The sequence below is a fragment of the Dyadobacter psychrophilus genome (genome assembly GCF_900167945.1).
Lineage (GTDB): Bacteria > Bacteroidota > Bacteroidia > Cytophagales > Spirosomataceae > Dyadobacter > Dyadobacter psychrophilus.
Genome location: NZ_FUZA01000005.1, coordinates 115,344 through 173,014, shown reverse-complemented (window position 1 = coordinate 173,014; position 57,671 = coordinate 115,344). Strand labels below are relative to the sequence as shown.

The following is a 57,671-nucleotide window of genomic DNA, read 5'->3' as shown; positions in this document are numbered from 1 at the left end:
AATTCGTGGCGGCTGAAAGAATGATCGTCGCTGTCGTAGCATTCTGAATGCTGATCTTACCATCCTGCTGGCTCAATTTCCCATCGGTCAGCACTTTCATTTTTGCGACGCCTTCCAGCACACCATTTTCTACTTTCACATGAAGCGCCAGCTCATTGCCATTGCCAGTGATTTGTTTATTTGCATGAATGGCATCCAGGCGAACTGCAAAATTGAGCATACCAGACTGATCCGCAGTCAATTTTACATAAATCGCTTTGGCCGGATAACTCGCGAAAACTTCCCTTTTGTAACCAACATTTCCATTTTTATAAGACACAAGGGCCAGTCCTTTTTCAAGATCCAACTCCCGGCGATAGTCCGAAGCATTGGTATGACCGGGAAAGTCAACGTATAAATCGCCAAAGGCCTGATAGGCCATTTGCCTCAGCGGAATGCCCATAAAGTGCTCAGAAGCAAGCTTTTCCGCCTCTTTCTGCTTGCCTTCATTCAGCAATGTGCGGATCTCCGGCAAATATTTACTTGCACCTTTGTGCGCGTAACTTCTCGGTTCGCCCGTCCATAATGTCTCCTCGTTAAACTGGATCCGTTCGCTTTCAACGCCGCCGAAAACCATCGCCGCCAAGCTTCCGTTACCAACCGGCAACGCGTCTTCCCACTGCTTTGAAGGTTGCTTATACCAAAGTTTCAGATCCTGCGCCTTGCCCGAGAAAGCGTTTAAACTTATCAAGAGCCCAAGCGTCAATGTCGTTTTGTATAAATCTAAAACCCTGTAAATCATTTGATAAAATTTAAAATTTTAACTGAGATCGTCTCCCCCGGCCCACATTATTTTGATAACTCCGCAATTACCAAATCCTTCCTCCGAGATTCCGGCGTGACCTTCACATGAACGATTTTGCCATGCTGCAATTCACCCTCAACAGTCGTGTTATACGGGGCATGCAGCTTGAATTTCACATCCCAATCCCTTGGCCAGGCCGGGAAAAGGTAAATTGAATCGCCGACGGCCTGCATTAACATTTCCTGCAAACCGATCATCCCCGAACCTCCCCAATTGTGATCGGGAACCCAGTCGTGGCCCGGACCCCAGAAAGCTGGAAATCTGCGTCCGGAATTTTGTAACTTCTTCACTGTTAGCGCAGCTGCTTCGTCTGTCAGCCCCAATCTCGCACAAAAAATATTGTCCTGATGCCAGCTGGTGTGGTTTCGGTTCTTAATGGCTTCCGTATCATATTTCCAGGTGTTAACCGCCACGTCCAAGTCCGGCAAGCCCACGCCGTACATTCCGAATGGAAAAACGGGGTAAAGCTGCGGAATTTCTGTGTTCTGGATTCGTTCCCACGCCTTTGCCGGGGCAATGGTCTGGTGCCCCTGCATTTGACGAAAACTAAGCGGCGGCACCCTGCCAAGCCGTGCCTTCCATTCTTCACGCTGCGTCTCTGTCCCGTATTTTGCCGGCAGTGCAAGCATTCTGGAAAGCACTGTTTTAAGGCCCGCAATGGTTGTGACGGAGTTATAAGCCATTTTGTAAGTTTCTGCTGCCGAGCCAGGGAAAACCACCAAATGTCCGTTCTGATCCAGTTTTTTTGCGCCGCGCCTCTCGGCCAGATGTTGATAATGTTCATCAAAAAAGAGCGTGCAACTTTCGATCAACGGAAGATATCTGCTGATATCCGTGCCGGTAAAGCGCTCGATATCCAGCATCATCAGACAGAATTCCAAGGATGTGTCCCAGAGGTATTCCAGCCAGGCATTGTATTCCACGCCGGGATCAAAATCTTTCGGCCGCTTTTGTCCGTATTCTGCATAATTGGGCAGACCAAAATTTTCAATCTGTTCAGTGAAAGATGCTCCCCGATGTCCCCAGTAATGTTTTGTGCGTGTTTCGGCATTGGATAATGTCCGAAGGTAAAAGTCAAATTGTGAGGCCATCATTTCAAAATCGCCGCTTTTCAACATAGGCCAATATACCAGCCGTTGGTTTTGAGCAGTGAATGTTCCGCCGCCCCAACTACGGTAATCGGGTCCAAACTTCAATGTTGAATCAATAAAAACGGGATCATGCGTGAACAGTCCGCCGTTGAACTTGGTTGGATAAGCGCCAAAAGCATTACAACCCAGCATATACCTGAAAAGCTGATAGTTACGACCTGTTTGCCACACCGGCGAGGCCGTATCCGGCTTATTCACACGGATCGCAATGTGGCTTCGCTGCCAGTAGGCATTCCACCAATCCAATGTTTTTTGCCTGGCTGTTTTTTCTTCGCTTTTTGCCTTTGAGACGATTTTGAACAGCCCGTTTTCCCATTTTCCCGCATTGCTGTTTTCCTCAGTATGAAGAAATATGTTTAAATGATGCTGTTTGGAAGGCGAGTTACTTTTTAGTCCGAACCCCTGAAACGCTGTATTCACATATTTCCCCGAAACAGATTTTAATTGCCCGTTAGCAAGCTCAGGAGCCATATTTTCACCCTGCATCCAGCCGCCATAAACCATTCCTTTCAACGGGTTCCAAAGCTGCGACTTCACGGGTTCCAGTTGCTGTTGTTTGACTATCAGGTCGAACAATGTTGAATCTTTATTTTGGTGATAAAATAGGATTCCGCTTTCGTGTGTTTTAATACTGTCTTTCGAGGCTATAACCTTATCTTTCAACCATTTAAATGAGCTTGCATTCTTTTCTTTTCCCTGCATTTCGCGATCCTGCGTCCGCCAGCTTTCATACCATGCACTTACCTGAACAGGCTTACTAGCAGCCACATCTACATGCACAACCGGGTTGAAGACGTCAACCCAGACTTTAACTACAACCTCCTGATTATCACCATCACCGGCGATTTCAACATATCCTTCTTGCAGTTTCAGCTCCTGCCGAAACGCAGTCCCGTTTCTGAACGGATTAGGGGAAAGCCTTATCCGTACCCGTCCTAGTTTTGGAAAAACGTTGTTTTCATCAAACGCCCCGCTTTTCGATAAATAAAATAGCACATCGCCATTTTCAACCCACACATTCAAACCCACGTCACCACCCCCGCAGGGCATCGATTCGCCCGAATTTTTGCTCTGGCTTGTCCACTTAACATTATAAATTTCGGGAGAAAATGGCTGCGCCAATGCGCTGTTTATGAGACATAAAAACAGAAAAAAAGAAATCCTGAATCGGGATGGAACTGACATTTACCTGCCGTTTGGTTTGGATGCCTTGATACGTGCTTCCCAGTTTTTGCGCTCTTCCTGAATGTTGTAGCCGCGCCCGGAAAGGTAATTATTGATCCGTCCTTTGTATTTGCCAAACACCTTATGCTTCTCCTCCGAAGAGCCTCCATCCATCGCCAGCTCTCTGGCTTCCGTCAACCAGCTCATAATCTGCGCCTTTTCTTCGTCTTTCAATGCCGGGATCATGTCCGTATAAGCTTTGTAAGTCACGGGTAAAACGCCGTAAGTCATTCCGTCCTTAATTTTTTCAACCTCGGCGGGTGTGAGTTCGGCTGAGAGTTTCGAGATGTAACCCTTATGCAGTTCAGCACGTTTTTGCTCGACTTGCTCTGCATTTTTTTGCTGTTGGAGATTATTCAAATCTAAATATTGCTTTACCATTATGCTCCTCACCTGTCTGTATTTCACAGAATCGGCAAGTTGCAACTCCGCAAGTATTTTGTCTGAGCGTTTGGTAATGGTTGTGACATAAGCTTTTTCAGTGTCCACCTGACTTTGCGCTTTGGCAACGGGGAATGCGAACAGTCCCAGGCAGAATAAAGTTTGAAACACTTTCATAGTCGTTGAGTCTGATTATGCGTTTTGAAAAACGGATTTCATGAATGTCGTGTTAGCGCTAAAATTCCCTTTGACGTCTGTCGGCTTAGAAGCATCGCGTGAACGTTCAATAACCAGCCAGCCTTTCCAGCCCATTTTATCTAATGTTGTCTTAACCTTTTTCATATCCAGTCGCGTGTTTTTTTCGAGCCAAACTCCGTCCTTATCTGTGCAATGGATCTGGCAAATGCGATTTTTTCCTAAAATCATCAATTCTTCACTCACATCCCTACCAGCTTCAAGCGCATTGGAAAAATTGAAATAAATCCGGATCGCTTTTGAGCCGACTTCATCCAGCAACTTCACCTCGTCCGCCGCACCCAATGCCGTTTCAATGCCGATCACAACGCCCGCTCTTTCAGCCATCGGTGCAATCAGTTTCAGCCTTTCTATAATCTGAGGCCTCAATTCAGGATTTTTGACCAGATCACCTTGCACGCCCATCGGAAGAAAGGCGGTCTTAACGTTCATTTGCTTCATGGTCTCAATGCAGTCGCCAATTGTTTTTTCAATGCCATCTCTTTTAGCGAATGATTGCGCGTAAAATCCGGTCATCGCCAGCGAGCATATTTCCAGATTAAGCGCTTTTGCCTTATCCAGATATTGTTTCCGGATCTCGGGATCAACCAATTTGTTATCAAATGTCGGCCGATTACCCAACCCACCCATATCCACTTCCAGGCCATCCGCTCCAATCTCTTTCGCCAATGGTAATGCACTCAATTTCTGCCGTTTAAGGATCATCAAATCGATCACCGCGATCTTATAGCGTTGTTTTTTACCCTTCGCCAAAAGCATCGGGGCAAATGGCAAAAATGTCCCGGATAATGCCGCTACTGAGAGAAATTTGCGTCTTGTTATCATTTGCTGCTAACGTTCGATGATGGCCATTTTCCGTCGGTAATTGCTTTTCCCTTCAATTTCGAGGGGTCGATTTTTACGTATTTAATCCTTTCGCGGCGCCATGTGTACACAACGTGCACCATGCCGTCAGCGGACTGGATAACGGAGGGATACGAATACTGACTGATTGGGGAATCTTCCAAAACCAAAGCCGCGTCCCAATTTTTGCCATCCTTCGAAATTGCGACGTTCAAAGGCGTCCGCGGGCCCTTAGCTTCATTTCCCGGAGGCAAAACGTGGTTGTATACCAATAATTGCCGACCGTCTTTCAATGTCACGGCATCTGTTCCCGAATTGTTATTGGGCAAGTTTGAAGCTTTCACTTCGGACCAGGTTTTGCCACCGTCCTTCGACCACGATTCGACAACGGCGCGGTTTCGGCTGCGGCATAGGATCTGCAAATCGCCGTTGCTATGCACCAAAATGCTGGGTTGTATTGCGTTAATAGCCTTTCCATCATTGAGCGGCCCTACTTTCCGCCACGTTTTGCCGAAATCGGGCGTTACCTCGAAATGCACACGCCAGCCGTCCTTGCCTTCCGTGCTCGAAGGACACCATAATTCTCCGTTAGCCAGCAAAACGGGTTTGTTTTTGATAGGCCCGAGAAATCCTTCCTGCAAAGGAGCTGGTTTTGACCAGGTTTTGCCATTGTCCTTGGAAGTGATCAGAAAGCCTTTCCAGCCCGGAACATTGGGCCCGACTTTATAAAATAACATAAGATCACCTTTTGGAACCTGATACAAAACCGGATTCCAGCATGCATATCGCAATGTGTCGTTCACAATGCCGTTCGCAACTTCCACGGGAGCAGTCCATTTTCCGCTTTCGAGGCGGCTTACCCAGATTCCCACGTCGGGATTACGCTCTTTGGTCCCTCCGAAAAATGCGCTTACCAGGCCGGCAGGCGTTTCGGCGATAGTGGACGCGTGACTTTCAGGAAAAGAGGTTTTTTCAAAAATGAATTCGTCAGTGACAATGCCGTCCTTCCACGTTTGGGCGTTGGCGATGCCGGTGAGGCAAAGCAGGAAAGTGGCGATAGGAATTAGGTGTTTTTTCATACTTGTTTAATCAATAATCTTTCGATTTTTTCTGATGAGCCTGCTTTTTTACCATTAACCAAAACTTGTAATCCTTTTCCTTTTTTATAATGACTCCCATCTTTATCCCATATGATTGTCAATATGTTACCTTGATAAAGCACATTATCCAAACAAAACCAGCCCCACTTTTCCTGCGGAATTAATGGGTTGACTTCAATCGTGTCATCTTCCCTCGGCCGAAGCCCAACCAAGCCTGAAATGACGAGGTCGTTGAATGTTGAATGATTGTAATATCTGCTCCTTTCCTGATCCCCTTTGAGCCAGTAACCCGTCGTCTCATCCAGATATTCACCGATATAAGGTTTGCCTCGGTAATATTGTGACTCCACATAAAGCTCCATTAACCGGAAATAGGTCGTGTCTGTCAATGTTTTGGCGTCGCTGGCATTCATGCGGTTTGCCATTCCTGTCAAGGTTTGAGAAGTGGCAAACGGCCAGACCGCTCCGTCCCATTCACATTTGCAGCAGCCATGTGTGCGAAAGTCAGGATGCCTGCGTTCTGCGGTCGTGAGGCCGAAAGGCGCCCGAAATCCCTTAGGATCAATTACTTGCTGCCACGCTTCATCCTGTTTTTCATCGGGTAAATTGAAATACCAGGGAATGTAACCGATCGCTTCCCGAACGCCTGCAAATCCGCCACTGCCACCTTTTTTCACCGTTTCAAAAAAACGGGTCTCGGGATTCCAGAGCTTTTCAATGATCAGTTTTTTCAAAGTGTCGGCCTTCAACTCATAAAAGCCTTTGGTGGCAGAATCTCCTTTCAAACGCGCTAACTCGGCAATTGCCTTCGCGTTTCCGTACATATAACTGTTGATGGTCGGCCTTGCGTTTTGCTCCCTCCGGCCACCGCTAAGCGACTCTTCCATGCCGTCTTTCACATCTGTTTGCCAAAAAAGCCCGGAAGCCGTGCGGCGGTCTTTTTCCCAGGCCTGATATTCCGATTGCAGATCGGGAAGCATATCCAGCACAAATGTTCTATCTCGATTCACCTTATAGCGATTATAAAGTGCATCGGCCGTCCAGCTGCTGAATGTGAGCAATTTCTTCATCCTGCCTCCCTCATTTCCGCGAAACCAGGTGTGCACATAATCGTCCAGATACTGCTGATTATGCAGCCAGCGGCCCTCGTATATGTGATGCCCGAGCGCGCAACTGATCATATTATACTTGTCTGCGTAGTTGCGATCGACCAGAAACTCGGTAATGATGAAGCCTTGCGGTGTTTTGTGAATGTGTTTGCGGAAAGTCCACCACCGATAATAATAGATCTCCTGAAAATTATCCTGCGGACAGTCGAAAAGCGGAATGTTGGCTTTCATCCAATCCCATGATTGCGCATTAGGAACGGCATTGACCTTGTTTTCATCCTCCATCCGGTTAAAATGCTCCACATGGTGCCTGTAATTATCCGCTTTCAGCACGGCCGGACCGACGCTATGCTTTGAACATGCGCTTAATCCTATTAAAAAAATCAGCAACAGATAAGTCTGGTTTCTTGTGCGCATTATCATTTTTTATTTATCCAAAAAATCACCGGACCGGCTTTTATTTCCGGCGTCTGGCTTATCTTAATTAGTTTACCTCCTTTTACATGCTCCGTTTTTCCAATGAATTTTCCTGTTGCCGGATCAATGCGTCGCAAGAGGAAATTACCTTTGAAACTGCCCAGGTCCAGATCGGAGCTCGCATTGTTTTCTTTATATATGACTGCTCCAATTCCCGGATTAACCAATTGATATTCAACCGAAACATCAGGCTTCATTTCGGAAACATCTTTTAAAAAACTGTCTGAAACGCACGGAATTGCACTGATGGATCCACCAGCCAGAAATACAGCCCAAGCATTTGAATCATAGTTTCCGGCTGAGTAAAGCACTGCTTTTTCGGGATATTTTTTGCGGTAATCCAGTACGGCCTTGTAAATGGAATGGAAGGAAATTTTGCCCGTCTTTTGCAATCTGGCGTGTTGCCTTGGTGCCAGGTTTTTGGCTCCTTCCGGTTGGTAGAATGTCCCGTCTTCCCGCAAATGCCAGTAGCGGATATCAATAATGTCCACGATCTTGGCGTAATCCGGCTCTGACAGAACAGCGTCCTGAACATCTTTCGTCGTGCTTAGCGCGACTAACGCATTTTTACCCGTTTCTTTCTCCCAATCCGCGATCACGCCGAGCCAAAACTTCACGAAATGTAACGGTCCGGTATACTCGGCTCCGATAAACTGGATGACGCCGTTCTGATCCGCGAAGTTTTCGAGGCATTTACGAATGTATGCGGTATGAATGGCCCTCCGTTCAGGATTTTCGATGTCATAAAATTGCTCGGCCATAAAAATCCGCTTGTCGCCCGCGTAAGGCGGCGGCTCAGGAAAGCCGGTTGCATTGATATTGTTGGCCGAACGCCACGGAAAATCGGCATAATGCGCACCCGCTTCCAGAATGTTGTGCTGGAAATAGTTTTGGTGATAGAGTACAAGTCCCTTTTGATCAGCCAGTTGAACAAATTGTTTGAGCCTCGTCCAATACCAGGCATTATATTTTGTCAAATCATATTTACTGAGATTATCCCAAGCGGTTTCCTTGCCGCTTCTGGCAAAGGGCTGCTCGTAAAATGGCGGCCAAACTTCACCGTCAATTCTCCTAATGCGCTCGTGATCGTCACGGCGGCGGTCGTACCAGAGGCCGTAATTGTGGTCCAGCACGGTTATATTTTTTGCCAGAAGTGAGTCTGTCATATCCTCCGGAACATCCGTCAAACCCGCCCCCGATCTGCCCGGAACGAAGCGGGTAATGTGCGGTTTGGCTTGCGCCACATCATGCGGGCGAATGCTTCCACGCCACCACGGAACTTCCTGGCGGTTTCCGGTAACAACCTGTTCTCCACGCACCAGCCAGCCATTTTTGATGGTTAACGGTGGTAGATTTAGCTTTTTCGCTACTTGTTTTATCCCAATTTCATCAATGGCCTTAATGTTCCCGTAAGCGACTGGAATAGGATTTCGTTGCGTCGCGGAATCGATCCAATCGGCAAGTGACGCGGCAGCGATATTGGATTTTGCTGTCAATTCCGCTGCTTGCTCAACGCTTGGACTGCTGGACGCTTCGGATTCTTTTGGCAGCAAAGCGGCATTTGCAAGTGCTTCAATACCAATCCTTTCTGATAACTGCGCGGCGTACAAGCTGCGCGGCTTAATGTGCTCATTGACATTCTCCCAGAAACCATTGCCAGCAAATTCCGCCCAGATCCCGAATGCATGATTGGTTGCTCCCGGCGGGCTAAAATTTTCTACACGCGAGGCAGCACATTGCCACATCACGCTATTAGCCGCAGTCCAGCCCGCACCCTGCCCATCCTGACCACGGTTTTTGAAGCTTAACGCCTGGCCATCAACATTGACGTTGTCAAATAAGACGCCAGAAGCCCAACTATCCGCCGCACCACTGAACCCGAACGGCTGAACCGACTCACATTGAACAAATGCATTGGGACCGGCAGCACGGTAACCCGTCGTAAAATCGTGAAAACCATTCTCAGCATAACATCTTTGAAAAAGCGTAAGCTGGCCTTGTGTGTAAAATGTGTTTCTCCGCTGACCGGCTATTTCAGAAACTGGCGTAAGTGACTTACAATCCTCAACCGTAATCTTTGAAGCCATTTCAAAAAGCGCCACCGCTGATCCGGCCAGTCCCTTGAAATGTACTTGCCTGACCCACGCATTTTCTACATTTTCCATCGTCACGCCCATCCAGCGATGTTCTTCATCTTTTAAATTCGTGCTGTCGAATGTGGATTCAATGCACAGATTTTCAACGCCTACCTGGCTGATTCTTTCCGGCCAGTCATATTTTGTGACAAAACCTCCTCCATATTTTTTATCCAAAGCTGTGGTTATTGGTGCATTAATGGTTATCTGGTTGCCGGAAATAGCCGTAATGGTGCGGTCCCAAATAATGTCCCGCTGCCCGGGTTTCCAGCCAAGCCACCCGGTTTCGCCGCCAAATTCTTCCATTTTAAGTAGCTGTATCCACTCTTTTGTTGATGGGCGTTCTATTTGAATACGGTCACCGGCTTTAAAATCAGCAGCATTTGAGATATTGAATTTCAATGAGTTAACCCGAACATATTCATCTTTAACTTCAATGCGTTTGCCTGTTTTCAGATTTTTTGCTCCTGATATTTGAATGATCGTTTCGCGCGAAAGCCCCGCGCCGACTAATGTTGTTTTGTTATTCAATGTGCCATTTCCCCGGATTATCACTCCTGATTTATTGATAAAAAGGCTGCCCTGGATTGTATGAACGCCTTTTTGCAGTAAAACAACCCCACGAATCCCGTCCTCATCGGGAGGCAAAGAACCCACATAATCAATCGCCGACTGAATGCGCAAGGTCGCGTCGCCTGCTTTCGCTGGAACGATCACCTTGACGGCAGCATTCGGGATTTGCTTGTTGCCAGCCATATATCCGGCATAGGAAAAGTCTATAATGCGGTTACCCAGCGAATCGGGGGCATAATGCAGCCTGCCGTCTTCTCCAATTGAAACAGGCGAAATTTGCCTGGCTTTTTTCTGGCCAATGACATCATGAGGCATAAATAAATACAACCCCGTCATGGACAGGATTGTATTCCAAACAATCACCTTTTTTATGTAGTCCTTAACCTTCAAAATCTTACTTTTTGTTAGACGGTTCCTTTAATGAAGCCAGCGTATCGTGGTTATTCTTAGGGTCTTTCCAATTTGTTTTCTTTTTCGGATCGATGCCGTTGATGAATTTTTCAATGTTGGCATAACCGTCACCGCTCATGTCTTTTTGCGCATCCGAAGCGTCGTTTGGATTCAGGCTGTATTTCACTTCCCATTCGTCCGGCATGCCGTCGTCGTCCGAATCTTTGTAAGGCGTTCCTTTATACTCTGGATAACCACCAACCTGCGAAATATCTGTGATAATGCCGTTTTTATAAGAATCGATGGGCAAACGGCGGTGTTCGAATTGCGTTTTAGGCAAAGTAACACCATCGATTGGATTGATCTTCCCTGTCCTGACCTGTGTTGTCACCCGTGCGTCCACCGGATCGCGTTTAGGCAATGTTGCGCCCGCATTGGCCAGCACGTAATCAAATGACTCTTTGGCGCTCATGATCGGAAACTGAGGCATAGGCAATGGTTGGTTCCACTTCATTTTATCCCTGTATTTTCCTGTGTCTGGCAATTCTTCAACCTGCACCCCGCCGTTCCAGTTATCCTTGGTGACAGCATCAAAACCTTCCATAATGTTGCCATTTACATAAGCGCGGCCATAAACCTGGTAACCCAGTTTGCTTCTGCCGGCCTCTGGCTTCACGATCCTGTGACCAATCGGCGAATCTTTTGGTGTTTGCGGGCCCGGTTTAAAATAGTTGTTGATAATGTTATACATCGCCCGGTAATCGCCGCCGTCAATCGAGCGGTGCACCCAGTTGAAAACCACATTATTGGTAAAGTTAAAAATGCCAAACCAACCGATGGAAGGATTTCTTCCAGCGTTATTTGCCCATAGATTGCGCATAAACGTACAATTCTCTCCGCCAAGCGTGCTTCCGAACGAGTGGTTCCATGTGTCCAGTGTTTCAGAAAAGATGGAATTTTGAATGGTAATGTTCACAGTGGGAAGTTTTTGTTCCGTTGCGCCGGTGCTGTCGTTATACATGTGACGATACATCGACATATTCTCATCCAAACCCCAGCTTGCCGAGACGTGATCGATCATAATGTTACCAATCGGGTTGCCGCCGATGGAGTCATCGCGACGCCCCACAAAAGTTTCACCCCTCCGGAAACGCATATGCCGGATCACCACGTCGTGTGTGTTGATCCAAACTGTTTCACCGGCCACACAAACGCCATCCCCCGGAGCAGTCTGACCTGCAATAGTAATATACGGAGCGCGGATGATCAGCGGCGTTTTCAACCGGATAATACCCGCCACATTAAAAACGATAATGCGCGCACCACCTTGCTCGCAAGCGTCACGCAACGTTCCCGGCCCGCTGTCCGCCAGACTTTTCACTACATAAACTTTACCTCCGCGACCGCCAAAACTATAAGCGCCACCGCCTTCCGCGCCTGGAAACGCCGGAATGTCGGATTGCGGCAGATCCACCGGCCTCGCTGCCCATGGAATGTAGGGCTTGCCATTTTTAGCCTCCTGCTCAATGATCGGCCACGCCTTCTGCCAGGCAATCTCCGATTTCCACATCGCAGCTTTCAACAGCGAATCGCTGGTTTTCTGCGCTGCTGCCGGGATTTTAGGATATTGGGCGTGAGCCGCCGGCGCCAAAAGGGTTAGGGCCGTTAAGATTCGGAGTGGGAGTTTTTTGGGTGATATCATATTTGTTATCGTTGGATTTTGCTTTTTTGGTTGTTTGTTGACGTTGTGCTAGCACTTCGACCGCCCGGCGGCCCGGTCCGCTTAATGCGACAATGCTTCGTTTTGATCATCGTGGTTTCACTTCGACTACGCTCAGTGTGACAGGGGCTTCGGTTCGATCTTGGGTGCTAGCACTTCGACTCCGCTCAGTGTGACAGGCTTGTTTCAAAGGCGTTCTGCCTTGTCAGTCTGAGCGTACCGGGCCGCCGGGCGGTCGAAGACCGCTACTGTACGGCGTTCTCCCTTGTCAGTCTGAGCGGAGTCGAAGACACGCTACTGTACGGCGCTCCGCCTTTGAATGCTACTTCAAAGGATCAAACGTCCCCGAAGGCCAGCCGATGTTTTGTTCCAGTTTTGCGTTGTTGGTTAATGCTGTGTTTGGGATGGCGAAAAAGTAATATTCCGGTAACCAGTTGATCACGTATTTGGTGTCCAGGTCTTTCGGGACGATCTCCATATAGTTGCGGTAAACAGAGTCCAGGTTCATTCCGTCGCGTTTTGCTGCGAATTCTTCTGCGGATATGGCGGAAGTTTTTAAATTGATCGTCACACCGGTTCTGCGTTTTCCGTTCAGTTTGGTTTCGAATTGTTTCCAGCGGCGGAGGTCCCAGAAACGCTTTCCTTCGAAGGCGAGCTCTATTTGTCTTTCGTGTAAGATCGCTTCGAACATTTGCGCGCGTGTCATTTTAGGGTTAAGGCCAAAAAAACCGTCTGCTCCCGGATCAATGCCGGCTCTTTTCCTGATTTCTTTCAGTTGGGTGTAGGCTTCGTCCAGCTTGTTGATCCCGCAGGCTGCTTCGGCGAAATTGAGCATTACTTCGGCGTAACGCATTTCTATCCAGTCAGTTCCGCTTGTGGACACTGCGCCTGTCGGCAAGTTGGGATCGATGGCTTTGCGGACGTAGAAACCGCTTACTGTGGCTTTTTGCTCAACGGTTTTATTGTTTACAAAATAGGTCCATAGTTTGTAATTGGTGTTGCCATTGATGTGCCAGGTTGCGCCATTGTAGGCAATGGTGTTGTCAAATCTCGGGTCTCGGTTTTTGTAAAACAGCTTTGGATCGTAACCTGAACCTTTTTCTCCAATGTTTTTCCCATTTTTCATAGGAAAAGCCTGCGCCATTTCCCAGGTCGGCTGGTTGGAGCCGCTTCCTGTTCCCAGGTACGATGGCCGCGTGTTGTTGTCCCAGGTTTGGTTTTTATTGATCTGGTCCCCTACTTTATTGTTATAGCACGTAACCCACACCGCCTCAGGATTATTCGCCTCGGTAAACCACAGATCCCTGAAACTTTGGTGTAATCCAAAACCATTTGCTTTAAGCAGGTCAATCGCCTGTTTATTAGCATCATAAGCAGCTTGCCAGCGTTCCGGCAGGTCTGTCGGGTTAAATTGCGGGCTGGCATAGTGCAGCAAAATCCTGCCTTTGAAACCGGCTGCCGCGCCGCTGGTGATCCGTCCCCAGTCATTGGAATCGTTCCATTTGCCAGGAAGATTTTCGATGCTGTAATTCAGGTCTGCAACAATTTGCCGGATGCTCTCGGATGTGCTGCTCCTGGGTATAGCGGCCTGCTCTTTTTCCTCTTCTCCTATCGCCCCAAGCGGTTCCAGCACCAGCGGGACACCGCCGTAGAGTTGTACGAGATCAAAATAGCGGTAGGCACGGAAGAATGTAATTTGCCCCATTAACTGCTTTTTATACGCCTCGCTGAGCGAACTGGAAGGCATTTTTACCAAAAACTGATTGATAGAACGGATCTTGCCATAGTTGTTAGTGGCATTTACAGCAGTCCCGAAATCGGCCACTGTGTTCACCTGAACTGTCCCTTCGAAAAAACGCGTTTCTCCTGAAATCTCATCAGTCGCTTTCAGAAAATCACCGGTTGGCCATACGGGCAGATTTTGGTCATAAACATAATCCACATAACCCCTGGCCAGCAGCGTATCATTAAAAACCTGCTCCTCGTTGAACGCAGAAAGGTCCGTCTTGTCGAGCACTTTTTCGCAGCCCGAAGTCATTAAAACAGCTGCCAATAAAAGAATATGTTGCGGTTTCATTTCTGTCAGTTTTAAAGTGTAAGGTTTAATCCCAATGACCAGGTTTTCATCAGCGGATATACATTATAAGCGCCTACCGAGCCTTTGTAATCGTATGGGTTATAGAAATTGAACGGGTTCATCGCGACGCCAATGAATTTGAGCGAGCTTACACCGAGTTTTTTGGAAATATTTTGACCTAAACTATAAGACAAATTCAGACTGCGCATGCGGAATACAAATGCATCCCTGAACCAGAATGATGAGGCAACAGAATAAGTATCGTCGTAATATGGATCCGGGTAGGCTGCATTGGGGTTTTCGGGTGTGTAATGATCGGCCCAGAACACCGGCCGGGAAACGTCCACACCCGCCTTTTTACGCGCATCGCCATCCACAATGCCCTGGCCGCCAAATGATCCCGCAGTTACAACATCCAGTTTAAATCCTTTGAAACCAAAACCGAAAGAGAACCCGAAATTGTAATGGTTATTTTCCTTGCTGGTCAGATAATCCATGTCGTCTTCGGTGATTTTTCCGTCGGGCGCTTCGTAGCTGCCGTCTGTCTGGCGAGGTCCGCGAATGTCTTTGTAGTAAAGCATTCCCGGCATCGGTGCCCTGCCGAAGATCGTGTAGTTGTTATTTTGTTCGAGAAAACGATCCACCTCATCCTGCGAACGGAACATTCCAAGATAATGGTAACCCATAATTCCCCTGTCGCCCGAAAGCCCGGTCGGATCTTGCCATGTGCCTCTATTGGTAGGCGCCACATCCACGAGCATGTTGCGGTTGTCGTTCCAGGCGAGGAATGCGTTCACATTATAATCAATGCTTTTACCAATTTTGCTGCTCCAACCGGTCGAAAACTCGAATCCGAAAGAATTAATGGTCTCATAATTTTCAGATGGCATTACGGAGCCTATGGTCAGCGGCACAGATGAGGATAGTGTGGTGAGCAGGTTGTAACCGTGATCGTGGAAAAAGTCGAAGCCGGTTGTCAGTCTGCTATTCATGAATGACGCGTCCAGACCAATGTTCTTCTTGGTAACGTCATCCCAGCGGCCAAAATAGTTGGGCAGCTTTTCAAGCTTTATACCAACGGTCCGGTCGCTGTTGCCTCCGAAAACGGCACCATTGGAAGCTTGTGGCGTGTAACGTTGCAGCCATTGCCAGTTCGCCGTGCGGTCGCCGCCCAGGAACCCGATGGAAGCGCGCAGTTTCAGGAAATTGATGAAGCTGAATTTTTCTTTGAATAAATTTTCTTCCGATAACACCCAGCCTGCCGAAACCTGTGGGAATGTACCCCAGCGATATTCAGGAGCAAACTTCGTGGAGGCGTCCCGGCGGAAGGAAACTTCAAACAGATATCTTTCTGCAAAACTGTAATTAAGCCGTCCGACATAAGATAGGATGCCGCTTTCATTGGCAGTGTTTGGGCCGATGTCCTTTGCGCCAAGTGCAGACATCAGATAATCATTTCCTCCCTCAAAAATGCCCTCCTTGAATGTAGCGATGCTTTCTGAATAAATTTCCGACTGCTCGACCAATGCCAGCGCGCTGACAGAATGCCTGCCGAAATCGTGGGCATAGCTGAGGTTCACATTCATTTGGTAAGACTCGGAAAAGCCAGGATTGAACCTTAGCCGGTCACCATTATTAAGCCTTGTGGGCGCGTTGGGCGTGCCGCCGTAAATGTGCCGGTTTTCGCCTTGCATTGAAAAACCGTACGTTTTATAATATGTACCAAACTGTTTTCCCCAATCATTACCCAGATTTTTGTTGTAAACCCCACGGACTTTCAGGCCTTGGACAAATGGCACATTGTATTCCAGATAAGCGTTAATGTTCAGCACAACGTTTCTGGCTCGCGTGTAGTTGTTAAGCTTTTGCGCTTCGAAAAAGTGAAAACCTGTCGAATTGGATCCGCCCGGAAGCAGAACAGGCAATCCATTCACGTACGGCGGAATAAATTGGGGTGTATTTAAAAGGTTTGTCACATCCTTCTCCACATTCTCGCCGCCCTGTTTGAGATAAAATAATTTGTTATCCGACAAATTGCCGCTTACGCCTAATCCCACTTTCAGATTTTTAGTGATCTTGACATCACTGCTTGCACGGAAATTCCACTTTTTATAGCTGATGTTGTCTACATTCCCGTTTTGTGCAAAATACGTTGCGCCGGCAAAGAATGTCGCCCGATCCGTCCCACCGCTGATATTGAGTGCGTGCCGCGTATTGAATGACGGTTTCCACGCCATATCAAACCAGTCGTAATTGTTATTTCTGAAATGTTCGAGCTCATCGGGCGAATAAAATTCCGGGTCGGTTGGCGCAAGTCCTCTTGTTTTGTTAAAATCATTCAGATAGGTGGCAAGCTGCACGCCGTTCATCATCTTGGAGCGGTCTGTTGCTTCCGATACGCCGAAAGTTGTTGTATAATTCACTTGCGGCTTGCCTGCTTTTCCGCGCTTGGTGCGCACAACCACGACGCCTAATGCAGCCCTCGCGCCATAAACCGCTGCCGCGCCATCTTTCAAGACAGACAGGTTTTCAATTTCAGATGCATCCAGCAATTGGAAATCGGCTTCTGTGCGGATTACGTCATCTATAATGTAAAGCGGTGCATTACTTCCGCCGTCTTTGGAAGCTTTGGTAGGATTACGGATTACGATAGATGCAGGGGTGCCAGGGCGTGCCGAGCCTCCGCTTACCGAAACACCCGGTAATTTTCCCACGAGCGCCGATGAAATGTCGCCAACAGGCAACTCATCAATTTCGTTAATCTTCACCGTCGCCACGGCGCCAGTTAAATGCGAACGCTTTTGCTCTCCATAACCCACCACGACCACGTCTTCCAATGCCTTTACGTCCGGTTCCAAGGCAACTTCCACTGATGACCGGTTGCCGATTTCAATGGTTTGTTTCATAAAACCGACGTAGCTGATAATGATCGATTTGCCGTCTGCTGGGACATTAAGTGAAAATTTACCCACTGCGTCTGTTGTGGTTCCCTGGGTCGTTCCTGCAACGAGAATGGAAACGCCTGCCATCGGCTCCTTAGAGGCTGCATCGGTCACAACGCCCTTCAACTGGCGGTTCTGCGCAGTGCCGGATAAGGACATGGCCAAAAGAAAAAGAAAAAGTAAAAAAGTCCTTGCCATATTCATCGAATGATTTAAAATATAACTATTTCAATACAACTTCGATTATCCATTGATAAAGTACAATAGAAACCCTGTTCAAGTCTATTTAGACCGAATTTGGGAAGCAAGTTTATTTTCGATTTTATTTCTGCACACGTTACCGGGAACGATTGCAACGGCAAAAAGCAAATGTTCGAAATTAAACGAAAGTGTTAAAATGACACAATGTGGTATAATGCAAAATATCCAAAGATGACAAAAAGCTAACGCTTAAAATTGTACTATTTCTGTATTTAGGATTTGCTGCCAGGAAATAAAAAGGCCCGGTTCGCTTCTAAGCAAACCGGGCCTCAGTTTTGAAGTATAATAACCTAGTAACCAGGATTTTGTACGATCTTTTTATTCTGGTCGATTACCGGCTGTGGGATAGGGTTCATGTACATTTTCTTGGTGAAAACATGCGGATGATTCAATCCTACAACTTCATAAACCCATTTGCCTTTGTTATCATTAGGCGACGAGTTTGTGATCTTCATGCCGTGGAAATCCTTGTTCATCACGTCCTCGGCGATCACCCAGCGGATAATGTCGTAGAATCGCTTTGTTTCGAAGCACAGTTCTACGCGGCGTTCACGGCGAATCGCCTGGCGCATGGTGTCCTTAGTTAATCCTGTGGCAAGCTCCGGCAAATTCGACCTTTTGCGGATTGCATTCACCGCTGCATATACAGAGGCATCCGGCCCGGCAGCTTCGTTTTGGGCTTCGGCATAGTTCAGCAGCACTTCGGCGTAGCGATAGTAAACAAAGTTCTGCCCGCTTTGTGCGCCTCCGCGTGGTTTCAGAGGATTGATTTTCTTTTTGAAATAATAACCCGTGTTACCCACGTCATCCGTTCCGAAATCGATCTGATTTTTGGAAGGCTTAACCTTATCAATACGCATAAAAATGGTGTCCACTTTTGCCATCCAATCCTGCTTATAGGGCGCGCCGTCGTAAACAATGAAGTCGTAAAAACGTTTTTCGCGATTTACATAGGGCTTTTGCGGGTCGTAACCGGAAGTCGGATCGGTGATGGGCTTTCCGTTGGCCATGGCGAACTGGTCGACCAGTTCCTGCGTAGGACAATAATTTCCCCAGGTATAATAAACGCCGTCGATCCACACCGGGCCACCATACTGCTCATAGTTGGAACCCATTATCACCGGCACGATCTGACGGTCCCAGATGATTTCGGAATTGTACTCATTTTTCTCCCACCAAAGCGCAGATACGTCCGAAAACAGTGCATACTGAGCGCCGAATGTGTCCATGAACTTCTTATTGGTCGCAGCAGCTTTTTCCCAGCGCTTCGCATCAAAATTTCCGAATGCGATGAGTTTATTAGGATCCGCTCCCGACGGCGGCGTGGCCGTGTTGAATGCCGGGCTCGCCGCATACAGTTCCAGCCAGCCTTTCAACGCGAGCGCAGCTCCTAACGTGGCGCGGCCTGCATCGGCGTCGCCGCCATTGTATTTAGCAGGAAGCAACTTGTTTGTCACGATCTGGTCCAGTTCCGTGGTAATGAAATTGAATGTTTCCTCAAATGTACTGCGCTCATTGTAAAGCTCTTCTTCACTCATTTTATTCCGGTCCAGCGTCGCCGTAATGATCGGCAGGCCGCCCAGATGCATGAACATTTCGCTGTAATAGTAGGCACGCAGAAACCGTACTTCATCCGTACGCTTTTTAATATAAGCCTCCGAAAAATTGGCCGCATTTTCAGTTATTTTTTCGATAAACAAATTGCATTTCCGGATTTTGGTAAAACCTGCTCCCCAGGATGCATAATCTGTTGCATTCGCATTGGCGTGGTCCATAGGCGTTCCCTGGTTCACGGCCGGGTCCACGATGCCCTGCCGCCAGCTGTATGATTTCCAGTAGAAACCGGCATCATTGTCATCGGTGAAATTATCCAGGTTATCCGGCGAATTCCATTTGTTTGAAAGCGCGCTGTAAATGTCGTTCAGGAAAAGATCGGCATTGCCTTCGGAAGCCCATTGAATGTCGTCGGTAAGCCTGCTTTTGATCTGATTGTCCAGAAAATCTTCTTTACAGGATGTGGTCAGGCAGATTCCGAGCGTCGCAGCAAAAACGATTTGTTTTATATTTTTCATCATGTTTTTATCAATTTTTTGAAATCAGAATGTCACATTTAATCCGAACACATACACTTTTTGATTCGGATAAGCCGTCTCACGGTCCGTTGCGCCAACTTCCGGGTCCATAAACTTCATCTTGCTGGCTGTAAACAAGTTCTGCCCCGATGCATAAACCCGCACATTCTGGATCTTTATCGATTTGGTCAGACTAGCAGGCAGCGTGTAGCCGATAATGGCTGTTTTCAAGCGGATATGGTTCGTGTTCTGCATCCAGAAATCGGACAGCTGCGTGTTATTTGCGTAAGGCGCCTGGGTTGCCCGCGGATAACGCGCATCCTGCGTTTCCGGCGTCCAGCGGTTGTCGTAATATTCGTAGCTGGAATTGCTATTGTTGTTATTGAACGGAATGGTCTGGAACTGGCGGATATCCAGGTGCGCCAGTGAAGATCCCTGAAAAAACAGGTTCGCATCAAAACCTTTCCAGCTTGCGGTGGCATTCAATCCATAAGTAAGGAATGGGTAAACCGGGTTACCGATCACCGTTTCATCATTGGAATCGATCTTGCCATCTGGCGTGCCGTTTGGTCCGCTGATATCAGCATAGCGAATGTCACCAGGACGCAACGCGCCGAATTGCGTAATGTTATAACCATCGGCAGCATTGATCAATCCATCATCATTGGTGTCGTCTTCGGTGCTGAATATGCCCATTGTTTTGTAGCCAAATTGTGTTCCGAGCGGGCGGCCGGTGCGGCTGCGATTGGGATTATTGCGCGTGGCAGCCGTTTCGTAAACTTTGATCATTTTGTTTTTGGCAAAGCTCACATTGGCATTAAGGCCCAGGCGCAAGCCATTGGAAAGACGATGATTTGTGCCCGCACTTATCTCAAAACCATTATTTTCCATTATTCCGCCATTTTCATCCGCGAGCGCCAGGCCGTATTCCACCGGCACACTTACCGCGGGAGGCAACAACATTCCCGTGCGCTTTTCGTGGAAGTAATCCGCTTCCAACGTCAGCAATCCGCGCCAGAATGCAGCTTCGATTCCAATGTCTGTTTTCGTGGAAATTTCCCAGGTAATGTTCTGGTTGGCCTCATTAGGGACAATCGCGCCCTGCACCATGGATCCCGTTCCAAATGCGTAAGCATTGCCATTCAGGTTGTAACCCGTCAGATACTGAAAAGCCGTTCCTGCCAGGTTACCTGATTTTCCCCATGATCCGCGCACTTTCAGGTTATCCACCCAGCTCACTGAATTTTTGAGAAAACCTTCTTCCGAAACCACCCAGCCCGCTGAGAATGCAGGGAAGTAACCCCATCTTTTTCCCGGCGCGAAATAGTAATGTCCGTCGTAACGGCCGGACGCTTCCAGCAGATATTTGCCGGCATAAGCATAGCCAACGCGATATACATAACCGATCTGGCTTCCGGTTGACGAAGTTCCGCCGTTGTCGAAATCGTTCTTGTTTGAACTTCCCATATTCAGCTCATCCACGTCCACCGCGAAGTTGTTGCGTCGCGCCGAAAACAGCTCGTAAGTGTTGTTCCTGGCTTCCGCAACCAGCAATCCGGTGAAGTCGTGCTTGCCGAATGTGTTGTGATAATTGAGGTAACCCTGGTATGTAAACGTTTGTGTTTTGATAAACTGCTGCGCCAACCAGGAGAATGCTGCCGCACCACCTTCGGAAGTGGAGATCTCCCTCTTATAAGTGTAAGGCGTCGTGTTCAGGTCCTGCGTGTAATAGTAGAAAGGCTTGTGATATCCTTTCTTGGTCCGCGTCATTGGATCGTAGCTGAATGTTCCTTTTACGCTAAGGCCTTTGATAAACGGCAGCTTTTGCTCAATGGCGATCGTGGTCAGCAAAGTGGAGTTATTGTTTTTGGTATAACCCGCATTCAAGATGCCCACCGGGGAGTTTCCTGCAAATTCTCCCCACAAACCATTGCTGTAATAAAGACTGCGCGTTGGGATGTATTTGAAACCATTCCTAAAAAGGTTAGCCGCCGAAACTGCTGTGTCCACAGAAGAGATGCGCTCCACCGCGCCGATCAGCGAAAGGGATACGGTTGTAGTTTTTGTCGCCTCAGCCGTAATGTTGATGTTATAGCTGTAACGTGCGTATTTCACAGGATCGAACATTCCGTTCTGTTTCAGAAAGCCCAGGCCGGTCTGATACTTGATCCGGTCCGATCCGCCGCTGAGCTGCAATGCGTAATTCTGCATAGGTGCATTCATATTCACGAGCTCCTTGGTGTTGCTGATCGGATATTTATCCGGGTCTTCGCGGTTGAGATTGATATAGTTTTCAACCAGGTCTGTCGCAAATGGCAGCTGCGTTCCGGATGGATTTTCGTTCAGGTACGCTTCGTTTTTGAGCCGCATATAATCCTGTGCGCTCAACAGCTTGGGATAGTAAGTGGGCGTCTGCGTTCCGTAATAACTGCTTAATGTTAATGTTGGAGCGCCTGTCGCACCTTTTTTGGTGGTAATGAGCAATACGCCATTCGCACCGCCAAGACCGTAGGGAGCAACTGCCGCCGCATCTTTCAAAACGGTAACTGTTTCAATAGAACCCGGATCAATCTGGTTTACATTGTCGCGGATAATCCCGTCCACAACCACCAGCGGGCGATTGTTGCCTGTTGTTCCAATCCCGCGAATGTAGATCTGCGGCGAGTCGTTGCCGGGCTGTCCGCCATTGGGCCGCATGCTTACACCCGCAACTCTTCCGGCAATGGAATTGGAAATGTTAGGGACAGGATTTTCCGCAATCTCACTCCCCTTCACTGACGCAATGGAGCCTGTTAACGTGGATTTCTTTTGTGTTCCATAACCCACAACCACCACTTCATCCAGTGCTTTCGTATCCAAAATCAGCTCGATTTTAAGGTTCGTCGCATTCCCAACTGTCACTTCCTGAGACAAATAGCCCACGAAAGAAAAGATCAGCACTGCATTACCATCCGGAACATCCAGCTGAAAATTACCGGCGGCGTCGGTCGTTGTTCCTCTTTGGGTCCCTTTCAAAATAATGCTCACGCCGGGCAGCGGCTCATTGGTTTCGGGCGTTTTTACAGTTCCTTTTACCGTAATGTCCACCATCACCGGCGCCACATCCGGCTCTTCCGGATTTTGCAGCGATGTCGTTTTTTTGGTTGACCTGGATAAAAGGATCTGGTTGTTTTTGACGCGGTAAGCAATGGCCAGGGGCGTCAGCAAGCGGTCGAGCACCGCATCGAGCTTTTCTTTGCGGGCATCAATGCTCACGATATGCTGTAAGCTCACCAAATTGCTGGAATAGGCGAATTTCACCTTCGTCTCGTTCTCGATTTTTATTAATGCTTCGTTCAATGTCACATTTTTCAATTCCAGCGTCACCCCTTTATTGAGGAGTTCCTGGGCCGGTGAATTATGCGCGAAGGCCATTGCCGAGCAAAGGCCTATACATAATAATTGGTAGATCGTCAGTCGCATGATTTTGGGTAGCAATCCATGCCGTGGATGAAAAGGTTTTTTCATAAGTTTACATTGAATTGGTTAAAATGTTAGCAATAACTATCCTGCTTAACTGCCTCCGGGCGAGTTAATGAACCGCATGTTCTGGGATACTTCTTAATCAGTTCGGATCAGGGGTGTTGCACCACTCCTGATCTGTTTTCTGACTAAAAGCTGTTGGTAGGGATGGCTTTCAGGTGATCATCGGATATTCCGGTTATGGTTAAAATAATGTAGTTCATCAAGCAAGTCGGCAATATTGTTCTAATGGCAACCTTCGCCGCCAAACGTGATTTTATCTCCTTCAATCTGATAAGTTGTTCCCAATAATGCATCGATCATGTCCAGGATTTCGGGGAGCCGCTGATTGTTGAAGTCCACTTTCAGCCGGCACTTCTTAATCTGCGGATCTTTGAAATCAATGCTGACCTTAAATATCTTTCCTAGACGTTCGGCCACCTCATCCATGGGCACTTCGTCGAAAACCAGGGAAACGCTTTGCCAGATTTCCTTCGTCCCGCGATTTTCCGATAATGTTTGCACCGTCAAAGCATTGCTGTTTTTGGCAAAAACCACTTGTTGTTTCGGCCGCAGGACCACAGGCCTTTTTTCCTTCACCGATTCCACCTCGACGACACCCGTTACCACCGTCACCTGGCAAGTTGCTTCGCCGGCATTAGCGCGTACATTAAAACTGGTTCCCAACACCCTGGTCTTCATATCGCCGGAAAGAATCTCGAACGGATGCAGCTTGTCAGGCTTCACATCAAAAAAACCTTCACCCGAAAAACGCACCTGCCGCTTCTCAAAATCCCTGGCATAGGACAATGTTGCGCCCGGACTCAGCCAAACCGTCGTGCTGTCGGGCAGTGTATAGCGGTTTACTTTTTTTTCCTGATTTTCAAAACTCACCCAATTAGAAACATGCGCTTTTGTAACTGAAACAGGTTTAGCCGGATCAGAATAAAAGTAATAGCTAATGCCCAGGCCTATACATAACACCGCAGCAATGCGTAGCGCATATGTCCAGAAAGTTGCCACCGGTGCTGGCTGCAAATGCGATTTTTCCTGTTCCGCGATGCGTACCTGGATACGGTTGTACAGGTTTTCCTCTTCTGCGCCGGTCCAGAGCTCGGGGTGTTCCGCGTCGAGGCTTTGATACCAATCGTTCACTTCCTGACTTTCCGCCTCGCTGCATGCGCCGGTCAGGTATTTTCTTAAAATTTCGGATGAAGGTTTAGGGTGCTTCATTAGGTGTAAGTTTTACACTTATTAATAGGTTTCAATAGTACAGTCTATGAAATGCCTGCGCAACCCTTAGTCAGAATGTAAATTTTTTTTTAAAAAATAGGATAAGTCAAATTAATGGGAGACAGAGCACTGCAAAGGCAATATAATCCTTCATCTCTACACGGAGGATTTTCAATGCTTTGCTGATGTGCGCTTCCACGGTCTTCTCAGAAATTTCCATTGAAGCCGCAATCTCTTTGAGGGAATAGCCTTTACGGCTCAGGATAAAAACTTCTCGGCATTTCTGCGGAAGTTTGAGCAGGGACTGCTCGTAAAATTCATGAAGATTATTGAATTCCAGATATTCACTGGTGTCATTATCAAGCACTTCTTCTTCATCCAGGAATGTGGTCGTCCTTTTTTTCTGCTCTTGATGGAAATAATTTATGATGTTGTTTTTCAGCATCCCATTCAGGTAAGCCTGGATGTTTTTTTGAATGTCAAACTTGTTCCTGCCGAGCCAGAATTTCACAAAAGTCTCCTGAACCAGATCTTCGGCGATAGATTTGAGGCCCGTCTTCCTTATAGCAATATGAACAAGCAGCCGCGCGTGACGCCTGTATAACTCGCGAAACGCCAGTTCTTCGTCACACTGACAAATCAGCTTCATCAATGTTTCTTCGGAATAAGTGCTGTACACGTGTGTCACCGCTTTTTTCAGGATTATTGAATGTAAAAATATCCAAGCTACATTACCGCAAAAGCACCCGTTGCTACTTATATAATGTTAAAAATGGTAAAATTTAGTTCTATGCAAAAATTTAAAAGATCGCCGATCCGCGCTTTTGCCGGAAAGTGGATGACTTGCTGCTTACTGTCCGTTAGTTACTTGGCAACCGCGCAACAGCAAGCAGCTAACCGCCCAACAATGGTGGCTGGTTTTCCTGTCAATTACTCCGAGGATTCGGTGGGCACCTACACCCTCCCCGACCCGTTGAAAACCAATGACGGACAAAAAGTGACCAGTGCGGAAGTGTGGATGAAAAAACGCCGACCAGAAATTGTAAGGCTGTTTGAAGAATCGCAGTTTGGCAAAATGCCGGGTCGCCCGGCGGATATGCATTTCAATGTTTTTGATAAAGGAACGCCTGCATTCAATGGCAAAGCGACACGCAAACAGGTTACGGTTTATTTTACCAAGGATACGGCAGACCATAAAATGAACCTGGTCATTTACGTTCCTGCCGCCGCTGGCAAACCCGTTCCCTTGCTGATGAACATTTCGTTTATTGCTTATAATCAACTCATTGATGATCCGGGACTAATGGTCGGCAATGTTTGGAATAAGGAAGGCCAGCGTGTAAAAGCGGATAAGCCTACGGCATTTGGAAAAATGAATATAGAGCAATTCATCGATGCAGGTTTCGGGTTCGCTACAGTGTATTATGGTGATATCGAGCCGGATTTTAAAGACGGCATCAAGCATGGGATCCGCAGTCTTTATTTAAAACCGGGACAAACAGAAACCGCTCCCGTCGAGTGGGGCGCTATTGCAGCCTGGGGCTGGGGATTGAGCCGTGCCATGGATTATTTTGAAACCGACAGATCCATTGACAGCAAGCGTGTTGCATTACAAGGCGCTTCGCGCTTAGGAAAAACGGTGCTTTGGGCAGGTGCGCACGATCCACGCTATAAAGTCATTATCGCCAGCATTTCCGGCGAAGGCGGTGCGGCGCTGAGCAGGCGGCATTATGGCGAAACGATCCAGCACATTTCCGACCCGAGCCGTTATTTATATCAATTTGCACCTAAATATCACGATTATGCCGCTAATGTAAGCAGCTTACCCGTTGACGGACACATGCTTGTGTCATTAATAGCACCCAGACCTTTGCTTTTACAAACGGGCAGCACGGACTACTGGTCGGATCCGAAAGGAGAGTTCTTGTCTGCCGTGGCGGCGGCTCCGGTGTATAAGCTATTCAAAGAAAAAGGCCCCGAAACGACGGTTATGCCAGCTGCCGGTGACACTTCGTTGCTTCTGAACGAACTTGGGTATTTCATGCACGACGGTGGCCATAGCGTGCTGCCAGGCGACTGGACGCACATCATTACGTACATGAAAAAATACCTATAAACCGGGTCAATCATTTGGTATTCAATGCTCTCTTTATAAAACCTCCTAAAAAACTGGCGACGAACGTGAGGATCAGCGAACCGTACAGGCTGAAATTTTCAAGTTCCTGCCCTGCGGTGTTTTCGGGCAAATCGGTGAATAAAAAGTAGCCTGTTAAAATCAGGATACATTGTAATAATGCCAGAAACCAACCCTTACGTGGCTCTATAAAACCCAGAACAATCGCAGAAAGCACGGCAGCAATGTAAGGCAAATGAATGCTTTCGGCCCCTTTGATCACGTAAACGACGAGTGCACTGGCAAAGAGCACAATAATGGAGTTAACAATCAGCTTTTTATCAAAAAAGGAAGCGTTCGTATTCATTTGCTATTGTCGGCTATTGCATTAATTCCAGGACATTATACCGCCTGTTTTCGAGAGTTTGATTTGAAACCAAATCAATAATTTGCCTTACGCCATCGGCATAGGACGCATGTCCGAGCACTTTTGTTTCAATGGTGAGTGCATCATTTCCATCCCGAATGACGATTTTATGATAGGCGTGCTTTTCCAGAAAATCGTCAGGAATGCCCATTTCAACTGACTGCGTTTCCTTATCTCTGACAGAAATAATCTGCTCAACAGGATACCCAAGCGAATGAGCAAGGTTATATGCAGTCCCCGGCTCGGTCTGCTTGGCCGATTGGTGCGACTCGGTGATTGAAATTTGGTAATCTTTAAAATGTTTCCCAAACTGCCCCAGCATGACCATGGTTTTGAGCATCAACATGGAAGTGTTCGGACAAATAATGAGTGGAAAATCTGGCGTAAAATGCTCGGTCTCCAGTCCGGTTGAAAGCTCTATAAAGGCGGAACCGGTTCGCTGGCAGAACGTTATACATTCAGCAATCTGTCGCCCCGAACCGCAATGCAGGATCATGCCCCGTTCCGTCAAATGCTGAAATGCGCTTTCCCAGGGAATGAGCTCGCAGCTTTGAAATGTTGCTTTGGCTGAAAGCATTGCATTTGCCAACTTACCCGAACCCACTACAAACACTCTCATTATCTGCGACTATTTTGCTTAAAACTTTACCATTGACGGAACAGTGCAACGCATTATCCCGTCAACGAATATTCAGAAGAAATGGGCAGGAAAGCAAACTCCTTACCCGTCCTTTTCCGTGTTTTTAATCTTCATAAGGAGTGCATAAGCATTTTTCACCACCAGTTTGGTGCTGTCGTCGATGCCGTTCGCCTCTATCTGCTGCTTGCCGTGGTTGACGACGCCAGGCTTAACGTGTATCATTTCGAAATTGCCGCTTCCGTTGTCGGTGAAAACGTAAAATTTGTTTTCCCAACGCACTAGTGCGTCCTCGGGAACAGTGAGCGCTCTCTTGTTGCTGACCGAAACCTCACCATTCATAAACATGCCCGGAACCAGCGCAGCATTGTATTTTTCAAAATGACAATGCACTTCCGCCATCCGGTCCTGGTCGAGGCTTTTTGTGATCAGGATAATTTCGGCCTGGAATTTTTTAGTTGGATCACCGTTTGTAAAAGCGGTCACGCGCTGGCCTACCGATAATGCGCCGAGATCTTTTTCAAACACATTCAGAACCAGATGAATGTCACTGGGATTCACGAGTTCGAAAAGCATGTCCGTAGGCGCGGTGTATTTGCCCACATTGACATTGACTTTGGATACAAAACCATTTATAGGCGAAACTATGGACACACTTTTGGATATCTTATCCGCTTTGAGTTTGGCGGGATCAATGCCGATTACTTCCAGTTTTTGTCCTAATGCACTGGCGAGAATGCGCTGGGTTTCCATTTCGGCCCGGGCCTGTTGAAAAACCCGGTCGCTGCTGGCTTTGCTGGCATTCAGGTCACGCTGGCGGTTGAATTCGGATTCGGCCAGGAGTAACTTTTCCTTGGCTGTGAGATAATCCTGTTGAAGCTGGATAAACTGCATATCCTCCAATTCGGCCAGCACTTCGCCCTTGCGCACGTGCATGCCGGGGAGCATTTTAGTGGATTTCAAATAACCACCCAAAGGAAAACTAAGACTTATGGTGCTTTGGGGCGGCACGTCGATTTTCCCTTGCAGCGACAGCACGCCGCTGATATTTTCAAATGCGGGCATGCCCACCTCTATGCCAACGCTTTTTTGCTGTGCGTCGCTGATGGACACGATTTGTTCCGTCTGAATGGAATCCTGGGCGGCGCTTGCAGGCTGGTCCGATTCCTGTGATTTTTCATCTGTGCAGGAAAGTATCAGCAGCAGGCTCAAACAGATAACGATGTGATTTTTCATTTGAATTTCTTATAAATTGTTCAGTTTCAACCATTCGATGACGGCCAGATTGTAGCTGTTCAACGCATTGATATACTCATTTTTAATCGTGATCGCCTGGTCGGCGACGATGGCCCATTGCAAAAAATCAATGTCGCCTTCCTGAAATTGCTGGTCGGCGGTGGTAATGATGACGTCGGCGTTTTTCAGTCCCTGGCCTTCATAATATTGCAGGCTCTGCCGGTATTTTGTGATTTGCTGACCCGCATTATCCAGGTCATTTTGAAGTTTTAAGCCGATCAGATCGGACTGCTTCCGGTTCCTTTCCCAATCCAGCTTCGCAGCTTCCACGCGTGCATTTTGTGCTTTGAAAAACAATGGAATGCCGATGCCCGCGCTGAAATAGCCAAACCTTTTGCCGGCTCCATAAGTGAGCTCCTGCCCACGAACAACCTGCGGACCGATCAGCGTTTGATTGTTGTATCCGACCGTGAAATCCGGCAACAGTTTCGATTTCTCAGTTTGCCAGCGATATTGCGCCGCATCCTGCTGATGACGAGCCAATTCCATGAGCGGCAGTTCGCGGATTGCCGCTGAGTCGGATGTGATCAGCGGATCATTGATTTTGGTAATGTCCGTTTTCGGCACGTAGGTTTTCGAATCCTGCACAAAGAAATTGAACTGCCTTACAGCGATTTCCAGGTCATTATTAATCAGGTTCAACTGGTTGGTAATCTGCTGGCGGCGCGATTCGGCGGCTGTCTTTTCCAAAACATTGGCAGCTCCTTTTTCAAACCGGAGATTGGATTTTGTTTCGAATAACCGGTAAACGCTGTCCGCGTACATGAGCAGCCGCTTCCGTTCGGTGAGCGAAATGTATTCGTAAAACAATTGACGCACATTGGCCCGGATTTCCTGTTCGGTAAGCTTCGTATTTGCTTTCGAAGCCAGGAAGTTCGCTTCCAAAAATTTCCGCTGATTGGCATAAACGCTTGGAAAGTTGAATGTTTGACTGATCCCGACGCGGTTATCGTTGTTAATGCTGTTCACTTTTCCGTAATCCGCGCTGATATTGGTCTTGGCGATGTCATACGAACTGGATTGCAGGCGTTCACTTGCCTGCTCGCCCAGCCGGTCGCTTTTCACCTGTAAATTTTTTTCCAAGGCGATCTTCATGGCGGTGTCCAGGTCAACAGGCGTTTTTGTGGTTTGGGAGAACCCGGCATGGCCAAAGAAAATAAGCAGCAATGTTAAGGCTGGTTTAAGTCCTTTGATTTTAGGCCTTTTATCAAACAATAAATACAAACCCGGCAGTACAAAAAGCGTTAACAATGTTGCGCTGATGAGTCCGCCGATCACCACCGTTGCCAATGGACGCTGCACTTCCGCTCCTGCACCATTGCTCAATGCCATAGGCAAAAATCCGAGCGAAGCAACCGCTGCTGTCATGAGTACAGGCCGGAGCCGGTTTCGCGTGCCCGTCATCACCACTTGCCACGCATCGTCGATCACACCTTCTTTTCTGATCCTGTTGAACTCGGAAAGCAGCACAATGCCATTCAGCACCGCGACGCCAAACAATGCTATGAAGCCAACACCAGCCGAAATACTGAATGGCATTCCGCGCAAGGCAAGCCCGAAAACGCCTCCAATCGCAGAGAGCGGAATGGCTGTGTAAATCAACAAGCCGTCTTTCACAGAGGAGAAAGCAAAATAGAGCATGATAAATATCAAGAGCAGCGCGATAGGAACGGCGATTACAAGCCTGGCTTTTGCTTGTTGCAAATTCTCAAATGCACCGCCATAAGTAATGCTGTAACCAGCTTCGAACTTCATTTTGGCATCTACTTTCCCTTGCAGTTCCTCCACGATCGACTGCACATCCCTGCCTCTGACATTAAAACCAACAATAATCCGCCTCCGCGTATTTTCGCGCTGGATCTGATTCGGGCCTTCCACTTCCTGGATACTGGCGACCTGATAAAGCGGGATCTGAATGCCACCCGGCGTGGTGATCAGCAGATTTTGAACATCGTTAATGTTTCTCCGGCCTTCGTTACCAACGCGCACGACGAGGTCGAATTTCTTTTCGCCTTCGTAGATCTGGCCTGCGGCGGCTCCTGCGAAAGCGGCATTAATGGTGCGGTTCACATCATCAATGTTCATGCCGTATTTTGCGATCTCATCGCGATTGAATTCGATCACAACCTGCGGCATGCCTGTCACTTTTTCGATGTACCAATCCGCCGTGCCGTCTACGGTTTTGGAAATGCTCCCCAATTGCTCGGCATAGGCTGCGAGCTTGTCGAGGTCTTCACCAAATATTTTGCAAACCACATCCTGTTTCGCGCCGGTCATCAGTTCGTTGAAACGCATTTGCACCGGATATTGAAAGCCGGTTGTGACGCCCGGCATCACTTCCTGCGCCGTGGCGGCCATTTTGCTGGCCAGGTCAGGAAACGTTTTCGCACTCTTCCATTCCGACTTATCCTTTAAAACGATGATCATATCGCCACCTTCAATGGGCATCGGATCGGTCGGGATTTCTGCGCTTCCGATGCGGGACACTATTTTCTCGACTTCGGGATAATCGGCTTTCAGTTTTTCAGAAATGACCTTGAATGCGTCAATGGTTGTGCTGAGATTAGTCCCGACGAGCAACCGGGTTTCCGTTGCAAAATCGCCTTCTTCTAGCTGCGGGATGAATTCCCCGCCCATCTGCATAAATAGAAACACGGCGAAGCCAAACAATGCAAAGGCTGAAATCACGAGCGTTTTCCTGATCCTTAATGCGCCGGATAGCAGCCGGGCGTATCCATTTTCCAAATGCGTCATAATGCGGTCCGAGAAGTTGGGCTTATGAACGATTTTCTTACTGATCAGCAATGCACTGATCATGGGAATGTAGGTCAATGATAAAATGAATGCACCCATCACCGCGAATGCAACGGTCTGTGCCATTGGCTTAAACATCTTGCCTTCAATTCCTGAAAGCGAAAGGATAGGCAGATAAACAATAAGGATAATGATCTGGCCAAAAACTGCTGCATTCATCATCCGTGAGGCTGAACCGGTCACTTCTTCATCCATTTCGGCCTGGGAAACCCGTTCAATGCTGAGGTATTTTTTGGAAAAATGCATGTGATGCAAAATAGCCTCCACAATGATCACTGCCCCATCCACAATCAGCCCAAAGTCCAGCGCGCCCAGGCTCATCAGGTTGCCGCTCACGCCGAAAAGGTTCATCATGGTAATGGCAAAAAGCATGGATAACGGGATCACCGACGCCACAATCAGTCCGGCGCGCAGGTTACCCAGAAAGAGGACCAGTATCAAAACCACGATTAATGCACCTTCCAAAAGATTGTGTTCAACCGTCCCGATGGCATTGTTAACCATTTTGGTACGATCCAGAAAAGGCTCGATCTCCATTCCTTCGGGCAATGTTTTCTGGATTTCGGCCACGCGCAGCTTCACGTTTTTGATTACTTCGGAAGAATTCCCGCCTTTCAGCATCATTACAATTCCGCCTGAAAGCTCGCCCTTGCCCGCCATCGTGAGCGCACCGTAACGGATGGCCGAACCCAGCCGCACTTCCGCCACATGACTGATCAGCACCGGCGTTCCGTTGCCTGTATTTTTCACAACAATCTTGCGAATGTCGTCCATTGACCCCGCCAGTCCGACGCTCCGTATATACATCACAGTGGGACCCTTCTCTATATACGCACCGCCTGTATTTTGGTTATTTCGGCTCAATGCAGTGAAGACATCGCTGATCGAGAGGTTGAGTGCTTTTAGGTTTGCCGGGATCACGGCCACTTCATATTGTTTGAGGTCGCCTCCAAAAGTGGAAACGTCTGCAACGCCCGGCGTGCCCAGCAGCTGCCTGCGCACTATCCAGTCCTGCGTCGTGCGCAAGTCCGCGAGCGAATATTTTTTCTCAAACCCATCTTTTGGTTTGAGCACGTATTGGTAGATTTCCCCCAGCCCGGTCGTGGCCGGCGCAAGCTGCGGGGTGTTGGCATCTTCGGTTATTTCAACCTGTGACAGTCTTTCAGTAACCTGCTGGCGGGTCCAGTACACATCGGATTCATCATCAAAAACAATGCTGATGAGCGAAAGCCCGAACCGGGACATGCTGCGACTTTCTTTCAGGCCGGGAATGTTGCTAATAGCCTGTTCGATAGGAAAAGTGATCAGGCGCTCCACATCTTCGGCGCCTAATGACGGCGCGGTGGTGATTACCTGGACCTGATTATTGGTAATATCGGGGACGGCATCTATGGGCAATCGGGTCACTTCATACGCGCCGTAGATCACCCACAGCAGCATGAATATCCCAATTACCAGTTTGTTCTTCACAGAGAACCGGATAATTCTATTCAGCATATTGAATCAAAATAAATATATAGCAAATGAGGCCATAAGCGCCCTGACGGAGCACAAATGGTGTTCAGGATCTGCTCCTGCACATTGATATATATTTAAACTCGAGGCGGGCGGAATAGAGAGCCGAGCGTCGTGCTATACGCGACCTGAGGCTTGTCGGGGCCGTAATCGGCCTTGATGATAGGTTGGGAGTTATGTACGAATGTGAATCTTTCCTGATGGGCTACGAAGAAGAAGTTGACGTGGTGCATTTCGATTTTTTTGAAAGGCAGCTGCATGTCTTTTTCGTCATCATTATCGTCCAGATCTTCACCCCAATAATGCATGGAAAGGAAATCGACGAAACTCACATTCTGATCCAGAGATTTGTGTTCCAAGAAATGCTTAATCAGCGACGGCGCTTTCATAACCTGATACAATGAAGTTGTATCAAGAATGACAATCGTCAGGAGCATATTTCGGATAAACCTTTTCACGGCTTAAAAATAGGCCCCATTGGCTGTAATCACAAGGAAAAAAGTATTTTCCTCACTCAATGCCCCGCACGTCCTATGCCAAACTGATCGCCGGCGCGCAATACTTTGTTGCCTTTCAGCTGCACTTCCAGCATTTTCTCACTTGCTACACTGTTATTAAATTCGTCTCTTAAAGTCAGCAAAATCTTACGCGTTTTAACATCAATAACCTCTCCGCTTGACGGATAAGCATATTTTCCATCGATACTGAATGTAACCCAACCGGGCATATCCTGCACAGGAATGGTTGAGAGCTGCTGGTAAGGAGCGGTTGCGTTGAAGAGGTGCAGGCGCATATTATGGCCGTCGCAAAGCCACAATTCTTTTTCGTCCGGCGTGAGCCCGATGCCGTGGCTAGGGTTTCCATGTCGCCTTACCGGACCTTTTTCCCAGCCTTCTACAACGATATGCGCGATTTTGGCTCCGCTTTTCAAATCGCCAACCTCGAAGCCGAGCAAGCTGTCGACAGTCACATAGGCGAGCGTTTCTTTCGCATTGATTGTAAATGGTCGCACATTACTTTCAAATTCACCTACCTTTTTAACCAGCGTGTGCGTTTTGGGATCCGCAACATGCAGCCAATGGCTGCCTATATCGCCCATATAAACGGAATTTCCGGAGGGACCATAAATGGTGTTGTGAGCTCTTTTGTGTACATCAATTTTCTTGATAAGATCACCCGTTTTGCAATCGACAACATTCCAGAAACCCTTTTCCAGCGACGGAAGATACATGGTCATACCGTCCGGGGAAATGGACATGCGGTCGCAGCCACCGTCAAATGATTTTTCCCAAACTATCTTTTCACTCGTAAGATCAATGCGCTGTAACGATTCCAGCGTGCTCACGTAAATGCTGTTGAGCGGAACGCTTACGGCAATGCCTTTCACATTGGAAGGTTTGCCGTTGGGATGCAAACCTTTGGTTGCGATCCGCTTTACAAAACGATGATTGTCATTCATGTCAAAAACGAGCAGACCGTGACCTCCATAACCCAGGTAATCGCGGATTCCGGGTGTTGCTACATACAAATAATGCTTTTCGTCCGACGTTGTCGATGGCTTTTGGGCCGTCGCGCTGGTTGGCGTAACTGCAATAGATATACATTGCAAAAGAACCGCAAAACAGAAGGCATGTATTTTCATAGTCCCGGAAATTTTTGATAAAAGGAAGTTAACCATCCATTTTATACTAAAAACCAGAACTATTGGAATGCTACCCTTTTTTTAAGGAATGATCTTTCCAACAACGGTTACAATGCTTTTTGCTTCGACCGGGATTGTCTGTCCGGTTGGATTTGACATTGATTCAAGATCTGCGTTGGCCGAAGTCTTGTAGATTTTCATGTTAGAAAGCCTTGCACCTGGCAAATTCAGCGCCACATCAGCCGCTTTTTGCTGATCGTTAATGATGACCGTTACAAGTTGGTTATCTATGTTTTTATAGGATGAAATCAATAAACCGTCGCTGGCTGGCGATGCCGATACTTCGGTCCTTATGGCTCCCGGGCGTATGAAGCGGCTGTAATTGCCCATTGCCCAAAGCATTTTTGATGATTGGTAATTGCCGTCGGTTTTATTTTTATCAATATAAATCAGGCCGTCTTTGTAGTTATAAGGCGATATCGCAATCCACCAGTGCCACGCCGAAGCATTGGCATTAACCAGATCATTATGGATCACTTTGGCAATGTAAATTCCCGCATCGATCCCCAGATCGCGGCCTGAACCTTTGATCTCACCCTCGTTATCACCCAAAATGCAGTATTCCGACATCCAGTATTTAAGGCCAGGCGTTGTTTGCAAGGCTTTGGCAATCTCTTGTCTTTTCTGCGCAGCCTTGCCGTAAGGTGAAGTGGTGAAATAGCTGTGCCCGGAAATGGCCTGGGTCAGATTGGGCAGGTTACCAATGTATTCTGGTGAGGTTTTGTCAAAAAAAGCTTTAATCTGGTTGCCTCTGCCCTGTTTGTTAAATTCTGAGTAGAGATAGTCGATCTGCCCGGCTTCGGCTATGTCTATTTTCGTTGGCAACTTGGCTTTGATCAATGATGCGCTCAGCGACTTTGCGATGCCTGCGATTTCGTTGTTATAAAACGGTGTGCCTTCCTGGCCGCCATCGCTCCAGTCCCACTGCGGCTCATTAACCGGGCTAATGTGATTGAAAGTAATGCCTGTCTTTTCACGGACACCGCTGACAACACTGGCCATGAAATCACCGTATTTATCGAAATTCTCAGCCGTTAAATTTGGCTTTCCTGCATTGGCATAACCCTTTCTATTCACCGTAAACTGCACCGGAGGGCTGTTTGGAAAAGCCAGGAACTCATTGACGCCGCGCTCTTTTGCAGCTTTCAGAAACCAGATCTGCCCGGCTTGCTTGTTCCAGTTGTAAGTGCCATCATCATTCAAAAATGATTCTGCACGCCGCCATTCATCCTTAATTCCGCTCGCGTCACCCTGCTCAGCCGTTCCCGCGCCAATATTGAACCGCCACAGGGACAAGCCAATGCCTTTCGGCCTACCATTATCCAGCGTATCGCTGCTAAACAACAGATCCGCAATCCCATTTCTCTTGGCATCCGGCCAATTCCCAACAAACTGGCACGACCAGGCATCCGAAGCTCCGAAATGGTCGATGGTTTGGAAGGTTTTAGCAGGGTTAACGGTGATGCTGACAGGTTCCGCTTTGCCGCCAGGTCCATTGGCCGTGCCCGGCGTTGCTGACGAGCAGGATGTGAGGGTTAATGCCAGGAGAAGGGTTGGTAGGAGTTGTTTTGCTGGGTTCAAGGTTGTTTTTGTTTGGGTTTTAAATGGCTTTGGGGAAGCCCTTGGACGTCGCCGCTAGCAAAATGCCAATGGCGCTCGAAGGGCTTCCACGACGTAGCGGCTAGCGCTACACGTCAATATCCCGGATTCTGTTCCAGCTTATTATTCGAAGCCTGGATCTCGGCCCTGGGAATTGGCAGCCAGTATTGCTTTTCTGTGAATGCTTTTCCGGTTAACGCTTCTTTTACCTTGTAAGTAAATGCAGTCCCGCTTTTACCGATCTCGATGCCGTTGGCGGGTGCATTTTCGGTTTCGTTGGCGATTTTCCATCTGCGGACGTCGTAGAAGCGGTGCTCTTCGAAGGCTAGCTCGATGCGGCGTTCGTTTCGGATTTTTGTGCGCATTTGGGCTTGTGTTAACCCTGCTTTCAAGACCGGCATCATTACGCCCGGACGTTGCCTTACCGCGTTGATCGCTGCGTAAACGGAGGCGTCTGGTCCTACTGCTTCGTTTTGAGCCTCGGCATAGTTCAATAAGATTTCGGCATAGCGGAAATAGATCCAGGTTTGTGTTCCTGCGATATCCCATGGATTATCAATAGGCAGGGCATCATTCATGAATTTCTTGAGATAATAACCTGTCTTGGAGGTGTTCCAGTTGGACGGACCGTCTTTGCTGTCCTTGCCGCCCGGCGTGAAAGTCTGGATTGTGCTTCCGCGGTAAGTTGCGCCGTTGTAAAGAATTGTTTCGTAAAAACGGGGGTCGCGGCCTTTGTACGGATCCTGCGGATTATAGCTGGTCCCGGTTTCTGTGATCTTGGTCCCGTCCATCATTTCATAATCATTCACCAGGTTTTGCACCGGCACATTACCGCCCCATGCGTTGTAGCTGTTAGGGCCGTTGGCGATTTCGAGACACACGTGGCGAGCTCCTTGTGCATAAAGACGGCCGAAAATGATCTCAGAATGATCGGTCACTGTAAATATTTTACCATAACCGCCTGTATATAAGCTATATTTATTCAAATCCATCACTGCTTTGGAAGCCGCAGCGGCTTGTGCCCAGGTAGCAGCATTGTACAACGGGCTCGCACCGTAAAGCAACAATCTCGCTTTCAGAGCCATAGCAGCACCCTTTGTCGCGCGTCCCAGTTTCCAGGAACCGTTATCATTGTCTCTGGGCAGCAGCGCACTCGCCTCGTCCAGTTGTGCTACCACGTATTCAATTCCAGACTTTATTTCGGAGCGGTTGAAAAGATCCTGGCTTGTAAGATCATCGCCCAGCTCATACACTTTATCACCCAGCAAAACCACTTTTCCATAATTACGGATCAGGTCGTGATAGCGGAAGGCACGCAGGAATTGCAGTTCTCCTTTCAATCTATCCTTTTTACCCTGACTCATCGGAACCTTGTCCACGTTGGCCAGCGCGTAGTTGATCTCGCGGATGCTTCTGTAACTTCTGCCCCAGAGCGTCCCTGCGATGCCTGTGTTTTCAGGTGCAAGCTGTCCCCGCTGGATCACCCAGGTGTTGTCATCATTGTTATAAATGGATTCGTCCGTCAGAGACGACCACATGGCATATTCAAAACCGCGTCCAAACCCGGGCAATGTGCCTTCCGCTTCTTTGTCGGTAAGGCGCGTGCCCATGTAACGGTTGATCACATAAGCCTCGAATAGAACGGAGTCGGACAAGATGGAGGCGTCGGAAACACGGTCGGTGGGAACCACATCCAGGAAATTATCCTGGCAAGCCACAACCACGAGCCCGCAAGCCCCGCAAACGGCTGTGATCAGTATATTTTTTATTTGCTTTATCATTTTCGTATTCATTAAAACTTAATGTTCAAACCCAGGTTCAAGATCCTCTGCTGCGGATAAAATTGTCCGCTGGTGCTGTTTCCTTCAGGATCATAGTCTTTTACACCTGTGATCGTGAAGAGGTTAAAAGCACTGGCGTAAATTCTGAGGGATGCGATTTTAATCCTGGACAATGCGTCTTTTGGCAATGTATATCCCACTTCAATGTTTTTCAAACGCACAAATGATGCATTATCCAGCCAGAAAGTGTTGGCATAAAGCCCGCCATTGATCGAAGACGAGGCACGCGTATCAACCCGCGGATAAGAACCTTCCGGGTTGCTCGGGCTCCAACGGTTGTCGGCCCAGCTGCTGTAAAAGTTTCCAACCTGCCCCGATTCTGGAAGCACATATTGGCTTACCATGCCTTGTCCTGAAAAAACAACCGATGCGTCAAAAGCCTTATAACCCCCATTCAAAACCAAACCATAAGTCAGCAAAGGCACATTTCCGTAAGGCGTCCTGGTCTGATCGTCGGCTGTGATCTCACCATCGCCGTTGTAATCTTCCAGGATCAGGTCACCCAACTGTGCGCCTTTCAGGTGCGGATAGGCGTCCAGATCTGCCTGGGTGCGGAAAATGCCGATTGAGTTGTAAAGCAAATTGGTGTAAAGCGGACCGCCTGTCTGACGTTGGTAATCCAATGTTCCCGGCGCTTCGTCCATAAACACAACCTTACTTTTGGCATAGGTCATATTTCCTGAAATGTTGTAGCGGAATGTTCCGGAATGGTTATAGCCCAATGTGGCCTCAAAACCCGCACTATTTACCTTTCCAATGTTCTGGTCTGGCACCAAAGGCGTGTTATCGTTGGTCTTGAATGGGTTAACTATTCCCGAAGTGTTTGGAATGGAAGCGTTTCTCGCCGCAAGGATGTCCGATCTTTTTTGCTGGAAATAAATGACTTCCAGACTGAATTTTTTCAGGAAAACAGCATTCAGACCAATGTCCATTTTCTTCGCCACTTCCCATGTAATGTTCGGGTTAGCTAATTTGGTCAGGTCAATTCCGGGCGTGATCACATTGGAGCCAAGCACGTACTGGTTTACGAACGAGTAATTGTTATAATATTGAAATTGACCCACATTATCATTACCAAGTGAACCGTAAGAAGCGCGAATTTTCAGGTCATTGATAAAATTGACACTATTTTTAAACCAATCTTCTTCCGAAATACGGTAACCTGCTGATATCGAAGGGAAAAAACCATATTGCTTGCCTTTCGGAAACACGGACGAGCCGTCGATACGCGCCTGCACTTCGGCCAGATATTTCTCGCTGAAATTGTACGCTATGCGGCCGATGACACTTTTTCTGGTAAAGTTATAGCTGCTTCCTGAGTTGTTTTTGTCCGTAGCCGCCGCTCCGCCCTGAGAAAGCTCGGGTGTGGAAACAGTCGGATAATTAATGCGGGATGCATCAAACTTAACCTCATTCCGCTTGTTTTGCTCATAAGCGACAAATGCATTCACATTATGCTTGCCCAGTTGTCTCAAAAAGCTTACCCTGATGTTCTGGGTAACATTGGTAATGTTGAGCTGCGACTGGGTAAGCGACGCCAAACCAGCAGAACCGCCCGTCACGACGGAGTTATAAGCTCCCGAATCGCCGTTGTAGTTGTACAGGGTGTAAGGCGTGCTGAAACTTTTAGAAAAATTGAAAGATTTATCCACCGAGAAAAACCCGTCAGCCGACAATCCTTCTACAAATGGCAAGTTGTAGCTCGCGCGAACGATCCCGTTGAATACAGAAGTCGGGTTGTTGACTGTTCCGCCCATATCGGTTCCAAGCACAACCGGATTGCTGTTTTCTACGCCTGTGGAGTAATATCCGTTCGGGTAGCGTGCAATAACCGTCGGGTAGGCGCGGTAAATAGAGCGGAAAGTGTTTCCGGCGGAAGAGATAGGAAACTGCCTGTTTTCCTGACGACCTGATAATGAAAGGCTTACTTTGAAATCCTGCGTTACATTGGCGTCTATATTAGACCTGAAATTGTATTGCTTGTATTTCGTAGCGCCGTTTTTGTATAAACCATCCTGGTAAATCGTCCCCAGCGAAACATAGTATTTCACATTTTCAGTGCCTCCGTTAATGCCCAGATTATGCTGATTTTGCAGTGCAAAGCTTTTCAGCGTTTCTTTCTGCCAGTTCGTATTCGGGTAATTCAACGGGTCGGAACCGTTCCTGAATTTCTCAACTTCCTCGGCTGTATAAAACTGGTTCATGCCGCCGGCTGGGTTGTTATAGTAATCGATTTCGTTCAGAATGTTCGCATAGGTCGCCGCATCCGCCAGGCCGGGAAGCCGTGTTGGTGACGAAAAACCCTGATTGAAACTGTAAGAAATGACCGGTTTTCCGGTAGTTCCTCTTTTGGTCGTGACCAGGATGACGCCATTCGCAGCCCTGCTTCCGTAAACAGCTGCCGAAGCATCTTTCAGGATCGAAATGCTTTCAATATCGTTTGGATCCAGACGTTCCAAACCGCCAACCTGGCCCGGAATCCCGTCCACGACGATCAGTACATCATTATTTCCCGTGGATGCAAAACCGCGGATCGTGTAGCTTGAACCGTCATAACCCGGCTCCCCGCCCCTGTTATTGGCAACAAAACCCGAAAAACGGCCTGCTAGTGAGTTGGAAAGGTTTGGCTGAGGGCTCTTCACAATGTCAGCGCCTTTCACTTCCGAAACAGAACCGGTTAATGTTGCCTTTTTCTGCGTTCCATAACCAACTACCACGATCTCCTGTAATGTCTTGTCATTGGTCAGCAATTTAACGTCGATTTCGCCGCGATTTGTTACAGCAATTTCCTGATTGATATAGCCAATGTAAGTAAATACAAGTGTGCCGTTCGGGTCCGAAATGCTGAGCGAATATTTACCGTCAGCGTCGGTTGTGGTTCCTGTGGATGTCCCTTTCAAGATTACGCTTGCACCCGGAAGCGACTCTCCGGTGTCAGAAGTCACCGTTCCTTTTACCACAAATGCGGTTTGCGCTGTCGCATAAAACGACATCATTGCCAGGAAAAAAGTAAGCAGGATATTCCGCCGCATCCTGGCCTGGATTTCACTAAATGCCCCAGGCAAAGCCCACCTTCTTCGAAAAGATTTCTTCATAAATCAATGGTTAAATAATTAAGGTAATTGGTTGTCAGTACAAAAAGCTGGTCGTCAGATTTATGAATTGACCAATCAAAAGTATGATTATTTGTATTTGACAGGCGGGGGACATTCTCACATTAAGAAGGGGGTATATCAATAAAAAATGCCCGATCCATAAGAAATCGGGCATTCGGGAAAGAAATCTTAAAACCGGATCGGCTAATTGTCCAATTTATTTTGAAAAACGCCTCTGTTAACCTGAAAATTCTCGTGAAAAGGATTGCGATACTTTTTGACATATTCCGAGGGCTTCATTTCGAAAAGCTTGTGGAACTGCTCCCTGAAATATTTGATATCATTGATCCCAACCTGATAAGCCACTTCCGAAATGGTAATGTCCGTCGTAATCAGGATCTGGGCGGCGCGGCGCAGGCGGATGAAGCGGATGAAGCTGTTGGTGGATTGCCCGGAAATCGATTTGATACGGTTATATAATGTGGAATGGCTCATCCCGATCTCGGCTGCGAGCACTTTAATAGAGAAGTCGGGATCAGTTAAATGATTTTCAACAACGCGTATACATTCTTTGAGAAACTCCTTGTACTCGGATGAAATCTTGAAGTCGTTTGCCTGCAACGTGATTTCGTTGTAAAAATATCTTTGCAGATCATTCCGGCTTTTAAGGATCGCATCCACGCGCGCCACGAGCAGCTCCTTGTCAAACGGCTTGCTGATATAGTCGTCCGCGCCGCCTTCGATCCCCTTCAACCGCGATTCCTGCGAAGTGCTGGCAGTTAGTAAAATAACAGGAATGTGGCTTAATGTCGTGTCGCTTTTGATCTGGCTGCACATTTCTATCCCGCTGATTCCGTTCATGAAAACGTCGCTGATCACAATGTCGGGCAGATGTTTTCTGACCAGCGCGATGCCATCTTCGCCATTCTCTGCTTGTAAAAGCTTGAATTTCCCGGTAAATGCCTGACCAATATATTGCCTGATATCCGCATCGTCTTCAACGATAAGCATGGTTTTGATATCCGAACTGAGCTCCTCTACAACCATTTGATGCCTCGAAATGGCGGAGGACGTTAGTAGGGCGCCGTCCTCCGAAAGTTCTTCCAGGAGCACAGAATTTCCTTCTTCAATGCTGACTGGCAGCTCTGCGGTAATCAATTGCGGATGTGTTTTCCATAATAAAACGGTGAAAATAGTGCCGTTGCCTGCAACCGATTCGTAAGTAATGCTCCCAAAATGGCTTTCAACGAAGGTTTTGGTAAGAAATAACCCAATGCCGAAACCGCCTTTGGAAGGAAACCGGCCATCCTGAAACTGGTGAAAAACGGAGTAAACGCTATCCCCCACTCCCGCCGGAATGCCCGGCCCTGAATCGCTGACCACAATCTTAACCTGCTCTTCCAATTCAGTGATTTGCAATGTTACAGTTCCATTTTTTGGCGTGTATTTAACTGCATTGGAAACGAGATTAAACAGCGCAATCTCAATTTTTTCCCGGTCTGCAATTAACTCCAGATTTTCGTCAGGGCTCACAAAATGATAACTAATGTGCTTTTGCTCAGCCTGATGTGTAAAACATTGAAAAACCTCCCGCGCTAATTTCGTTATGTTCTGGACAGCCGGGTTCAGCTTGTCTGCTTCCCTGTCCGCTTTTCTGAAAAGTAGAAGCTGATCCACCATGCTGAGCAGCCGCTTCGCATTGCGGTAGACAATGTTCAGACTATTCTGATCGGGATGGCGGTTCTCGGCTTTGAGCAACAATTCCTTTACCGGGTTGATAATCAGGGTCAGCGGCGTGCGGAATTCATGTGAAATGTGTGTAAAAAATGCCAGCTTCTTTTCATTCAGCTCTTTCTCTTTCTGGGTCTCGAAATGCGCCATTTGCACTTCATATTTTAACCGCGCCTGCCTGATCTTATATTGTTGGAAATAATAGATAATAAGTCCTGCAACGGCCATATACAATACATAAGCCCACCACGTCTGATACCAGGGCGGCAGCACCCGCACATGCAAGCTCGCCACGTTTTCAAACCAGATGCCATCCTGATTGGCGGATTTTACTTTAAACTGATAATCGCCCGGCGGAAGGTAGCGGTAAGTGGCTGAGCGCTCATTTTGCACATAGTTCCAGTCATTATCCAGGCCTTCCAGCTTGTAAGCGAAGCGGTTACGGTCGGGATATGCGTAGTTTAATGCAGTGTATTGAATCGCGAAAACCGATTGGTTGGGCTGCAAAACGATCTCTTTCTGGTCGGCGATTTGCTTTTCGAGGATGACCTTACCATCTTTTTTTGCACCAACTGCCACATTTTGACCAAACAATTGCAAACCAGTGATCATAACTTTCGGCTTGTAGTCTGATGGCTTAATGTCGGAAGGAGAAAAGAGGTTCCAGCCCTCTGTCCCACCGAAAACCATCGCTTTCTCACGCTCAATATAAAGCGCGGAATTGGGATTAAACTGCCCGCCCTGCAATCCGTTACTCTGGTCGTAATGATCAATCCGAACATTGGAAAGATCGATTCTCGACAAACCTTTATTTGTGCTAAACCAAACATTATCAATACTTTCCTCCTGAAACGCATAGATCACATCATTCACCAAGCCATTTTTTTCCGTAAAATGGCGTGTTGTTCCGTTTTTCGTATCAAAGATCAAAAGCCCGTTTCCCTCCGAACCGATCCATAGCCTTTCCCGGGCGTCATAATGCAGCGAAAAGATGATGCGGTTCGACAAGTAACCCGCTTTACCAGGCTCATTGAAAAACGACTTGAATTGCATTGTGCCTACATTCAGATAATTAAGTCCACCGCCGTAAGTGCCTATCCAGAGGTTTCCCTTACTGTCCTCTTCAATCGCGCGCACGTCATTGGAATTAATGCTGCTGTTTGTCGTCACAAAATTCTGGAATGTGCCTTTTTTCCGGTCTAAAAGTGCGAGTCCGCCGCCGTTAGTCCCTACCCACAAGTTGTGTTTCCGGTCTTCATAAATTACCCGCACATCGTTTTTCCCGAGGCTGGCCGCATTTCCGGGAATGTTAGCATACTGTTTAAATGCGTCTTTCCCAGGGTCATATTGAAATAGCCCGCCAGAGTAAGTTCCAAACCACAAGTAGTCGTCCCGTCCGCGATGAGCCGCAATGACCGCTCCGTCCGAAAGACCGCCCGGTGCGTTGCTGACTGCATAATGCTTGACGGTTTCTCCCGTGCTCCTGGTTTTGTAAATGCCGTCTCCGTCCGTTCCAAGCCAAAGAAATCCGTCTTTATCCATACACATGCCATAAAATCGCAGGTAACTTTCAGCGCGCGAATCCTGGATTTTCTTCTCAAAACTTCTGAACTTTTCCGGAATGCTGCTGATCAGGTAAACGCCCTCCCCGTAAGTCCCAAGCCAGATGTTGCGGTAGGCGTCCATATAAATCGCCTGGACGGAACGCTGTGTAATGCCTTCGTTTTGTGAATTATTTACTTTTTCAAAGGAATATGCCTCTGGCTTGCGGTCTGCTACTTGTGTCAGATCCAGGCTATAAAGCCCGCCGTCCTGCACGCCAACGAGCAGTTGACCACGATGGTTTTCGAGCAAGGACAGGTAAATGTCGCTTCTGTGATTTCCCGGCAGATGCAGGTTATAGAATTTGGACTCATTTCGTTTGAAAAGGATCAAACCTCTGGCCGACGCAATCCAGACATTACCCAGATGATCTTCATAAATGCTGTTAATGCGCGTTGAAGGAAGTTTTTGCAAATCCAGCCCAGCTTTTACAAGCTTTCTGTTTTTACCAATCTTAAATACATCAATTCCTGAGTCGCGCGTCCCCAGCCAGAGCAGCCCTTTGGAATCTTCAAATGCATTAAGGATGGAATTGGTATTTAAATCTGGAAGATTTTGCTGGTTGTAATAGGTAAATTTCTCCGCTTTTTTATTGAAAAGCGCAAATCCCGCACCATTCAGCGAGATCCAGAGATTGCCGTCGCCCGCCTGTGAAATGTCGCTCACATCCGTGCCCGAGGAGCCTTTTTTAGGCATGGGCGTGTGACGTTTGAAGATCTCCTTTTCCGAAACAAATTCATTCAGGCCATTGCGGGAACTGGTCCAAATGGTGCCATCCTGGTCCCGGAAGACAGATTTTACGTAATTTCCGGAAATACTTTGTTTGTTATCAGGACTGTTTTTGAAGACTTTAAAGGAGGTGCCATCAAACCGGTTGAGGCCGTCACCGGTTGCAAACCACATGAGTCCGTTCTTATCCTGGACCATGCTGTTAACAATGCCAAAAGACAGCCCTTCTTTTAAAGAATACCTCAGCACTCTTCCACTCTCAGCAGCAAAAACCGGGAACATGCCCAGGCAGCCTAAGCCCAGGCCAATCAATTTTTTCAGGAACGTTCCCTTCATCTAAGTCACTCGCAGTTTACTTCAACCAACCCGCCTCTCTTGCCAAAAATAGCAATTCAATTACTACGATGATGCCGGTAACAGCAAAAATTGCATATTTGATTTTGTCCCTTTTGCTGATCGGCGCCTTCGGCTGCTCGACTTTTTTTTCAACAACCACCTTTTCAACAGGTTTCCTCATCAGCGGTGCATCCGCTCCGAGTTTCGCCTTATGAAGCTCAAACAATTCCCTGCGCTTTTCCTCTAGATTTGAACTCATAAACCAAAATGTTTTTTAACCTAACAAATGGATTTTCAATGTTTTGTAAAAAACGTAAAGATTTATAATTAATTGAAAGAAAATGTGTGTTATTTCTTTGTTTAAAGCACATTTAATGACTAAATGATGCCTCTGTTTCAAGTACATCGGCGAGTTGGTCAATTAGTTCGTTTGCCTCGTAGTAGTACTGCTGCTCGTTTAAGATACCCTGGTTGTAGCGTACCAGCAAATTATCGAGATCGGCTTTGATCTGTCTGCGGTGCCGTTTTTCGGGCAAACGCGGAGGAAGTCTTTGCACAACGCGCTTACGTTTCGGTCTGAAAAGATCGACTATATGGCTTAATAAGAAGAAGCTGACGCCTACGATCAGCACGCCCAAAAGGTCCAGGAGTATCATCGCATAGAAGTTATATGCCTTGTCCGGCTATTCGTTTCTATTAGATTAACAATTTACAGTTAATGATGCGATATCTCAATCATTTGGCACCAAAGAAGAAAAAAAATTGTGGGAATTAAGTTTTTAACACGGCTTACTTAACCGCCTGGCTCTTTTCCGGCGTGATCAAATGGACATTTTTGAACTGGATATTATCTCCATCCGTCAGTTCCATGCCCGTGTCGGCAGTGATGACCATATTTTCCATGATAATGTTCTTGATCGGCATCTCGGCAAGCCCCCGGATGAAGACGGCTTTTGATGCGCCATTACATACGATATTCTCAAAATGCATGTCCCGGAAAACCGGCGTGCCTTCATTTACTTCTTCGCGCATGTCGCGTGCGCCATCCGTTGCAAATTTGACGAAATAAAATAAATCAAAGAACACCGCTTCCTGCGCTATGTCTTTCATGTAAATGTCCTTTGCATAGATCTTTTCTACAACCCCGCCACGGCCTCGCACTGATTTGAAACGCAAACCCTTGTCGGTGCCCATGAATGTGCAGTTCTGTACAAAAATATTTCTCGCGCCCCCGCTCATTTCGCTGCCCACCACAAACCCGCCGTGCCCGTTATAGACAATGTTGTTCCTGATGAGGCCATTTTCCGTTGGCATTCCGCGCTTTCTGCCCTCTTCGTCTTTTCCGGATTTGATACAAATAGCATCGTCTCCCACGTCCAGCGTACAGCCTTCGATCAGGAAGTTTTTGCACGATTCAATGTCCATTCCGTCGCCGTTGTGGGCGTATTCCGGGTTTTCCACGCGAACATTGCGAATAGTCAAATCCTGGCACATCAGCGGATGAATGCACCAGGCAGCGGAATTCTGGAAGGTTACGCCTTCCAGCAACACTTTTTTACAATTGTTGAAAACAACCAGATTGGGCCTGAGGAAGTCCTTCATATCTGCAAAATCCTTCGGCGTTTTGCCTGGTGTCAGCAGCATGCTTTTGTTTTCGGTGCTGGCTTTTTTGAATTGCTCGCTGGGATACCATGTTTTACCGTCATCTTTAAGAACACCTCCCGAAGCAACTTTTTCTTTCCACTGGCCCTCTGTCAACTGACTTTTATGGACCGCGCGCCAAACGTCACCATTGCCGTCCACAATGCCTTTACCTGTTATAGCAACGTTTTCGAGGTTAATGCCTGAAATGGGTGACTGATTACGTGCAGCACTTTTGCCCTCATAAAAACCTTCCGTAAGTGCGTATTGCGTTTTGTCCGGCGTAAAAAGCAGCGTTGCATTTTCGCTCAAATGCAGGTTAATGTTGCTTTTCATGACAATCGGGCCTGTCATCCAAAGTCCCGGAGGCACCATTACAACGCCCCCGCCCTGCTTATTTACTGCGTCAATTGCCTTGTGGATTGCGTCCGTGTTCAGCGTATGACCGTCCGGCTGCGCTCCATAGGCTGTTATACGGACCGTGTCGCGCTTGAAAGCGGGCTGCTGCGCTTTCGGGAGGTTGGTCCAGCTATAATTTTCCACGGTTTTTTGCGCCGCTACTGTTAGCGAATGAAACGCCATCATTGCGATGGGTAGGAAACGTTTTTTGAATATCATAGTTTGCGGTTGATTTCCTGGCCAATTTTGTTTCTGTTTACAGGACTGAAAAACATAACGATCACCATGAATGTCATTTATAAATTCGCAGAAACGGACGATGAATTTGAACAGGCAAAAGCGCTTTTTGCTGAATATGCCAATTCGCTGGACATTGATCTTTCGTTCCAGAATTTTTCCAAAGAGCTGGAATCCATCCGCTCGCAATACGACAAACCGACCGGTGCTCTTCTGCTCGTTTACAAAGCCGGTTCGCTCGCGGGCTGTGCGGGGATCAGGCGATTGGATCATGACATTGCCGAACTGAAACGCATGTATGTCCGCCCGGATCACCGGGGATTGAGCCTGGGCCGGGAATTGCTGGAAAGAGCCATTGAAAAGGCGGCCTTGCTCGGTTATAAAAAGATCCGGCTGGACACATTAAGCAGCATGACCAAAGCTCGCAACCTGTACGAAACTTTCGGTTTCAAGCCTATTGATGCATATTATTTCAATCCTATTGCCGACACTATTTACATGGAACGGGTGATTTGATCTTAAAAATCTGTCCGTAACCAACCTTAATGTCGAAAATTTCTTTCAAATCCATTTTCCTGTGCAAGGCAAGCATGATCCTGATCACGCCTGCGTGCGTCACAATGGCAACATTAGTGACTTTGTGCTGCATCAGATCATTCCAAAAAGAACGCAACCGCTCCGCCATTTGCAGCATGCTTTCGCCACCGGGAATGCAGACGTTAACAAAGTCATCCATCCAGATTTGCAAGGCATCCTGATCCACCGTGTCCCAGGTTTTACCCTCCCAATCGCCAAAATGCAGCTCGCGGAGGCGCTCGTCAGCAATTACGTAGGAATTGATCCCGGCAGCCAATTTCACACAACGAATTGAGGGACTGGAATATACCTGATCAAAGCTGACGGCCAATTGTTTTTTAACAGTGTTAAGCTCTTCTGAAAAACTTTCAGCCAATGGAATTTCGGACCAACCGTAAATCTGGCCGTTTTGAACAAGCGGCGTAGTGTGCCGGATTAAATATATTTCCAAAGTGCAGTCAGTGAAAGATAAAATGAGACCTCGCTCACTTGCTGGATGGCGCCAAGGCAGTCGCCGGTGTAACCTCTGATCCATTTTACAAAATAGCGGGACAGCAAATATGCGGTTACGGCCGGCAAAATGCAGCAAGTGAAAATGAATGGCGTATGGCACGTCCACGCAAGACAAATCAGCGGGATTAGTGTAATAACAGATCCGGTTACCAGGCTGCTTCGACTTATCTTTTGCGCCACCGGTTTCGCTTTGCTATGCTGATCCTCCCGCGCGTAAGGCTTGGTAAAAATCACAAAAACGGGCATCAAGCGACTTAACGCGTGCGCGGTTATCAATATGAGTGTTAATGCTAAAAAATCGTTTTTCCATTGTGCTGCCAGATTGATCAGAAGCAAAAATTTCAAGGCCAGCATCATCATTAACCCAACCGAACCATACGTTCCTACCCGACTATCCTTCATGATTTCCAGGATCTTATCCCGCGTCCAGCCGCCTCCGAAGCCGTCGCAGACGTCGGCAAAACCATCTTCGTGAAATGCGCCGGTCGTAAATATGGATGCAATCATGGATAGCACGAGACCGATGGAAATATTGGTCACGTAAGCACCGCCGAGCCAGGATAATCCTGAGATAATTCCTACTAACCAGCCGATCAGTGGCAAAAAACCGGTTGCCCGGCTTAGATTTTCCTGCTTGTAATGCACCCATCGCGGCGCCGGAATGCGGGTGTAGAATTGCAGCGCGGTGAAGAAGAGCGTAAGTTGCAGTCTCATAATGTTTTGTTACTTACACCAGCGCTTTCGAAGCTGGCCATTTCATTCAGAAACGCTACGGCACTTTGCAGGATCGGATAAGCAACAGCGCAGCCGGTGCCTTCCCCAAGCCGCATCCCAAGCTGCAATACCGGAGTCACATTCAAATGCCGAAGTAAAAATCCATGCCCTTTTTCTGTGGACTCATGGCAAAAAACAGCATATTCAGAAACTGCATCGCGCATCCGAAAAGCGCACAAATAAGCCACAGAAGCAATAAAACCATCCACTAAAATGACCATTCCCCTTTCCGCCGCTTCCAGCATGGCACCGCACATCATCGCGATCTCGAACCCGCCAAATGTTTGCAGCACGCGCAACGGATCATTGTCAATTTTCGCATGGTTTTGCATGGCTTCATGTAGAATAGCTAGTTTGGCAGACATTTGTTGATCATTCAAACCAGTGCCCTTGCCGGCACATTCTCCCAGCGGCACACCAACTAATTTGCTCATCACCACCGCAGCCGACGATGTGTTACCAATGCCCATTTCACCGAATCCGATCACATTACATCCGGTTGCCTGCACATTAGCAACGATTTCCTTTCCGCGTTGCAGGCATTCATCCATTTCCGCTGGCGTCATGGCCGGACTCGTCAGGAAACTTTTTGTCCCGTAACCTACCTTCGCATGGATGAGCTTTTCATTTTTGCCAAAATCATAATCGACCCCGGCATCGACAACCAACAATGTTATCCCATGTTGCCGCGTAAAGACATTGATAGCTGCACCACCGTTCAGGAAATTCAGCACCATTTGTGCCGTGACTTCTGAGGGATACGCGCTTACGCCATTGGCCGCGATGCCGTGGCTCGCCGCAAAGACGATAATATGCGGTTTTATAAGCGCAGGGGTCAATGTTCCCTGAATGTTTGCAACTTGAGATGCCAGTTTTTCCAACATTCCCAGTGCACCGAGAGGTTTGGTTTTAAAATCAATTTTGTGCCGAACCTGTTCCGCTAATGTAATATTCATGGCTTTATTTTTGACTTGAATTTTTCAACCATAATGGCAGCCCGGAAACCATAAAAATGGCCTCATCTGCCTTGGAAGCCACATATTGATTGGCCCAACCTTGTAAATCTGTAAATTTTCGCCCAACTTCCGTCGCGGCATGCACACCCATTCCGATTTCGTTTGAAATGATGATGAAAGTGCCTTTTAATGCCAGTATGCCATCTATTTCCGCTTTGAATGTTGCCAGCGTTTTTTCAATGTCTTCTTGGCAAGTCATAAAGAGGTTTGTCAGCCAAAGCGTTACGCAATCAATCACCGCTACGCGATCCATAATCGGCTGTAAATGAATGTTGCGCTCCGCTTCTATGCAAGTCCATTCGGGCCCGCGTTCTCTTTTGTGACGCGCAACGCGCTCTGCAAAATTTTCATCCCAAACCTTCGCCGTGGCGACATAAACGGGCTCCATACTACGTTTCAAGGCCATTTCCTGCGCAAAACGGCTTTTCCCGCTTCGGGCACCACCGCTGATGTAAATGATCATTTTTCAGCCGTTTTAAATCGTTTGTACAGGAACAGCTGCCACTTTTCTTCTGCTACGCCCGCTTTGTCCATTTCGGCGCGGGCCAATGTAAAAAACAAGTCGGAAAGGCGGTTAATGTAAGCTGGGATGGCCTCGTTCACTGCGTCGGTTTTTATCAGCGACACCAATCTCCTTTCTCCGCGACGCATTTGCGTACGCACCATGTGGCATAACGCCGAGATCTCGTTTCCGCCTGGCAGCAGGAAATAATCCGAGGGCGAAGTCATGGCAGCTTCCAGGCTATCAATCCAGTTTTCACAAAACCCGGCTCCGTCCACCGGCATCGGGTTCGTATTTTCCTTTTTCGCATCCGAAGGCCGCGCTAAATGAGACATCATATCCATCAGATCTTTCTGGATTTTGTGCAGATTAGGCTGCCATTCATGGTCATTTCCGAGCTTGACGCGCATCAATCCGATCGTAGAATTGGCTTCATCCAGCGTCCCGATGCACTCAATACGCACATTATCCTTCGGAACCCTGCTTCCGCCAAATAGCCCTGTTGTTCCTTTGTCTCCTTTTTTCGTGTAGATTTTCATGGTTGTTATTCGAGTTTTTGATAATAAAATAATGTATGTCCGGGAAGCAATTCGGGATGGAGGATTTTGATTAAATCTGCCAAAACCACATGCGGATTTACCGCTCCCGACTCCCAGTAGTCGTTCGCACCGTTAGCCGCTTGTCTTTTGTTATGGGTAAAAATGTTTCCGGCTTTAAATGCCTTGAAATCCGCATAGCGTTGATCCTTATCCAGAAGCTCCCGCTTCGATTTCACACCCAGTATGCCAACATTCAGCCAAAAATCTGCATTTAAAGCAACCGGATACACTGCCTCGAAGTTAAGCGGCAAGCTGCCCGTCGCCTTCGTGTCTGCCCAATGGTAACGCGCACCCGCATCCCGGAAAAACCTGGAAACGTAGCCGCTGCCACTAGGGACAAACCAGGCGTCTTTCGAATTCATACCCGAAACGAGGCTGGGCTGGGTTTTACTGCTTTTCGCCAGTTTCACCAGTCGTGCATATTCCTTTTCTGATTCCGAAAATTTGGTGTTAACCTCTGATTCCCTATTCAGCAATGCCGCCATCAATTTCACCCATTCTGCGCGGGCAAGTGGCGTCGTTTCTATCCATTCTGAATTGATCATCACCGGGATCCCGGCTTGTTTAAGCGATTGATAGCGGTTGATTTTGGATACCGGGCTCCCGATCGTCATCACCAGATCCGGATGCATCGCAATAAGCAGCTCCTCATTCAGTCCCTGGTCTTTTCCTACTTCCTTAATGTCACCCGACTTGATCCGCGCCCGGATCTTTTCGGACGAGACATAGGTAAGATTTCCCATGCCGGTAACAATGTGCTCGGCACTCAGATAACCGACCAATCCAATATGCATGGAAGACATTGGAACGAGGCTTTGAATGGGGATTTGGATGATCTGCGCATTTTGGTAACCTGCGGGCTTTGGGGTGCCGCGCTGCAAAAGCACAAAACTCATGGTGTCCGTGGCTTTCTCAAACGGACTCATTATTTTGACCAGCTTGAAATTTTTATGGTAATCAATGGTAAAACCCTTTGCATGCCTGATGACCACCTTTTCCTTAAACAGCGCCGGGCCTTCATAACCCGACTCTCCTTTTTCGTAGAGTGTTGACGAAGTGCTGCATGCGATAATAAAAATCACAAGAAATGCTATACAACACTTTGATATATAGTTAATTATATTCAATTCGTTCAAGTTTTGCTAAAGTAAATTCAACTCGTTCTCTGACCGGTGCCAATGGCAGTTCAGTCACCAGGTAACCCAGTTCGGTGTACACATTTTTTATTTCGGAATACAAGGCTCCGGCTTCACTGAATGTCTGCCAGCGTTCCTCGTCATTGATGTAAATTGCTTCCCAGGGCGGTGCTATGAAGACATTTGCTGCATATCGATAATGTTTAGCCGCGGCCACGAAAATGTCGTCGACTGGTAAGCCGCCAAAACGCAGATACGCAATGATATCTGGAATCCCACGGTCAAAAAACGTTAGTTCTCTTTCCAGGACATTTTCAAAATCAATAATCATTTGATGAAGGCATAGTTTGGCAAAACAGGCCAGATCTTTCCAGGGAACACATTTCGAGTCCTTTGCAACCTCCTGCCGGATCAGCTCGCGCGAAACCTCGGGTACGCATTGAAAACCGGCACTTTCCAGCGCAAGCAGCAACGTCGATTTTCCGGAACCCGGCCCACCCGAAATAATAATCTTATCCATAATCTATCTTTATTTCCAATCTAATTCCCGTTGACTTAAGTCAACGGCGAAGGATTTTCGACGAAGAATTTTTCGTCGAAAAATCCTTCGAAACATTACTTTTCTAAACCTATAATATCACGAACCAGATGCAGCATAAAGCGATGGTTATCAGGCATACTAGCTGATTTATCTGCGAAACTTTTTTAATTTCTTCTGACCTGATGCTCCTATCGTGCTCGCCAATAAATGGCTTATCGACGAGCACCCCGTGATACACATTCGGTCCGCCAAAACGGCAGTTGAGAATGCCTGCCAGTGCAGATTCGGGATAGCCCGCATTTGGACTTTTGTGCTTGTTGCCGTATTTGAAAATAAACTGTAAACCACGGGCGCTTCCCGTCACCAGCACCATCAACAAAGCCGTGATCCTGGCCGGAATAAAGTTGGCCACATCATCCAGCCGCGCCGCAAATTTCCCGAATTGCTCGTATCGTGGAGTACGGTAACCCAGCATGGAATCCATCGTGTTGATCATTTTATACGCCATCATTCCCGGTGCGCCCGCAATGGCGTAATAGAACAAAGGCGCCACAACACCATCGCTTAAATTCTCCGACATTGTTTCAAAAACAGCTGTCCTGATCTGCTGCGCATTCAACTGAGAAGTGTCTCTCCCGACAATCCGTGAGAGCTGCACACGGCCATCTGCAAGCCCTCGGGTTTCCAGCATTTGAAACACTTTTCGCCCTTCCAAAATCAGGTTTTTATTTGCTAATCCATAGTAAACCCAAATGCTGTTCACAAGCATAAATAGCCATTCCAGGCCATAAATAGCATTATTTAACAGTGTTAAAATAAAATACACAACCAAAACCAAAGATGAGGCTAGTAGGGCTCCTTTCGCAATCCTATTGTTGCCATGATTAAAATTCCGTTCGCCAAAAGCAATTGCATGGCCAAATAACCGCATGGGATGCGGCCAGTGATCTGGATCGCCAAGCACCAGATCCAGCACATAGCCGGCCACCAAAGGAACGATCAGTAATAGCGCGTTTTCCATGCTTCCAGCGCTTTTATGAGCAATTCATTTTTCTCCGGGCTAAGCGTAGCAATCCTGAAATGCTGACGTGTCAGATTTCTGAAATTACCCGCATCACGGATCAGGATCTGGTGTTCTTCCAGCAGGAAAGTTTTAAGCTGGGCAGCATTACGAATGATGGTTTTGGCAAGAAAAAAATGGGTATCACTGTCTTCGATTTCCAAAGCTGCGTTGCGCCTGAGGCGGCTTGTCAAATCGTCTTTTTGGATTAATAGTTGCTCAAACGGCGGCTGTGCAGCATCAAAATGGTCAAAAATGAAGCAGCCAGCAGCGAGGGCAACTGCATTAACAGACCAGGGCTGTTTAATGCGCAGCAGCCGGTCTATCCATTCGTTTCCGGCAATGACATAGCCCAGCCTCAGCCCTGGGATCGCACAGGCTTTGGTCAGAGATCGCATGATGATCAGGTTTTCAAATTGTCCCAAGGCTTCCAACATCGACGCAGCCGAAGGAGCGAAATCGATAAATGCTTCATCCACCACAAACACACATTGCCGGTTGATGCGCAGCCAATATTGGAGATCAGGAAAAGTAAAACCCGTGGGATTATTGGGATTACAAATAAATACGAGATCGCATTTCAAACGGGGCAAATCCAGACATTCCTTCCAACCCAAAAACTGCATTTCGTGGCCATGCATGGCACAGGCGTCCTCATACTCCGAAAATGCCGGTGTCACAATGGTCGTTTTCTTTCCTGCAAAAAGCTGTGCGATGAGGTAAATACTTTCCGTTGTGCCGTTCGCAACCAGGATCTGATCATTAGGAATCCCGTGATGCGCAGCGATTTTTGCAGTGAGACTTTCGCCCGTCACTTCCGGATAGCGATTAATATCTGCCCAGTTTTCAAAAACATATTCCTTCAAACCCGCCGGCTCGCTTCCATACCAGACGTTTGTACTGAAATCAGCCAAAATCTGACCGCCGTAACGATAACCATCATCTCCGTGTCCGTGCAGCATTGTTAGTATCTGAGGGTTTTATAAATCAATTCCATATTCACGTTCGAACGGATCAGATCCGCCAGCTTATCATACTGCTGCTCTTTGAATGCTTGAAAACTTGTCTGGTTATCAGGCAAATCAGATGTGTAAGGCTGTAATATTTGTGCGATCACATCATCATTATCGAGTATTCCATGGAGGTAAGTTCCCCAGGTTTTGTCGTTGAGGAAACAGCCGTCATTTCGTCCGTCAGACAATGTTGCCACTGGTTTTGCTTGTCCCCTGACAACTGTCTCGCCCATATGAATTTCATAACCAAATGCCAGGCTTTCACTTCCCCGGAACCGAAATTGACATTGCAATGTGGTTTTTTCGGCTTGCAGCGTTGTCACAACCGGAAGTATCCCCAGGCCCGGCATGCTTTCAATGGTTCCTTCAACGTGGTGCGGATCCAGGATCATTTCGCCCAGCATTTGATAGCCCCCACAAATTCCAATGACCGTTTTGCCAGCTTTCTGGGCTTGTAAAATCGCTTTTGCAACACCATTATTTTTGATAAAGAGCATATCATCAATCGTGTTTTTACTGCCCGGGACGATCACGATATCGGCCTTTGCTACTTCATGCGGATCGATGGTAAAGAAGAGATTCACCCTTTCGTCGTTTTCCAGCCGGTCAAAATCTGTGAAATTGGACAATCGCCGCAGCAAAATGACGGCCACATTCACCTTGCCTGTTACGGAAGTTCTATATTTGGATTCCAGTGAAACGGAGTCTTCCTGCTCAATGTGGATATCGCGGAAGTAAGGCAAAATGCCCACAACCGGCAGCCCTGTCAGGTCTTCCAGCATTCGCTTGCCGTCTTCGAACAAGCGGCCGTCCCCTCTGAATTTATTGATGATTATGCCCTTCATGCAGGCTTTTTCTTCGTCGGTAAGCAGTGCAATGGTGCCATAAACGCTGCCAAAAACGCCGCCTCGGTCAATGTCGCCGATCAGGTAAGTCGCCGCACCCGCATAAGCGGCCATGCGCAGGTTGGTGATGTCGCGATGTTTGAGATTGAGCTCCGAAATGCTTCCCGCCCCTTCCATTACAACCGGATTGTAATTTCCTGAAAGCCGGTCGAAAGCCTGTTTTACGGATTCAAACAATTCACGGCGGTCATTGGCCATAAAATATTCGTAAGCCGACTGGTTACCAACGGGTTTACCATTCAAAACAACCTGTGAGGATCTATCGCTGGTTGGCTTCAACAATACGGGGTTCATGTCTGACAAGCAGGGAACTCCTGCCGCTTCGGCTTGCACAGCCTGTGCCCGGCCAAGTTCCAGCCCCTCCGCCGTCACATAGCTGTTCAGCGACATGTTTTGCGCCTTAAATGGCGCGGGCTGAAACCCGTCTTGCTTAAAAATCCTGCAAAAACCAGCTGTAATCACACTTTTACCTACATCCGAGCCCGTGCCGACAAACATGATCGGCCGCAGCGGCCTCCTAATGCTATCTGTCATAAATTTTGGAATGAATGGTGTCCGTAATCGATTCAGCTGTAAGTTCATCGAGGGATAAATAGTCGCCTGTCAGTGCAGTGGCGAGCTCCCCAGCCCGTCCCAGCCGCAGGTAACCGCTTTCGGTGTCGAGTACCAATGATTTTATCCTTATCTCGCCAATCATGGCGGCCAGTTGCAGCGCCTGTTGCCAGGGATCGCCACCACCTGCCAGCGGCACATTTGCTTTTCCATCACTCAGAATGATCAGCAATGGTTTTATATCAGTTGGTTGATTTTGAATAATTTGTAAAGAAATTTGTAACGCATGAGCCAATGGTGTCCTGCCGCCGGCCGGCAGGTTTTCCATGGCATCTTCCGCAAACTCAATGCTACGAGTCGGTTCCAGGAGCACCTTCGCTTCTACGCCGCGAAAGGCGATCACTCCCACCCGGTCACGCTTTTGATAAGCATCCTGCAAAAGCGCGAGCACGCTCCCCTTCACTGCTTCCATCCGCTTCCCG

40 protein-coding genes (2 of these 40 cut by a window edge) are annotated in these 57,671 nt (G+C 47.6%); 2 read left to right on the top strand and 38 right to left on the bottom strand.

All coding sequences use genetic code 11. The annotated features are described in order from the left end of the window. From B5X68_RS18735 to B5X68_RS18670, 14 genes are all read right to left on the bottom strand, one after another. On the bottom strand, nucleotides 1-781 hold the start of the coding sequence (locus tag B5X68_RS18735) for a glycoside hydrolase family 95 protein (protein WP_082216297.1). The gene continues 1,535 nt to the left of window position 1, outside the view; 781 of the gene's 2,316 nt are visible here — the first part of the coding sequence; it begins with the start codon at nucleotides 779-781; the stop codon falls past the left edge of the window. A 47-nt stretch (nucleotides 782-828) separates the two neighbouring features. Continuing rightward, nucleotides 829-3,180, bottom strand: a complete 2,352-nt coding sequence (locus B5X68_RS18730; RefSeq protein ID WP_082216296.1) for a DUF5703 domain-containing protein — start codon at nucleotides 3,178-3,180, stop codon at nucleotides 829-831. Then, the gene (locus B5X68_RS18725) at nucleotides 3,181-3,777 is read right to left on the bottom strand and encodes a DUF3826 domain-containing protein (protein WP_082216295.1); all 597 of its coding nucleotides are present in this window, start codon (nucleotides 3,775-3,777) and stop codon (nucleotides 3,181-3,183) included. Between the two features lie 15 nt (nucleotides 3,778-3,792). Continuing rightward, the gene (locus B5X68_RS18720; RefSeq protein ID WP_082216294.1) at nucleotides 3,793-4,680 is read right to left on the bottom strand and encodes a sugar phosphate isomerase/epimerase family protein; all 888 of its coding nucleotides are present in this window, start codon (nucleotides 4,678-4,680) and stop codon (nucleotides 3,793-3,795) included. After that, on the bottom strand, nucleotides 4,677-5,777 hold the full coding sequence (locus B5X68_RS18715; protein ID WP_082216293.1) for a sialidase family protein: 1,101 nt from the start codon (nucleotides 5,775-5,777) through the stop codon (nucleotides 4,677-4,679). The genes B5X68_RS18720 and B5X68_RS18715 overlap by 4 nt, the downstream gene beginning before the upstream one ends. Then, nucleotides 5,774-7,324 (bottom strand): MGH1-like glycoside hydrolase domain-containing protein, encoded by a 1,551-nt coding sequence (locus B5X68_RS18710; protein ID WP_141110343.1) that lies wholly within the window; start codon nucleotides 7,322-7,324, stop codon nucleotides 5,774-5,776. The genes B5X68_RS18715 and B5X68_RS18710 overlap by 4 nt, the downstream gene beginning before the upstream one ends. A 2-nt stretch (nucleotides 7,325-7,326) precedes the next feature. Further along, nucleotides 7,327-10,482 carry a DUF6298 domain-containing protein gene (locus B5X68_RS18705; RefSeq protein ID WP_229208484.1) on the bottom strand — a complete coding sequence of 1,052 codons (3,156 nt, stop codon included), beginning with the start codon at nucleotides 10,480-10,482 and terminating at the stop codon, nucleotides 7,327-7,329. 4 nt (nucleotides 10,483-10,486) lie between these two features. Next, nucleotides 10,487-12,184, bottom strand: a complete 1,698-nt coding sequence (locus B5X68_RS18700) for a pectate lyase family protein (protein WP_082216291.1) — start codon at nucleotides 12,182-12,184, stop codon at nucleotides 10,487-10,489. A 340-nt stretch (nucleotides 12,185-12,524) separates the two neighbouring features. After that, a complete protein-coding gene (locus tag B5X68_RS18695; RefSeq protein WP_082216290.1) occupies nucleotides 12,525-14,279 on the bottom strand; it encodes a RagB/SusD family nutrient uptake outer membrane protein in 1,755 nt (584 codons plus the stop codon). A gap of 11 nt (nucleotides 14,280-14,290) precedes the next feature. Then, nucleotides 14,291-17,419 carry a SusC/RagA family TonB-linked outer membrane protein gene (locus B5X68_RS18690; protein ID WP_082216546.1) on the bottom strand — a complete coding sequence of 1,043 codons (3,129 nt, stop codon included), beginning with the start codon at nucleotides 17,417-17,419 and terminating at the stop codon, nucleotides 14,291-14,293. Nucleotides 17,420-17,772: 353 nt separating this feature from the next. Continuing rightward, nucleotides 17,773-19,557 (bottom strand): RagB/SusD family nutrient uptake outer membrane protein, encoded by a 1,785-nt coding sequence (locus B5X68_RS18685; protein ID WP_229208483.1) that lies wholly within the window; start codon nucleotides 19,555-19,557, stop codon nucleotides 17,773-17,775. Nucleotides 19,558-19,578: 21 nt separating this feature from the next. After that, nucleotides 19,579-23,061: a TonB-dependent receptor gene (locus tag B5X68_RS18680; protein ID WP_229208482.1), complete on the bottom strand. Its 3,483-nt coding sequence runs from the start codon at nucleotides 23,059-23,061 to the stop codon at nucleotides 19,579-19,581. 240 nt (nucleotides 23,062-23,301) lie between these two features. After that, nucleotides 23,302-24,288 carry a FecR family protein gene (locus B5X68_RS18675; protein ID WP_082216288.1) on the bottom strand — a complete coding sequence of 329 codons (987 nt, stop codon included), beginning with the start codon at nucleotides 24,286-24,288 and terminating at the stop codon, nucleotides 23,302-23,304. A 106-nt stretch (nucleotides 24,289-24,394) separates the two neighbouring features. Then, nucleotides 24,395-24,967 carry an RNA polymerase sigma-70 factor gene (locus B5X68_RS18670; RefSeq protein ID WP_082216287.1) on the bottom strand — a complete coding sequence of 191 codons (573 nt, stop codon included), beginning with the start codon at nucleotides 24,965-24,967 and terminating at the stop codon, nucleotides 24,395-24,397. Nucleotides 24,968-25,078: 111 nt separating this feature from the next. Between B5X68_RS18670 and B5X68_RS18665 the strand changes: the two genes are divergently transcribed. Continuing rightward, a complete protein-coding gene (locus B5X68_RS18665) occupies nucleotides 25,079-26,404 on the top strand; it encodes a glucuronyl esterase domain-containing protein (protein WP_229208481.1) in 1,326 nt (441 codons plus the stop codon). Nucleotides 26,405-26,414: 10 nt separating this feature from the next. Here the strand turns inward: B5X68_RS18665 and B5X68_RS18660 are convergent, their stop codons facing one another. The 13 genes from B5X68_RS18660 to B5X68_RS18600 form a co-directional block, all read right to left on the bottom strand. Further along, complete coding sequence (locus tag B5X68_RS18660) at nucleotides 26,415-26,768, bottom strand: hypothetical protein (protein ID WP_082216286.1); 354 nt, start codon at nucleotides 26,766-26,768, stop codon at nucleotides 26,415-26,417. 13 nt (nucleotides 26,769-26,781) lie between these two features. Then, nucleotides 26,782-27,447 (bottom strand): dihydrodipicolinate reductase C-terminal domain-containing protein, encoded by a 666-nt coding sequence (locus B5X68_RS18655; RefSeq protein WP_082216285.1) that lies wholly within the window; start codon nucleotides 27,445-27,447, stop codon nucleotides 26,782-26,784. A 102-nt stretch (nucleotides 27,448-27,549) separates the two neighbouring features. Next, complete coding sequence (locus tag B5X68_RS18650; protein WP_082216284.1) at nucleotides 27,550-28,701, bottom strand: efflux RND transporter periplasmic adaptor subunit; 1,152 nt, start codon at nucleotides 28,699-28,701, stop codon at nucleotides 27,550-27,552. A gap of 9 nt (nucleotides 28,702-28,710) precedes the next feature. Further along, nucleotides 28,711-33,072, bottom strand: a complete 4,362-nt coding sequence (locus B5X68_RS18645; RefSeq protein WP_082216283.1) for a CusA/CzcA family heavy metal efflux RND transporter — start codon at nucleotides 33,070-33,072, stop codon at nucleotides 28,711-28,713. A gap of 95 nt (nucleotides 33,073-33,167) precedes the next feature. After that, entirely contained in the window at nucleotides 33,168-33,548 is a 381-nt protein-coding gene (locus tag B5X68_RS18640; RefSeq protein ID WP_082216282.1) for a hypothetical protein, read from the bottom strand. A 56-nt stretch (nucleotides 33,549-33,604) separates the two neighbouring features. Beyond that, nucleotides 33,605-34,732 carry a YncE family protein gene (locus B5X68_RS18635; protein ID WP_082216281.1) on the bottom strand — a complete coding sequence of 376 codons (1,128 nt, stop codon included), beginning with the start codon at nucleotides 34,730-34,732 and terminating at the stop codon, nucleotides 33,605-33,607. 81 nt (nucleotides 34,733-34,813) lie between these two features. Next, on the bottom strand, nucleotides 34,814-36,373 hold the full coding sequence (locus B5X68_RS18630; protein WP_082216280.1) for a glycoside hydrolase: 1,560 nt from the start codon (nucleotides 36,371-36,373) through the stop codon (nucleotides 34,814-34,816). 113 nt (nucleotides 36,374-36,486) lie between these two features. Beyond that, nucleotides 36,487-38,172 carry a RagB/SusD family nutrient uptake outer membrane protein gene (locus B5X68_RS18625; protein ID WP_082216543.1) on the bottom strand — a complete coding sequence of 562 codons (1,686 nt, stop codon included), beginning with the start codon at nucleotides 38,170-38,172 and terminating at the stop codon, nucleotides 36,487-36,489. Nucleotides 38,173-38,183: 11 nt separating this feature from the next. Beyond that, a complete protein-coding gene (locus tag B5X68_RS18620) occupies nucleotides 38,184-41,327 on the bottom strand; it encodes a SusC/RagA family TonB-linked outer membrane protein (protein ID WP_082216279.1) in 3,144 nt (1,047 codons plus the stop codon). A gap of 204 nt (nucleotides 41,328-41,531) precedes the next feature. Continuing rightward, nucleotides 41,532-45,725: a hybrid sensor histidine kinase/response regulator transcription factor gene (locus B5X68_RS18615; protein ID WP_082216278.1), complete on the bottom strand. Its 4,194-nt coding sequence runs from the start codon at nucleotides 45,723-45,725 to the stop codon at nucleotides 41,532-41,534. A gap of 16 nt (nucleotides 45,726-45,741) precedes the next feature. Beyond that, nucleotides 45,742-45,984, bottom strand: coding sequence for a hypothetical protein (locus B5X68_RS18610; RefSeq protein ID WP_082216277.1), 243 nt, complete (start codon nucleotides 45,982-45,984; stop codon nucleotides 45,742-45,744). A gap of 112 nt (nucleotides 45,985-46,096) precedes the next feature. Then, nucleotides 46,097-46,381, bottom strand: coding sequence for a hypothetical protein (locus B5X68_RS18605; protein WP_082216276.1), 285 nt, complete (start codon nucleotides 46,379-46,381; stop codon nucleotides 46,097-46,099). Nucleotides 46,382-46,514: 133 nt separating this feature from the next. Beyond that, nucleotides 46,515-47,984, bottom strand: coding sequence for a glycoside hydrolase family 28 protein (locus tag B5X68_RS18600; RefSeq protein ID WP_229208480.1), 1,470 nt, complete (start codon nucleotides 47,982-47,984; stop codon nucleotides 46,515-46,517). A gap of 66 nt (nucleotides 47,985-48,050) precedes the next feature. Here B5X68_RS18600 and B5X68_RS18595 point away from each other — a divergent pair, with 66 nt between their 5' ends. Beyond that, nucleotides 48,051-48,518: a GNAT family N-acetyltransferase gene (locus tag B5X68_RS18595; protein WP_141110342.1), complete on the top strand. Its 468-nt coding sequence runs from the start codon at nucleotides 48,051-48,053 to the stop codon at nucleotides 48,516-48,518. Here the strand turns inward: B5X68_RS18595 and cobC are convergent. From cobC to B5X68_RS18540, 11 genes are all read right to left on the bottom strand, one after another. After that, the gene (gene cobC, locus B5X68_RS18590; protein ID WP_082216274.1) at nucleotides 48,493-49,029 is read right to left on the bottom strand and encodes an alpha-ribazole phosphatase; all 537 of its coding nucleotides are present in this window, start codon (nucleotides 49,027-49,029) and stop codon (nucleotides 48,493-48,495) included. The two genes, B5X68_RS18595 and cobC, sit on opposite strands and share 26 nt — an antisense overlap. Further along, nucleotides 49,014-49,805 (bottom strand): adenosylcobinamide-GDP ribazoletransferase, encoded by a 792-nt coding sequence (locus B5X68_RS18585; protein WP_082216273.1) that lies wholly within the window; start codon nucleotides 49,803-49,805, stop codon nucleotides 49,014-49,016. The genes cobC and B5X68_RS18585 overlap by 16 nt, the downstream gene beginning before the upstream one ends. Next, nucleotides 49,802-50,821: a nicotinate-nucleotide--dimethylbenzimidazole phosphoribosyltransferase gene (gene cobT / locus B5X68_RS18580; protein ID WP_082216272.1), complete on the bottom strand. Its 1,020-nt coding sequence runs from the start codon at nucleotides 50,819-50,821 to the stop codon at nucleotides 49,802-49,804. The genes B5X68_RS18585 and cobT overlap by 4 nt, the downstream gene beginning before the upstream one ends. Nucleotides 50,822-50,825: 4 nt before the next feature. Further along, nucleotides 50,826-51,344: a bifunctional adenosylcobinamide kinase/adenosylcobinamide-phosphate guanylyltransferase gene (locus tag B5X68_RS18575; RefSeq protein ID WP_082216271.1), complete on the bottom strand. Its 519-nt coding sequence runs from the start codon at nucleotides 51,342-51,344 to the stop codon at nucleotides 50,826-50,828. Then, entirely contained in the window at nucleotides 51,341-51,922 is a 582-nt protein-coding gene (locus tag B5X68_RS18570) for a cob(I)yrinic acid a,c-diamide adenosyltransferase (protein WP_082216270.1), read from the bottom strand. Before B5X68_RS18570 ends, B5X68_RS18575 begins: the two co-directional genes overlap by 4 nt. 5 nt (nucleotides 51,923-51,927) lie before the next feature. Beyond that, nucleotides 51,928-53,064, bottom strand: coding sequence for an ABC transporter substrate-binding protein (locus B5X68_RS18565; protein WP_229208479.1), 1,137 nt, complete (start codon nucleotides 53,062-53,064; stop codon nucleotides 51,928-51,930). A gap of 31 nt (nucleotides 53,065-53,095) precedes the next feature. Further along, entirely contained in the window at nucleotides 53,096-53,638 is a 543-nt protein-coding gene (locus B5X68_RS18560; protein ID WP_082216269.1) for an AAA family ATPase, read from the bottom strand. A 109-nt stretch (nucleotides 53,639-53,747) separates the two neighbouring features. Beyond that, complete coding sequence (gene cbiB, locus B5X68_RS18555; protein WP_082216268.1) at nucleotides 53,748-54,680, bottom strand: adenosylcobinamide-phosphate synthase CbiB; 933 nt, start codon at nucleotides 54,678-54,680, stop codon at nucleotides 53,748-53,750. Beyond that, nucleotides 54,659-55,681, bottom strand: a complete 1,023-nt coding sequence (locus B5X68_RS18550) for a pyridoxal phosphate-dependent aminotransferase (protein ID WP_082216267.1) — start codon at nucleotides 55,679-55,681, stop codon at nucleotides 54,659-54,661. Before B5X68_RS18550 ends, cbiB begins: the two co-directional genes overlap by 22 nt. Before the next feature lie 2 nt (nucleotides 55,682-55,683). Continuing rightward, nucleotides 55,684-57,171 (bottom strand): cobyric acid synthase, encoded by a 1,488-nt coding sequence (locus tag B5X68_RS18545; protein WP_082216266.1) that lies wholly within the window; start codon nucleotides 57,169-57,171, stop codon nucleotides 55,684-55,686. Continuing rightward, nucleotides 57,161-57,671 carry the 3' end of a magnesium chelatase subunit D family protein gene (locus B5X68_RS18540; RefSeq protein ID WP_082216265.1) on the bottom strand. It continues 1,307 nt past the right edge of the window, so 511 of the gene's 1,818 nt are visible here — the last part of the coding sequence; its start codon lies beyond the right edge, outside the window; it ends in the stop codon at nucleotides 57,161-57,163. The genes B5X68_RS18545 and B5X68_RS18540 overlap by 11 nt, the downstream gene beginning before the upstream one ends.

What these genes read in the sequence shown, in the direction of transcription:
- B5X68_RS18730 (WP_082216296.1), bottom strand. Translation starts at nt 3,180, where the DNA reads ATGTCAGTTCCATCCCGATTCAGGATTTCTTTTTTTCTGTTTTTATGT.
- B5X68_RS18725 (WP_082216295.1), bottom strand. Translation starts at nt 3,777, where the DNA reads ATGAAAGTGTTTCAAACTTTATTCTGCCTGGGACTGTTCGCATTCCCC.
- B5X68_RS18720 (WP_082216294.1), bottom strand. Translation starts at nt 4,680, where the DNA reads ATGATAACAAGACGCAAATTTCTCTCAGTAGCGGCATTATCCGGGACA.
- B5X68_RS18715 (WP_082216293.1), bottom strand. Translation starts at nt 5,777, where the DNA reads ATGAAAAAACACCTAATTCCTATCGCCACTTTCCTGCTTTGCCTCACC.
- B5X68_RS18710 (WP_141110343.1), bottom strand. Translation starts at nt 7,324, where the DNA reads ATGCGCACAAGAAACCAGACTTATCTGTTGCTGATTTTTTTAATAGGA.
- B5X68_RS18700 (WP_082216291.1), bottom strand. Translation starts at nt 12,184, where the DNA reads ATGATATCACCCAAAAAACTCCCACTCCGAATCTTAACGGCCCTAACC.
- B5X68_RS18695 (WP_082216290.1), bottom strand. Translation starts at nt 14,279, where the DNA reads ATGAAACCGCAACATATTCTTTTATTGGCAGCTGTTTTAATGACTTCG.
- B5X68_RS18690 (WP_082216546.1), bottom strand. Translation starts at nt 17,419, where the DNA reads ATGGCAAGGACTTTTTTACTTTTTCTTTTTCTTTTGGCCATGTCCTTA.
- B5X68_RS18685 (WP_229208483.1), bottom strand. Translation starts at nt 19,557, where the DNA reads ATGATGAAAAATATAAAACAAATCGTTTTTGCTGCGACGCTCGGAATC.
- B5X68_RS18680 (WP_229208482.1), bottom strand. Translation starts at nt 23,061, where the DNA reads ATGAAAAAACCTTTTCATCCACGGCATGGATTGCTACCCAAAATCATG.
- B5X68_RS18675 (WP_082216288.1), bottom strand. Translation starts at nt 24,288, where the DNA reads ATGAAGCACCCTAAACCTTCATCCGAAATTTTAAGAAAATACCTGACC.
- B5X68_RS18665 (WP_229208481.1), top strand. Translation starts at nt 25,079, where the DNA reads ATGCAAAAATTTAAAAGATCGCCGATCCGCGCTTTTGCCGGAAAGTGG.
- B5X68_RS18660 (WP_082216286.1), bottom strand. Translation starts at nt 26,768, where the DNA reads ATGAATACGAACGCTTCCTTTTTTGATAAAAAGCTGATTGTTAACTCC.
- B5X68_RS18655 (WP_082216285.1), bottom strand. Translation starts at nt 27,447, where the DNA reads ATGAGAGTGTTTGTAGTGGGTTCGGGTAAGTTGGCAAATGCAATGCTT.
- B5X68_RS18650 (WP_082216284.1), bottom strand. Translation starts at nt 28,701, where the DNA reads ATGAAAAATCACATCGTTATCTGTTTGAGCCTGCTGCTGATACTTTCC.
- B5X68_RS18645 (WP_082216283.1), bottom strand. Translation starts at nt 33,072, where the DNA reads ATGCTGAATAGAATTATCCGGTTCTCTGTGAAGAACAAACTGGTAATT.
- B5X68_RS18635 (WP_082216281.1), bottom strand. Translation starts at nt 34,732, where the DNA reads ATGAAAATACATGCCTTCTGTTTTGCGGTTCTTTTGCAATGTATATCT.
- B5X68_RS18625 (WP_082216543.1), bottom strand. Translation starts at nt 38,172, where the DNA reads ATGATAAAGCAAATAAAAAATATACTGATCACAGCCGTTTGCGGGGCT.
- B5X68_RS18620 (WP_082216279.1), bottom strand. Translation starts at nt 41,327, where the DNA reads ATGAAGAAATCTTTTCGAAGAAGGTGGGCTTTGCCTGGGGCATTTAGT.
- B5X68_RS18615 (WP_082216278.1), bottom strand. Translation starts at nt 45,725, where the DNA reads ATGAAGGGAACGTTCCTGAAAAAATTGATTGGCCTGGGCTTAGGCTGC.
- B5X68_RS18610 (WP_082216277.1), bottom strand. Translation starts at nt 45,984, where the DNA reads ATGAGTTCAAATCTAGAGGAAAAGCGCAGGGAATTGTTTGAGCTTCAT.
- B5X68_RS18605 (WP_082216276.1), bottom strand. Translation starts at nt 46,381, where the DNA reads ATGATACTCCTGGACCTTTTGGGCGTGCTGATCGTAGGCGTCAGCTTC.
- B5X68_RS18600 (WP_229208480.1), bottom strand. Translation starts at nt 47,984, where the DNA reads ATGATATTCAAAAAACGTTTCCTACCCATCGCAATGATGGCGTTTCAT.
- B5X68_RS18595 (WP_141110342.1), top strand. Translation starts at nt 48,051, where the DNA reads ATGAATGTCATTTATAAATTCGCAGAAACGGACGATGAATTTGAACAG.
- B5X68_RS18585 (WP_082216273.1), bottom strand. Translation starts at nt 49,805, where the DNA reads ATGAGACTGCAACTTACGCTCTTCTTCACCGCGCTGCAATTCTACACC.
- cobT (WP_082216272.1), bottom strand. Translation starts at nt 50,821, where the DNA reads ATGAATATTACATTAGCGGAACAGGTTCGGCACAAAATTGATTTTAAA.
- B5X68_RS18575 (WP_082216271.1), bottom strand. Translation starts at nt 51,344, where the DNA reads ATGATCATTTACATCAGCGGTGGTGCCCGAAGCGGGAAAAGCCGTTTT.
- B5X68_RS18570 (WP_082216270.1), bottom strand. Translation starts at nt 51,922, where the DNA reads ATGAAAATCTACACGAAAAAAGGAGACAAAGGAACAACAGGGCTATTT.
- B5X68_RS18560 (WP_082216269.1), bottom strand. Translation starts at nt 53,638, where the DNA reads ATGGATAAGATTATTATTTCGGGTGGGCCGGGTTCCGGAAAATCGACG.
- cbiB (WP_082216268.1), bottom strand. Translation starts at nt 54,680, where the DNA reads ATGGAAAACGCGCTATTACTGATCGTTCCTTTGGTGGCCGGCTATGTG.
- B5X68_RS18550 (WP_082216267.1), bottom strand. Translation starts at nt 55,681, where the DNA reads ATGCTGCACGGACACGGAGATGATGGTTATCGTTACGGCGGTCAGATT.
- B5X68_RS18545 (WP_082216266.1), bottom strand. Translation starts at nt 57,171, where the DNA reads ATGACAGATAGCATTAGGAGGCCGCTGCGGCCGATCATGTTTGTCGGC.